The sequence below is a fragment of the Streptomyces sp. NPDC027672 genome (assembly GCF_055566335.1).
Genome location: NZ_JBVHSO010000003.1, coordinates 257,096 through 314,766, shown reverse-complemented (window position 1 = coordinate 314,766; position 57,671 = coordinate 257,096). Strand labels below are relative to the sequence as shown.

Here is a 57,671-nt window from a genome sequence, read left to right as displayed (position 1 = left end):
GTCGCGGCACCCGTACCGAGATAGCCCTCGGCGCCGGCGGGTGCGCGGTCGCCGTAGCCGGAGGACCAGATGCCGGTGAAGACGCCCGTCTGGCTGCCCCGCAACGACGTCGGATCGATCCCGGCGTCCTCCAGCGTCTCCCACGCCGTCTCCAACAGGACCCGCTGCTGCGGATCCATCGCCAACGCCTCACGCGGCGAAATCCCGAAGAAATCCGCATCGAACCCCGCCGCATCCGCCAGAAACCCACCCGACCGCGTATACGACGTCCCCGGATGATCCGCATCCGGATGGAACAACCCCTCGACATCCCACCCACGATCAGACGGAAACTCCCCGATCGCATCCACCCCGCCCGACACCAGACTCCACAGCGCCTCCGGCGACCCCACCCCACCCGGCAACCGGCACCCCATACCCACGATCACCACCGGATCAGCCCCGCCGGCCACCGGCACCGACGACACCACCGGCGCCACAGCCCCGCCGAGGATCTCGCTCAGCAGGTGTTCGGCGAGTTGCCGCGGGGTGGGGTGGTCGAAGGTGACGGTGGCGGGCAGGCGCAGGCCGGTGGCGGTGTTGAGCCGGTTGCGCAGTTCGACGGAGGTCAGGGAATCGAAGCCGAGGTCCTTGAACGGCTGCCGGTCCTGTACGGCCCCCGGTTCGCGGTGCCCGAGCACGGCGGCGGTGGCGGCGGTGACCAGGTCGAGTGCGGCTCGCAGCCGTTCGGCCTCGGGCAGGGACCGCAGGCGGTCGGCGATCGCGCCGTGGCGCGCCGGGCGCCGGGCCGCCGTGCGGGAGACGAGGCCCTTGAGGGCCGCCGGGACCGCCGGGGCGCCCGCAAGCACGGACAGGTCGAGGCGTACCGGCGCCAGTGCGGCCCGGTCCGTGGCCAGGGCCGCGTCGAACAGCGCCAGGGCGTGGTCGGTGGCCAGCGGTACGACCCCGGCTCGCGTCAGCCGGTCCTGGTCGGCACCGGTGAGGTGCCCGGTCATGCCGCTCGGCTCGGCCCAGTAGCCCCAGGCCAGCGAGGTCGCCGGCAGTCCCAGGGCACGCCGGTGCACGGCGAGGGCGTCGAGGAAGGTGTTGGCCGCGGCGTAGTTGGCCTGTCCGGGGCTGCCGAGCGTCCCGGCCGCCGAGGAGAAGAGGACGAACGCCGTCAGGTCCCGTCCCCGGGTGAGTTCGTGCAGGTTCCAGGCCGCCCGTGCCTTGGGCTCCCAGACCGCGGCGAGGCGTTCGGGGGTCAGGGACTCGACCAGGCCGTCGTCGAGCACACCGGCCGCGTGGACGACCGCGGTCAGCGGGTGCGCGGCCGGGATCGCGTCCAGTACGGCCGCCAGCGCGTCCCGGTCCGCGACATCGCAGGCGGCCACGGTCACCTCAGCGCCCAGCCCGGCCAGCTCCTCGCGCAGCGCGGCCCCGCCACCACTGCGGCTGACCAGCACCAGATGCCGCACACCCCGCTCGGCCACCAGATGCCGGGCCACCTGGCCACCCAGCACCCCCGTACCACCGGTGATCAGCACCGTACCGACCGCGTCGAGATCCGCAGGAACAGTGAGGACGATCTTCCCGATGTGGGCGGCCCGGCTCATGAACCGGAACACGTCGACCGCGTCCCGGACCTGGCGTACGTCGATCGGCAGCGGTGCGAACTCTCCGTCGGTGAAGGCCCGTACGACGGCGTCCAGGATCTCGCCGAGCCGTTCCGGCCCCGCGTCGGCGATGTCGAACGCCCGGTAGACGATGCCGGGATGGTCGGCGGCGTCGCGGATGTCGGTCTTGCCCATCTCCACGAACCGGCCGCCGGGCCGGAGCAGCCGCAGGGAGGCGTCGACGAACTCGCCGGACAGCGAGTCCAGGACCACGTCCATGGACGGGAACTTCTGCTCGAAGTCCAGGGTGCGCGACGAGGCGATGTGGTCCTCGTCCAGTCCCAGGGCGCGCAGGGTGTGCCACTTGGCCGGGCCGGCGGTGGCGAACACCTCCGCCCCGAGCCGCCGGGCCAGTTGGATCGCCGCCATGCCGACGCCGCCGGTGCCGGCGTGGATCAGGACCCGGTCACCGGCCGTCAGCCCGCCCAGGTCGCGCAGGCCGTACCAGGCGGTCAGGAACACCACGGGCACGGACGCGGCCCTGGCGAACGACCAGTCGTCGGGCATCCGGACCAGCAGCCGCTGGTCGGCGACGGTGACCGGGCCGAAGGCGCCGGGGACCAGGCCCATGACGCGGTCGCCGGGCCGGAACCGGGTGTCGGGGCCGGTTTCGAGGACGACGCCCGCGCCTTCGCCGCCCATCAGGGCCTCGCCGGGGTAGACGCCGAGGGCGATCAGCACGTCCCGGAAGTTGAGTCCGGCCGCCCGCATGGCGATCCGGACCTGGCCGGGCCCCAGCGGCTCCATGAGTTCCGGGCGGGGCACCAGTGCCAGGTCGTCGATGCTGCCGGTGCCCGTGTCCTCCAGCCGCCAGGTCCCGTCCGGCGGGGTGAGGCTCGCGCCGACGCGGACCAGGCGGGGGACGCGCAGCGTCCCTTGACGTACGGCCAGTTCGGGCTCGTCCGTGCCGGCGATCAGCGCGGGGTCCCAGGTCGGGTCGGCGTCGACCAGGACGAACCGGTCGGGGTGCTCGGCCCGCGCGCCGCGGACCAGGCCCCAGACCATCGAGTGGTGGAGGCCGACCACGTCGCCGGGTGCGGCGGCGACGGCGTTGCGGGTGACGACCGCCAGCCGGGTCCGCTCGCCCGCCAAATGGTCCCGGATCACGGCGAGTACGCTCCGCGCGCTCGCGTACGCCGCCTCGACGGTGTCCGCCTCGGGCTCCGGTCCGGGCACCTCGTAGACGACCAGGTCCGCGGGGTCGCCGCCCGTGGTTGCCGCCGATGCGAGGGGGACCCAGTCGAGTGCGTACAGGCTGTCCGGGACGGCGGTGGCGTCCCGGACGGTCAGCGAGGTGATGACCGCGACCGGGGTGCCGTCCGGATCGGCCACGGCCACGGTGTACGTGTCCGGCCCGGTGGCGGCCAGGCGTACGCGCAGCGTCCGGTGGCCCGTGGGCCGTATCGCCACTCCGGTGAACGCGAACGGCAGGCCGGTGCGGTCGGTGAGAAACGCCATGGGGTGCAGTGCGGCGTCGAGCAGCGCGGGGTGCAGGGCGAACGGTTCCTCGGCGGGAAGCTCCACCTCGGCGTAGACGGTGTCGCCGACCCGCCGGGCCGTCGTGACGCCCTGGAACGCCGGCCCGTACGCGTAGCCGAGCACGGACAGCGAGTCGTAGAGCCCGTCGACGTCGAGGGCCTCACCGGCCGGCGGCCAGTCCCAGGCGCTCAGCACCGGCTCCTCGCCCAGGGTCCCGGTGGCGTGCCGCACCCACTCGTCGCCGTCACGCGAGTACACCGTGAGCGGACGGCGGCCGTCGTCCTCGGGGCCGACGACGACCTGGAGGTGCACCGGGGTGTCGTCGAGGACGAGCGGCGTTTCGAGCACCAGTTCCTCGACCGCGTGGCCGAGCCGGCCGGCGGCGTAGGCCGCCATTTCCGTGAACGCGGTGCCGGGCAGGAGGACGGAGCCCCGCACGGCGTGGTCGGCCAGCCACGGGTGGGTGGCGAGCGAGATCCGTCCGCTGAGCACCGCGCCGTCGGGCAGTTCCACGAACGTGCCGAGCAGGGGGTGGTCGCCCGACGCCGCCGGGACGGGCCGCAGCCAGTACGGCCGGCGCTGGAAGGCGTACGTCGGCAGGCTGACGGGCTCGGTGCCGTCCGGGAACCGCCAGTCGACCGGGACACCGTGGACGTGCAGACGGCCGAGCGAGGCGAGGAAGTCGTCCTGGTCGCGCCGGAGCGTGCCGGTGACGAGGAGGTCGGAGCCGTGGTGGTGACCGGTCTCCTCGACGGCGGAGACCAGGACCGGGTGCGGACTGACCTCGACGAAGACGGTGTGGCCGTGGTCGAGCAGCAGCCGGGTGGTCTGGTCGAACAGCACGGGTTCGCGGAGGTTGCGGTACCAGTAATCGGCGTCGAGGGCAGAGGTGTCGATCTCCTCGCCGGTGACCGTGGAGTAGAACGGGATCGCCGCCGGGCGCGGTGTGATGCCGGCGAGGTCGGTGAGCAACTGTTCGCGGATGGCTTCCACTTGGGCGGAGTGGGCGGCGTAGTTCACCGGCAGGCGGCGGGTGCGGATGCCGTCGGCCTCGCAGGCCGCCAGCAGTTCGTCCAGCGCGTCCAGATCACCGGAAATCACCACGCTGTCCGCCGAGTTGACCACCGCCACGGTCAGCCGGCCGGCCCAGGGGGCCACGAACTCGGCGGCCTGCTCATGCCCGAGACCGACCGACACCATCCCGCCCTGGCCGGCCAGCACCGCCAGCGCCCTGCTCCGCAACGCCACCACCTTGGAGGCGTCCTCCAACGACAACGCCCCCGTCACACAAGCAGCCGCGATCTCGCCCTGCGAATGCCCGACGACGGCGTCAGGTTCCACACCATGCGCACGCCATAGTTCGGCAAGCGCCACCATCACCGCGAACAGGGCCGGCTGCACCACATCCGCGCGCTCCAGCGGGGCACCGCCGGTCAGCGCCTCCACCAACGACCAGTCGGTGTACGGCGCCAACGCCGCGTCACACGCGTCGATCGCCTCCCGGAACACCGGCTCCGAGCCGTACAACTCCCCACCCATGCCCACCCACTGCGCACCCTGCCCCGGAAACACGAACACCGACCGGCCCAGCGGGCGGACGGTCCCGGTGACCAGGCCCGGCGCCGACCGGCCCTCCGCGAGTGCCTCCAGCGCCTCGGCACCGCTCAGCACCGCGCGGTGCTCGAAACGCGACCGCCCCGCCAACGCCCGGCCCACCGCGACCGCGCCGGCTTCCGGATGCCCGGCCAGGAACGCCCCCAGCCGGCGCGCCTGCTCCCGCAACGCCGCATCCGACTTCCCCGACAACACCCACGGCACCACCCCGCCCGCGGACCCCGGGGAAACCCGGACCGGCTCTCCGGCGGCCGCCTCGATCACCACATGCGCGTTGGTGCCGCTGATGCCGAACGCCGACACGGCGGCACGGCGGGGACGCCCCGTCTCCGGCCACGGCCGGGCCTCGGTGAGCAGTGAGACACGGCCCGCCGACCAGTCGACATGGGAGGTCGGCGCGTCCACATGGAGGGTGCGCGGCAGTTGCCCGTGCCGCATCGCCATGACCATCTTGATCACACCCGCCACACCGGCCGCCGCCTGAGTGTGCCCGATGTTCGACTTCACCGACCCCAGCCACAACGGCTCGTCCCGCCCCTGACCGTAGGTCGCCAGGAGTGCCTGGGCCTCGATGGGGTCGCCGAGCGTGGTGCCGGTGCCGTGGGCCTCCACCGCGTCCACGTCCGCCGTCGACAGTCCGGCGTTCGCCAGCGCCTGTCGTACGACGCGTTCCTGGGACGGACCGTTCGGCGCCGCGAGCCCGTTCGACGCGCCGTCCTGGTTCACCGCCGAGCCCCGCACCACCGCCAGCACCCGGTGGCCGTTGCGGCGGGCGTCGGACAGGCGTTCCAGCAGCAGCAAGCCGGCGCCCTCACCCCAGGCCGTACCGTCAGCCGCTTCAGCGAACGCCTTGATACGACCGTCGGCCGCAAGCCCCCGCTGCCGCGAGAACTCGACGAACCCCGCCGGTGTCGCCATCACCGTCACACCGCCCGCCAGGGCCAGCGAGCACTCCCCGGCCCGCAGCGCCTGCGCCGCCAGGTGGATCGCCACCAGCGACGACGAGCACGCCGTGTCCACCGACACCGCCGCACCCTCCAGCCCCAGCAGATACGACACCCGCCCGGACGTGGCGCTGGTGGCTGTTCCGGTGGCGAGGAATCCTTCGAGGTCCGGCGGCGGCTGGTTGCCGTAGCCGGAGGACCACAGGCCGGTGAACACGGCTGTGCGGCTGCCGCCGAGCGTGGTCGGGTCGATGCCGGCGTTCTCGAAGGTCTCCCAGGCGGTCTCCAGCAGCACCCGCTGCTGCGGGTCCATCGCCAGTGCCTCGCGCGGCGAGATCCCGAAGAACCCGGCGTCGAAGCCGGCGCCGTCGGCGAGGAAGCCGCCCGACCGGCTGTAGGTCGTGCCCGGCCGGTCCGGGTCGGGGTCGTAGACGACGTCCCAGCCACGGTCCGGCGGGAATTCGGTGATCGCGTCGGCACCGTCCGAGACGAGTCGCCACAGGCCGTCAGGGGACTCCACGCCGCCCGGGTAGCGGCAGCCCATGCCGATGATCGCGATCGGCTCGCGCGCGGCCTCCTCCATGTCGGCGAGGCGCTTGCTGAGCACTCCCAGGTCGGCCGTGGCGCGCTTGAGGTAAGTGCGGAGCTTCTCTTCGTCGGACATGGCTACTCCTCAGCGTTGCGGGACTCGCCCGAGCGGATGACCTGGGTCCTGCGGTGCGCATCGTCCAGCAGGCTGAACAGTTCGTCGTCGCTGGCCTCGTCGACACCGGCCGCGGAGCCGGTGCGTTTGGCGGTCCAGGCCGCGAGAAGCGCTTCGAGGCGGGCCGCGACGGTCTCGTAGTCGGCGTCGGCGGCCGCCGCGTCCAGGGTGGACTTGAGCTGGTCGAGTTCGGCGAGCAGGGGGTCGGGGGCGGTGCCGTGCAGCCGTGTGTGCACGAAGGCGGCGAGGCGGGCCGGTGTCGGGTGGTCGAAGACGAGCGTGGCGGGCAGGCGCAGGCCGGTGTCCGCGTCGAGCTGGTTGCGCAGTTCCACGGCGGTGAGCGAGTCGAACCCGATGTCGGTGAACGCCTGGTCGGGGTCGACCGCCTCCGGCGACGCGTGCCCCAGGACCAGGGCGACCTGGCCCAGGACGAGTTGCAGCACGTCGGCCTGCGTCCACCCGCGGTCGGCGGCCTGCCTGCGCCGGGGCCGTACCAGCTCCCGCAGCAGGGCGGGCGGGTCGCCGGCGCGGCGCAGCGCCGGCAGGTCGAACCTGACGGGGGCGAGGGCGGGGGTGCCCGCGGTCAGCGCGGCGTCGAACAGGGCCAGCGCGTCCGTCGTCGGCAGCGGCCGTACGCCGGCCCTGGCCAGGCGGTGCCGGTCGGTGGCGGTCAGACCTCCGGTCATGCCGCTGGCCTCCGCCCAGTAGCCCCAGGCGAGCGACACGGCCGGCTGTCCCTGGGCGTGCCGGTGCGCGGCGAGGCCGTCGAGGTAGGCGTTCGCCGCCGCGTAGTTCGCCTGGCCCGCGCCGCCCAGCACACCGGCCGCCGACGAGAACAGCACGAACGCCTCCAGGTCCGAGGTCAGTTCGTGCAGGTGCCGCGCCGCGAGGGCCTTCGGCTCCCACACGCGCGCGAACTGCTCCGGGGTGAGGGACTCCACGACGGTGTCGGCCAGCGTGCCCGCGGCGTGGATCACCGAGGTGACCGGGTGTGCGGCGAGCAGCCGCGCCACCGCCGCGCGGTCGGACACGTCGCACGCCACGATGGCGGCGGTCGCGCCCAGCGCGGCCAGGTCGGCGGTCAGCGCGGCCGCGCCGGGGGCGTCCGGGCCGCTCCGGCTGACCAGCAGCAGGTGCCGCACGCCGTGCCGTACGGCGAGGTGGCGGGCGATCGTGCCGCCCAGGGTGCCGGTGCCGCCGGTGACGAGCACCGTGCCCTCGGGGCCGAGCGGCGAGGGCTGCGGTGCGGTCCGCGCCCGTTCGAGGCGGGGGACGTGCACGGTGCCGGCGCGGAGCGCGAGCTGGGGTTCGTCACCGGCCAGCCGGACCTCGCCGCCGTCGTCGCCGTCGACCAGCACGAACCGGCCGGGGTGCTCGGTGGCGGCCGACCGGACCAGGCCCCAGACGGCGGCGGCCTGCGGGTCGACGTCCTCGCCCGGCCTGACCGGCACGGCGTTGCGCGTGGTGACCACCATGCGCGGGGTGTCCGTGGTGAGGAAGTCCTGGATCACCCGCAGGGTCTCGACGGGCGAGGTGGCGTGGTGGACGGGGATGTCCGGTTCGGTGGTCGCCGCTTCGAGGACCGGCCACACCACCTGGTACGACACGTCCTGCGTGGTGGCCCCGGCCGGCGGGCGCAGGGTCAGCGAGGCGATCTCGGCGACCGGCGCGCCCGACTGGTCGGCGAGGCCGATCGCGCAGGTGTCCTGGCCGGTCACGGTCAGCCGGACCCTGGCGTGCTCGGCGCCGCGCCACCAGGAGATCCCGGCGAAGGAGAACGGCATCTTCGCCCGGTCGTCGGCGACGGTCACGGTCTGGATCGCGGCGTCGAGCAGGGCGGGGTGCAGGGCGAACCGGGTGTCGCCGGAGGGCACGGCCACCTCCGCGTAGAGGGTGTCGCCGTCGCGCCAGGCCGCGCGCAGACCTTGGAAGGCGGTGCCGTAGGCGAATCCGGCGTCGGCCAGGTCGTCGTAGAAGGCGTCGAGGCCGACGGCTTCGGCGTGCGGCGGCCACTGCCGTGCCCAGGACTCCCGTGGTGCGACGGGTACGGCGCCCAGGGTGCCGGTGGCGTGCCGTACCCACTCGCCGTCTGTCCGCGAGTGGATCGAGACGCTGTGCCGGCCCGCGCGGTCGGGGCCGACGGTCACGGACACCTGCACGCCGTCCGCGACCACCAGCGGTGTCTCCAGCGTCAGGTCCTCGACCGCCGGGCACCCGACGTGTTCGCCGGCCCGGAGCGCCAGGTCCACGAACGCCGCGGCGGGCAGCAGGGGCGAGCCCGAGATGACGTGTTCGGTGAGCCACGGCTGCGCGGCGGTGGCGAGTTGTCCCGTCAGCACCACACCGTTGTCGTCGGGGAGTTCCATGGCGTCCCGCAGCAGCGGGTGGTCGATCCGGCCGTCACCGGCCGGTGCCGGGGTGGTGGGCTGGAGCCAGTAGTGCTGGTGCTGGAAGGGATACGAGGGCACGCGCGCGTCCGCCCTGGTCTCCGTCGTCGCGGGTGGCATCCAGTGGGCGGCGCCGTCCGCCCACAACCGGCCCAGCCCCGCCAGCACCTGCTCCGGAGAATCCGCACCACGGCGCATCAGCCCGTTGCTCACGAGCAGCGGATGCGGGCCCACTTCCACGAACCCCGTAACCCCCTGGCCCGCCAGCCACTCCATGGCATCGGCGAACCGGACCGGCTCCCGCACCTGCCGCGCCCAATACCCCGGCTCCCCCATATCCACCGGATGTCCGGCCACCGTGGACACCACCGGGATCACCGGCTCACCGAACGACAAACCCGCCGCCACCCGGCCCAGCTCCTCCAGCACCGGATCCATCCGCGCCGAGTGGAACGCGTGACTGACCGCCAGCCGCCGCACCCGACGCCCACGACCCCGCCACACCTCACCCACCGCGGCCACCGCGGCCTCGTCCCCCGACACCACCACCGCGTCCGCGCCGTTGACCGCCGCCAGCTCAGCACCCGGCACCAGCGACCCCGCCACCTCCTCCGCCGACGCCTGCACCGACACCATCGCCCCACCACCGGCCAGCCCCTGCATCAACCGGCCCCGCGCCCCCACCAGCACACACGCATCCTCCAGCCCCAACACCCCCGCCACATGAGCCGCCGCCACCTCACCCACCGAATGCCCCACCACAAAATCAGGCCGCACACCCAGCCACTCCACCAACCGGAACAACGCCACCTGCACCGCGAACACCCCGGCCTGCGTGAACAACGTCTCCCCCAACACCCCCTCCCCGTCCTCGAACAACACCCCCACCGACAACCCCAACAACCCGCACACCTCGTCCAGCGCCCGGGCGAACACCGGGAACACCCGGTACAAACCCCGGCCCATCCCCACCCACTGACCACCCTGGCCAGAGAACACAAACGCCGACTTGCCCGGGGAGGCGGTGCCCGTGACGATTCCGGGTCTTCCGTCGATCAGCGCGTCCAGGCCGGCCGGGTCCGTCAGCACGGCACGGTGCGGAAACCGAGCCCGCGCGGCCAGGTCGGCGGCCACCTCGGCCGGTGTGACCTCGGGGTGCTCGGCGAGGAACCCGCGCAGCCTGCGGGCCTGGTCGCGCAGGGCCGCGTCCGACTTCGCCGACAGCAGCCACGGCACCGGCACGACGGCAGGGGACTCGGGAGCGGGAGCGGCCGGGGACTCGGCCGGTGCCTCCAGGATCACGTGCGCGTTCGTACCGCTGATGCCGAACGCCGAGATGCCCGCGCGACGCAGGTGGCCGTTGTCGGGCCAGGGCCGGGCCTCGGTGAGCAGCCGGATGTTTCCGGAGTCCCAGTCGACGTGCGAGGTCGGCGCGTCGACATGCAGCGTCGGCGGCAGCTCACCGTGCCGCATCGCCATCACCATCTTGATCACACCAGCAACACCCGCCGCCGCCTGCGTGTGCCCGATGTTCGACTTCACCGACCCCAGCCACAACGGCTCCACCCGGTCCCGGCCATACGTCGCCAACAACGCCTGCGCCTCAATAGGGTCACCGAGCGTCGTCCCCGTACCGTGCGCCTCCACCGCGTCCACCTCGGACGGCTCCAACCCGGCATTCGCCAACGCCTGGCGGATGACGCGTTCCTGCGAAGGGCCGTTGGGCGCGGTCAACCCGTTGGACGCCCCGTCCTGGTTCACCGCCGAACCCCGCACCACCGCCAGCACCCGGTGGCCGTTGCGACGAGCGTCCGACAACCGCTCCAAGAGCACGACACCCGCGCCCTCACCCCAGGCCGTGCCATCAGCCGCCTCGGCAAACGCCTTCACCCGGCCATCGGCCGCCAGCCCCCGCTGCCGCGAGAACTCCACGAACCCCGCCGGCGTCGCCATGACCGTCACACCACCGGCCAACGCCAGCGAGCACTCCCCCGAGCGCAGCGCCTGCGCCGCCAGATGGATCGCCACCAGTGACGACGAGCACGCCGTGTCCACCGACACCGCCGGGCCCTCCAGCCCCAGCAGATACGACACCCGCCCGGAGGTCACACTCGTCGCCGTGCCCGTCGAGAGGTAGCCCTCCAGGTCGGGCGGCTGTGCCCCGGCGCCGTAGCCCGAGGACCAGATGCCGGTGAAGACACCTGTCTGGCTGCCCCGCAACGACGTCGGATCGATCCCGGCGTCTTCGAACGTCTCCCAGGCGGTCTCCAGCAGCACCCGCTGCTGCGGATCCATCGCCAACGCCTCGCGCGGCGAGATCCCGAAGAACGCCGCGTCGAAGCCGCCGGCGGCGTCGAGGAAGCCGCCCCACCGCGTGTACGACGTTCCCGGACCGCCGGCCGGGTCGTAGAGACGGCCCACATCCCACCCACGATCCGACGGGAACTCACCCACCGCATCGACCCCGCCCGACACCACACCCCACAGCTCCTGCGCCGACCCCACGCCACCCGGATACCGGGCCCCCAGCCCCACCACCACCACCGGATCACCCGACACCGGAACCGGAGCCGGCACGGGTGAGGCAGGGGCCTGGCGCCGGGCGCCGACCAGGAGGTCCCGCAGGTGGCCGGCCAGCGCGTCGGGGGTCGGGTAGTCGAAGACCATCGTCGCGGGCAGCCGTACCCCGGCGACCGCGGACAGGCGGTTGCGCAGTTCCACCGCGGTGAGCGAGTCGAAGCCCAGGTCCTTGAAGGCCCGCTCGGCGCCGACGGCCGCGGTGTCGGTGTGGCCGAGGACCGCGGCCGTCTGGCCGGTGACCAGTTCCAGGACGCGGCTGTGCTGCTCGGTCTCGGGCAGGGCCGCCAGTTCCCTGCCCAGGCCCGGCCGGTCCGTGCGCCGGGCGGGCCGGGTACGGGTGAGGCGGCTGAGCAGGGGCCGGGTGGACGCCGCCGACAGGTCGAGGTGTGCGGGGACCAGCGCGGGATCGGCGGCGCCCAGGGCCAGGTCGAACAGTGCCAGCGCCTGGTCCGTGGGCATCGGCAGCACGCCGGCGCGGGCGAGGCGCTTGCGGTCGGTGTCGGTGAGGTGTCCGGTCAGCCCGCTGGCCTCGGCCCACTGGCCCCAGGCCAGCGATACGCCCGGCAGACCCAGGGCACGCCGGTGCACGGCGAGGGCGTCCAGGAAGGCGTTCGCGGCGGCGTAGTTCGCCTGGCCCGGGCCGCCCAGCACACCGGCGGCGGACGAGAAGAGCACGAATGCGCTCAGGCCGAGGTCCTTCGTCAGCTCGTGCAGGTGCCAGGCGGCGTCGGCCTTGGGCCGCAGCACCCGGTCGATCCGGGCGGGCGTGAGGGATTCGACGACGCCGTCGTCGAGCACGCCGGCCGCGTGCACGACCGCGGTCAGCGGATGCGCGGCCGGGATCGCGTCCAGTACGGCCGCCAGCGCGTCCCGGTCGGCCACGTCGCAGGCCACCACCTCGGCGTCGAAGTCCCCCTCCGCCGCGGACCTGCCGAGCAGGAGCAGGTGCCGGATGCCGTGCCGGTCGCGCAGGTGCCGGGCGACGAGGCGGCCCAGTGTTCCGGTGCCTCCGGTGATCAGCACGGTGCCGTCCGGGTCGAGCGGGCCGGGGGCCGGGGCCGCTTCGGCCCGTACCAGGCGGGCGGCGTGGGCGGCGCCGTCGCGGACGACGAGCTGCGGTTCGTCCCCCGCGACGAGGGCGCGGTCGTCGGTGTCGACGAGCACGAACCGGTCGGGGTGTTCCGCCTGGGCCGCGCGGACCAGGCCCCAGACGACGCTGGACGGCAGGTCGACGGGGTCCGGTCCGACCGCCCCGCGGGTCACGACGGCCAGCCGGCCGTCCCCGTCGCGCAGGAAGTCCTGGAGCACGCCCAGCGTCTCGGCGGCGACGGTGTGCGCGGCCGCCACGGGGTCTCCCGCCGGGGGCGTGACGTGGTGGACGGCCGGGGGTTCGCCGGTGCTCTCGACGGGCACCCAGTCGAGGCGGAAGAGCTGGTCGGTCCCGGCGACCGGCATGCCCGGCGGCCGGTGGCGCACGGTCAGCGCGTCGATCACCGCCAGCGGGCCGGACTCGTCGGCGAGCGCGACCCGGAAGGTGTCGGGGCCGGTGGGGGTCAGGCGGACCCGGGCCGTGGAGCCGGCTTCCCGCATCGACACCCCGGCGAAGGAGAACGGCAGGCGGCCGGCCGCCAGCAGGGTCAGCGGCTGGAGTGCGGCGTCGAGCAGCGCGGGGTGGAGGCCGAAGCGGTCGCGGGTGTCGGCGGGCAGCGCCACCTCGGCATACAGCTCGTCGCCGTGCCGCCGGATCTCGCGTACGCCCGCGAACACCGGCCCGTACTCGTAGCCCTGGGCGGCGAGGGTGTCGTAGAAGTCGGTCAGGTCGACGGGTTCACCGGCCGGCTGCCAGAATTCGCCGGTGTCGTACGGGTGGGGGCGGCCGGCGGTCGCGAGCATGCCGGTGGCGTGCCGCAGCCAGGTGCCGTCCGTCCGGGAGTACACGGTGACGGGGCGCCGGCCCGTCCCGTCCGGTGCGCCGACGACGACCTGGACCGGCAGGGAATCGTCGTCCGGCAGGATCATGGGGGCTTCCAGCACCAGTTCGTCCAGGACGTCGCAGCCGGCCTGCCGTCCGGCGTGCAGGGCGAGTTCGACGAACACGGTGCCGGGCAGCAGCACGGAGCCCAGGACGACGTGGTCGGCCAGCCATGGCCGGGTGGCCGTCGAGAGCCGCCCGGTGAGCAGGATGCTCTGGTCCCCGGCCAGTTCGACGACGGCCCCGAGCAGCGGGTGCCCGGCCGAGTCCAGTCCCGCCGCCGACACGTCGCCCTTCGCGGCGGCGGGGTTCAACCAGTACGGCCGGTGCTGGAAGGCGTAGGTCGGCAGCGGGACGTGGTGGGGCTCGCCGGGGAAGACCGGCGTCCAGTCGACGGCCACGCCCTGCGTGTGCAGGCGCGCCAGGGCGAGGTGGAACTCCTGCCTGCCGCCGCCGCGGCGCAGCGTGCCGGTCACCACGCCGTCCATCACCGGCACCAGTACGGGGTGCGGGCTGACCTCCACGAACACGCCGTGCCGGTCCTGCGTCAGGGCCTCGACGGCGAGGTCGAAGCGTACGGGTTCGCGGAGGTTGCGGTACCAGTAATCGGCGTCGAGAGTAGAGGTGTTGATCTCCTCGCCGGTCACCGTGGAGTAGAACGGGATCCTCGCCGGGCGCGGTGTGATGCCGGCGAGGTCGGTGAGCAACTGGTCGCGGATGGCCTCCACTTGGACGGAGTGGGCGGCGTAGTTCACCGGCAGACGGCGGGCGCGGATGCCGTCGGCCTCGCAGGCCGCCAGCAGCTCGTCCAGCGCATCCAGATCACCCGACACGACGACCGAACCCGGGGCGTTGACCACCGCCACCGTCAGCCGGCCGCCCCAACGGGACACGAACTCGGCCGCCTGCTCGGGCCCGAAGCCGACCGACACCATCCCGCCCTGATCCGCCAGAGCGACCAAGGCCTTGCTGCGCAGCGCGACCACCTTCGCGGCGTCCTCCAACGACAACGCCCCCGTCACACAAGCAGCCGCGATCTCGCCCTGCGAATGCCCGACGACCGCATCAGGTTCCACACCATGCGCACGCCACAGCTCCGCCAGCCCGATCATCACCGCGAACAGGGCCGGCTGCACCACATCCACGCGCTCCAGCGGGGCACCACCGGTCAGCACCTCCACCAACGACCAGTCGGTATAAGGCGCCAACGCCGCGTCACACGCGTCGATCGCCTCCCGGAACACCCGCTCCGAGCCGTACAACTCCCCACCCATGCCCACCCATTGCGCACCCTGCCCCGGAAACACGAACACCGACCGGCCCAGCGCACCGGCCACGCCCGTGATGACGCGGGGGTCTTCGTCGGCGAGGGCGGCCAGTTCCGCCATGAGGTCGGTCCGGGTGCTGCCCACCAGGGCCGCCCGGTGGGCGTGCATGGTGCGGGTGGTGGCGAGGGCCCGGCCGATTGCGGCCGGCCGGAGTCCGGGGTGGGCGGTGATGTGGTCCGCGAGCCGTCGGGCCTGGGCGCGGAGGGCGTCGTCCGTCTTGCCGGACAGCAGCCACACGGTGGGCTCCGCGAAGTCGTCCGCGGCGGGTTGTCCGGGGGTTTCCTCCGGGAACTGTTCGATGACGACGTGGGCGTTGGTGCCGCTGGCCCCGAAGGCCGAGATGCCCGCGCGGCGGGGGCGCCCCGTCTCCGGCCACGGCCGGGCCTCGGTGAGCAGCCGGATGTCACCGGTGTCCCACTCGACATGCGGCGTGGGCTCCTGGACGTGCAGCGTCGGCGGCAGTTCGGCGTGCCGCATCGCCATGACCATCTTGATCACACCCGCCACACCGGCCGCCGCCTGCGTGTGCCCGATGTTCGACTTCACCGACCCCAGCCACAACGGCTCCGCCCGGTCCCGTCCATAGGTCGCCAGCAGCGCCTGCGCCTCAATAGGGTCACCGAGCGTGGTGCCCGTACCGTGCGCCTCCACCGCGTCCACCTCGGACGGCTCCAGCCCGGCGTTCGCCAGCGCCTGGCGGATGACGCGTTCCTGGGAGAGGCCGTTGGGCGCGGTCAACCCATTGGACGCCCCGTCCTGGTTCACCGCCGAACCCCGCACCACCGCCAGCACCCGGTGGCCGTTGCGACGGGCGTCCGACAGCCGCTCCAGCAGCACCAGTCCCGCGCCCTCCCCCCACGCCGTACCGTCAGCCGTCGACGAGAAGGGCTTGCACCGGCCGTCGGGGGCCAGGGCACGCTGGCGGGAGAACTCCGTGAACTGCAAGGGGGTCACGCTCACGGTCACCCCGCCGGCCAGGGCGAGTGTGCACTCCCCCGAGCGGAGCGCCTGCGCGGCGAGGTGGATCGCCATCAGTGACGAGGAGCAGGCGGAGTCGACGGACACGGCCTGGCCCTGGAGGCCCAGCAGGTAGGAGACCCGGCCGGAGGTGATGCTCGGCGAGATGCCGGTGGCGAGGTAGCCCTCGGTGTCGGGCGGTGCCTGGTCGGGGCTGCCGACGTAGCCGGAGGACCAGATGCCGGTGAACACCCCCGTCTGGCTGCCCCGCAACGACGTCGGATCGATCCCGGCGTCCTCCAACGTCTCCCACGCCGTCTCCAACAGCACCCGCTGCTGCGGATCCATCGCCAACGCCTCACGCGGCGAAATCCCGAAGAAATCCGCATCGAACCCCGCCGCATCCGCCAGAAAACCACCCGACCGCGTATACGACGTCCCCGGATGATCCGCATCCGGATGAAACAACCCCTCGACATCCCACCCACGATCCGACGGAAACTCCCCGATCGCATCCACCCCGCCCGACACCAGACTCCACAGCTCGTCCGGCGACCCCACCCCACCCGGCAACCGGCACCCCATACCCACGATCACCACCGGATCAGCCCCACCGGCCACCGGCACCGACGACACCACCGGCGACTCCACATTCCGCCCCGCACCCGAGAGTTCGGCTGTGAGGTGGGCGGCGAGGTCGGCGGGGGTGGGGTGGTCGAAGACGAGGGTCGCGGGCAGCCGCAGGCCGGTGGCGCCGGCGAGGCGGTTGCGCAGTTCGACGGAGGTCAGGGAATCGAAGCCGAGGTCGCGGAAGGCGAGTTGGGGGGTGATCGCGGTGGTGTCGGAGTGGCCGAGGACGGTGGCGGTGTGGGCGGCGACCAGGGACAGCAGGTCCGACGTGGGAGCCTTCGGCGTCGGCAGGGGCTGGGGCATCGAGAGGTCGGCCGTGGTCAGCGCGGGCCGTCCGGCGGCCAGCGCGGTGTCGAACATGGCCAGGGCGCGTTCGGTGCCGAGGGGGCGGATGCCCTTGCGGGCGAGGCGTTGGCGGTCGGCCGCGGTGAGGTGGGCGGTCATGCCGCTCTCCTGCTCCCAGTAGCCCCAGGCCATCGACACGGCGGGCAGTCCGAGGGTCTGCCGGTGTGCGGCGAGCGCGTCGAGGTAGGCGTTCGCGGCCGCGTAGCCGGCCTGGCCGGCGTTGCCGAGTACACCCGCGGCAGCGGAGAACAGCACGAAGGCGGCGAGGTGGTGCTCGCGGGTCAGCTCGTGCAGGTGCCAGGCGCCGTCGACCTTGGGCCGCAGCACCCGGTCGAGCTGTTCCGCGGTCAGCCGTTCCACGACGGTGTCGTCGAGTACGCCGGCCGCGTGGACGACGGCGGTGAGCGGGTGTGCGGCCGGGATCGCGTCCAGTACGGCCGCCAGCGCGTCCCGGTCCGCGACGTCGCAGGCCACGACCCGCACGTCGACGTCCCCAATCGGCTCCAGGTGCGGCACCGTGCCGCCGCCGCGGCTGAGGAGCAGCAGGTGCCGTACCCCGTAGCGGGACATCAGGTGCCGGGCGACGGCCTGGCCGAGGGTGCCGGTGCCGCCGGTGATCAGCACGGTGCCGTCGGGGTCGATCGGCTGGGGGACGGTGAGGACGATCTTGCCGGTGTGGCGGGCCTGGCTCATCAGCCGGAAGGAGGCGACGGCCTGGCGGAGGTCCGTGGCGGTGACCGGCAGCGGCTCCAGCGTCCCGTCGGCGACCATCGCCACGACCCGGGAGAGGATGTCGCCCTGCCGCGCGGGGTCGACGTCGTTGAGGTCGAAGGCCCGGTAGATCAGTCCCTCGGGTGAGCGGACGTCGGTCTTGCCCAGCTCGACGAACCGTCCGCCGTCGGCGAGCAGCCGCAGGGAGGCGTCGGTGAGTTCTCCCGCGAGCGAGTTGAGGACGACGTCCATGGCCGGGAACCGGTCGGCGAACCGGGTGTCGCGGGAGGAACCGATGTGGTCGTCCGCCAGTCCGAGGCGCCGCAGGGTGTCCCACTTGGCGGGGCTCGCGGTGGCGAAGACCTCCGCGCCGCTGTGCAGGGCCAGCAGGATGGCGGCCATGCCCACACCACCCGCGCCGGAGTGGACCAGGACCCGGTCGCCCGGGCGCAGTTCGCCGAGGTCGTACAGGCCGTACCAGGCGGTGGTGAACGCGATGGGCACCGACGCCGCCGCGGTGAAGCTCCAGCCGTCGGGGATCGCCGTCAGGAGCCGGTGGTCGGCGACCGCGCGCGGCCCGAAGGCGCCGGGCATCATTCCCATGACGCGGTCGCCGGGCCGCCAGGCCGTGACACCGGGGCCGGTCTCGAGGACGGTGCCGGCTCCCTCGCCGCCCAGCGGGGGCCGGTCCGGGTACATGCCGAGGGCGATGAGCACGTCGCGGAAGTTCAGGCCGGCCGCGCGTACGGCGACCCGTACCTGTCCGGGTTCCAGCGGGGCCTCGGGCCAGGGCAGCAGGGCCAGGTCGTCCAGTTGCCCGGTGCCGGACTCGCTCAGCCGGTACGCGCCGTCGGGGGCGGTCAGTTCCGGTGCGTACCCGGTCTGCCGCGGTACGAGGACGCCTTCGCGGCGCAGGGCCAGTTCGGGTTCGTCGCCGGCTGTCATGGCGGCCCGGACGGCGTCCTCCTCGGACGCGTCGCCCAGGTCGACCAGGACGAACCGGCCGGGGTGCTCGACGGCGGCGCTGCGGACCAGGCCGCGTACGGCCGCGCCGGCCACGCCGCGGGTCAGGACGGCCAGACGCTCGGCCGTCCGCTCCGGCTGCCCGGCCAGGAAGTCCTGGACGAGCGCGCGGGCCCGCTGGACGAGGGCGTGCACGGAGTCCGCGTCGGCCTCGGCGGTGAGGACCGGGCTCGGCACCACCTCGGTCGGTGTGTTCGCGGTGAGGGGCACCCACTGGGTGTGCAGCACCGTGGCCCGGGTCTCGGCGGCCGGGCGGACGGTCAGCGCGGTGATGTCCGCGACCGGGTTGCCGGACAGGTCGGTCAGTGTCGCGCGGTAGGTGTCGGTGCCCGTGCGGGCCAGGTGGACCCGGGCGGACGACACACCGGTGGTGTGCACGGCGACGCCGGAGAAGGAGAACGGCAGCCGGACCCGGGTGTCGGGGCTGAGCAGGATCAGCGGCTGGAGGGCGGCGTCCAGGAGCGCGGGGTGGATGCCGAATGGGGCGCCGTCGGGGACGGACACCTCGGCGTACAGCTCGTCCTCGCCCTGCCACAGCGCCCGCACGCCCCGGAACGCGGGGCCGTACTGGTATCCGAGTCCGGCGAGGAAGGCGTAGAACCCTTCGGGGTCCACGGGTTCGGCGTTCCTCGCGGGCCAGTCGAGGCGTCCGGCCGTCACCTGGCCGCCGAGGGTGCCGGACGCGTGGCGGACCCAGCCGTCGCCGCCCTTGGAGTGCACGGTGACCGGGCTGCGGCCGGCGTCGTCCGGGGCGCCGACCGAGACCTGGATGTCCGTCGGGGTGTCCGAGAGCGCGAGGGGCAGGTGCAGGACGAGGTCGTCGAGGGTTCCGCCGGCCAGGGTGGCGAGTTCGAGGAAGGCGGTGCCCGGCAGCAGGACCGTGCCGTCGACGGCGTGGTCGGCCAGCCAGGGGTGGGTGCGGGTGGAGACGCGGCCGCTGTGCACGGTGCTTCCGTCGGGCAGTTCGACGGTGGTACCCGCCAGCGGGTGCCCGGTGCCGTGGTCGCCGGCCGCGGGGGTGAGCCAGTAGGTGCTGCGCTGGAAGGCGTAGCGCGGCAGTCTGACGCCGTGCGGGCGGTCGTGCGGCCAGGTCACGGCGACGCCCTGGACGTGGAGGCGGGCCAGGGCGGTGTGGAATTCCCCGAGGGCGCCGTGGTCGCGGCGGAGGGTGCCGGTCGCCACGCCGTCCAGGTCCTGCACCAGCACCGGGTGCGGGCTGACCTCCACGAACACCTCGTGGCCGTCGGCGGTGAGCCGGGCGGTGGCCAGGTCGAACCGTACGGGTTCGCGGAGGTTGCGGTACCAGTAGCCGGCGTCGAGGGCGGAGGTGTCGACGGGTTCCGCGGTGACGGTGGAGTAGAACGGGATCGTCGCCGGGCGCGGTGTGATGCCGGCGAGGTCGGTCAGCAACTGCTCGCGGACGGCCTCGACCTGCGCCGAGTGCGCCGCGTAGTCGACGGGGATGGCGCGGGCGCGTATGCCGTCCCCGGCGCAGGCCGCCAGCAGTTCGTCGAGGGCCCCGGGTTCGCCGGACACGACGACGGTCGAGGCGGAGTTGACCACCGCGACGGTGATCCGGTCGCCCCAGGGGCCCAGGTAGCCGGCGGCGGCGTCCGCGGACAGCGCGACCGAGACCATGCCGCCGTGTCCGGCCAGGGCGACCAGGGCCTTGCTGCGCAGCGCGACCACCTTGGCGGCGTCGTCCAGGGACAACGCGCCCGCCACGTACGCCGCCGCGATCTCCCCCTGCGAATGCCCGACGACCGCATCAGGCTCCACACCATGCGCACGCCATAGTTCGGCCAGCGCCACCATCACCGCGAACAGGGCGGGCTGCACCACATCCACCCGCTCCAGCGGGGCACCGCCGGTCAGCGCCTCCACCAACGACCAGTCGGTGTACGACGCCAACGCCGCGTCACACGCGTCGATCGCCTCCCGGAACACCGGCTCCGAGCCGTACAACTCCCCACCCATGCCCACCCATTGCGCACCCTGCCCCGGGAAGACGAACACCGACCGGCCCAGCGGGCGGGCGGTCCCGGTGACCAGGCCCGGCGCCGTGCCGCCCTCGGCCAGGGCGTCCAGGGCGGCGGCGGTGCCCACCACCACCGCCCGGTGCTCGAACACGGTGCGCGCGGCCAGGGCACCGCCGACCGCCGCCGGGCTCACCTCGGGATGTTCGGCGGTGAAGGCGCCCAGCCGGCGCGCCTGTTCCCGCAACGCCGCCTCCGACCTGGCCGACAGCGGCCAGAGGACCTGGTCGTCCGCGCGGCCTTGGGGGGAGGGTGCGGCGGAGTCGGCCGCGGCGGGCTGTTCGAGGATCACATGGGCGTTGGTGCCGCTGATGCCGAAGGCGGAGACGGCGGCCCGCCGTGGCCGCCCGGTCCCGGGCCAGGCGACCGGTTCGGTGAGCAGGCGGACCGCGCCGGAGGCCCAGTCGACGTGCGGGGTGGGCGCGTCCACGTGGAGGGTGCGCGGCAGTTCGCCGTGGCGCATCGCCATGACCATCTTGATCAGGCCCGCCGCGCCGGCCGCCGCCTGGGTGTGGCCGATGTTCGACTTCACCGACCCCAGCCACAACGGCTCGTCCCGGTCACGGCCGTAGGTCGCCAGGAGTGCCTGGGCCTCGATGGGGTCGCCGAGCGTCGTCCCGGTGCCGTGGGCTTCCACCGCGTCCACCTCGGACGGCTCCAGCCCGGCGTTGGCGAGGGCCTGGCGGATCACCCGCTCCTGGGAGGGGCCGTTGGGCGCGGTCAGGCCGTTGGAGGCGCCGTCCTGGTTGGTGGCGGAGCCGCGGACGACCGCCAGCACCTCGTGGCCGTTGCGGCGCGCGTCGGACAGGCGTTCCAGCAGCACCAGGCCGGCACCCTCGGCCCACCCCGCCCCGTCGGCCGCGGCGGCGAAGGACTTGCTGCGGCCGTCCGGCGCGCTCGCCCCCTGCCGGGACATCTCGGTGAACAGCGTGGGTGCCGCGTTGACGGTGACGCCCCCGGCCAGGGCGAAGGAGCACTCCCCCGAGCGCAGCGCCTGGGCGGCCAGGTGCAGGGCCACCAGGGACGACGAGCAGCCGGTGTCCAGGGACAGTGCCGGACCGAGCAGGCCTAGCTGGTACGCCAGCCGGCCGGAGCCCACGCTCGACGCGGTGCCGGTGACCTGGTAGCCCTCCAGGTCGTCGGGGACCGGTCCGGCGGCGTAGCCGGTGGACCAGATGCCGGTGAACACGCCGGTGGGTGTGCCCTCCAGCGTGGTCGGGTCGATACCGGCGTACTCGATGGTCTCCCACGCGGTCTCCAGCAGGATGCGCTGCTGCGGGTCCATGGCGAGCGCCTCGCGGGGCGAGATCCCGAAGAACGCCGCGTCGAAGTCGCCGGCGGCGTCGAGGAAGCCGCCCTGGGACGTGCTCGACGTGCGGGGGCGGCTGCCCGTCGGGTCGTACAGGCGGTCGGTGTCCCAGCCCCGGTCGGCCGGGAACTCGCCGACCGCGTCCACGCCGTCCGCGACCAGCCGCCACAGGTCCTCGGGGGTGCCGACGCCTCCGGGGAAACGGCAGCCCATGCCGATGACCGCGATCGGCTCGTCCGTCGCGGCCGCGGCCGGGGCCTGCGGCGCGTCCTGCTCGCCGGACAGGTGGGCGGCCAGCCGTGCCGGGGTGGGGTGGTCGAAGACGAGGGTGGCGGGCAGTCTCACCCCGAGCGCGGCGGTCAGGCGGTTGCGCAGTTCCACCGCGGTCAGCGAGTCGAAGCCCAGGTCCTTGAACGCCTGCCGGGGGTCGAGCCGCTCGGGGGTGGCGTGTCCCAGCACCGCGGCCACGTGGGTGGTGATCAGCTCCAGCAGGCCGGTGCCTCCGGCGGGGGGCGCGGGGCGGGGGGTCTGCGGCCGGGTGTGGGTCTCGGGCAGGTCCCGCAGCAGCCGGCTCGGCCGCGCGTGGGTGTAGGCGCGGGCGAACTGCGCCCAGTCGGCCTGGGTGACGACCGCGAGGGCCTCGTCGTGGTCGAGGACGTCCTGCAGCGCGTCGAGTGCCCGGCCCGGGTCCAGTTCGCCGAGGCCGAGCAGGGTGCGCTGGCGCTGCACGGACTCCAGGGCCGCCATGCCGCCTTCGGCCCAGATGCCCCACGCGACGGAGGTCGTGGCGCGGCCCTGGGCGCGGTGCTGTGCGGCCAGGGCGTCGAGGAAGGCGTTGCCGGCGGCGTAGGCCGCGCCGTGGCCGTCGCCCCACACGCCCGCGGTGGAGGAGAACAGGACGAAGGCGTCGAGGTCCGGCAGGAGTTCCGCCAGATGGGCCGCCCCGGCGACCTTGGCCGCGATGACCTCGGCGAACTCCGCCGGTGTGGTGTCGGCCAGCCTGGTCGCCCTGATCACGCCGGCGGTGTGGAAGACGGCGCGGATGTCGCCGACGCGCTCGACGAGGTCCCGCAGGGCGTCCCGGTCGGCCACGTCGCACGCCGCCACGGTCACCCGCGCCCCGGCTGCCTCCAGTTCGTCGCGCAGGCCGGCCGCGCCGGGTGCGTCGGGGCCGCGGCGGGCGGCCAGCACGATGTGCTCCGCGCCCTGCCGCGCGAGGCGGCGGGCCACGTGTCCGCCGAGCGCGCCGGTGCCGCCGGTGACCAGCACCGTGCCCCGCGGCCGCCAGGGCCGCGCGGCCGGGCCCGCTGCGGCCTTGCGGCGCAGCCGCTTGGCGAAGCGCCGGATGCCGCGGATCGCCACCTGGTCCTCGCCCGTGCCGGCGAGCACGGCGAGCAGCGCGTGCACGCTCTCCTCGTCGGGCACGGCGGGAAGGTCGACCAGGCCGCCCCAGCCGTGCGGGAACTCCAGCGCGGCGGACGCGCCGGTGCCCCACGCCAGGGCCTGGGCCGGGCGGGTGACCGGGTCGGTGCCCGAGGTGCTCACGGCGCCGCTGGTCGCGCACCACAGCGGGACGGCCGGGGTCCGCGCCGGGTCCAGGGTGCGGACCAGTTCCAGGGTGCGGACCAGGCCCGCCGGGAGCACCGGGTGGTCGGGGTGTGGCTCCTCGTCCAGGGCCAGCAGCGACAGGACACCGTCCGGCCCGGTCCGGGCGCCCCCGGTGCCGGCCGCGTCCCGGGTGCTGGCCACGTCCCGGGTGCCAGCCGCGTCCCAGGTTCCGGCCGCGTCCCAGGTGCCGGCCACCGCGAAGCCCCGTTCGCGCAGGGTCTCGGCCCACGGGTGCCCGGCCGGGGCCAGGACGAGCCAGCGGGCCGGGTCCACCGGGGCCGCGGTACCGCTCGTCGGCGCCCATGCCACCTCGTACCGCCAGTCGTCGCGGGGCACCGGCGGGGTCGCGGTCACCCAGTAGGGCTCGCGCTGGAAGGCGTACGTGGGCAGGTCCGCCCTGGGTGCGGTGCGGGGCAGGACCGGATTCCAGTCGACGTCGGCTCCGGCGGCGTAGAGGCGTCCCGCCGCGGCGAGGAACTCGGTGAGGCCGCCGTGCTCGCGGCGCAGTGTGCCGGTGGCGGCGACGTCCAGCGCGGGCACCAGCACCGGGTGCGGGCTGACCTCCAGGAACAGGTCGTGTCCGTCGGCGGTGAGCCGGGCGGTGGCCAGGTCGAACCGTACGGGCTCGCGGAGGTTGCGGTACCAGTAGCCGGCGTCGAGGGCGGAGGTGTCGACCGGTTCGCCGGTGACCGTGGAGTAGAACGGGACCGCCGCCGGGTGGGGCGTGATGCCGGCCAGGTCGGTGAGCAGTTGCTCGCGGATCGTCTCGACCTGCGCGGAGTGGGCGGCGTAGTCGACGGGCAGGCGGCGGGCGCGGATGCCGTCGGCCTCGCAGGCGGCCAGCAGTTCGTCCAGCGCTTCGGGGCCGCCGGACACCACGACCGCCGCGGGTCCGTTCACCACGGCGGTGGTCAGCCGCCCGTCCCAGCGGGCCAGGTAGCCGGCGGTCTGTTCGGCGGAGAGCGCGAGGGAGACCATGCCGCCCCGGCCGGCGATGGCGGCCAGTGCCCTGGACCGCAGCGCCACGACCTTGGCGGCGTCCGGCAGCGACAGCGCGCCGGCGACGTACGCGGCGGCGATCTCCGCCTGGGAGTGGCCGACCACGGCGTCCGGCTGCACGCCGTGGGACCGCCACAGGCCGGCCAGCGCGACCATGACGGCGAACAGGGCCGGCTGGACCACGTCGACGCGGTCCAGCGAGCCGTGGCGCAGTTCGTCGACCAGCGACCAGTCGGTGTACGGGGCCAGGGCGGCGGCGCAGGCGTCGATGCCGGCGCGGAAGACCTCGGACTGCTCGTACAGGTCACGGCCCATGCCCGCCCACTGTGCGCCCTGGCCGGGGAAGACGAACACGGTCCCGCCGGTACGGCCCGGCAGTCCCGGCGGGAGCGCGGCCAGGCCGGACAGCAGCTCGTTCCGGTCGGTGCCGACCACCGCGGCCCGGTGCTCGAACCGGGTGCGGGCGGCCAGGGCGTGGCTGATCGCGGCGGCCGGGACGTCGGGGTGGGCGGTCGCGTACGCGTGCAGCCGCTCGGCCTGGGCGCGCAGCGCGGCGTCGGTCTTCGCGGACAGCAGCCAGGCGGTGGGGGCGGCCCGGCCGGCGGGTTCGGGACGGTGGCCGGGGTCCGGTTCGGGGGACTGCTCGATGATCAGGTGGGCGTTGGTGCCGCTGATGCCGAAGGCCGAGATGCCGGCGCGGCGCAGGTGCTCGTGCTCCGGCCACGGCCGGGCCTCGGTGAGCAGCCGGACGCCGCCGGCGGCCCAGTCGACGTGCGGGGTGGGCGCGTCCACGTGGAGGGTGCGCGGCAGTTCGCCGTGGCGCATCGCCATGACCATCTTGATCAGGCCCGCGACGCCGGCGGCTGCCTGGGTGTGGCCGATGTTGGACTTCACCGACCCCAGCCACAACGGCTCGTCGCGGTCCTGACCGTAGGCGGCCAGCAGGGCGTGGGCCTCGATGGGGTCGCCGAGGGTGGTGCCGGTGCCGTGGGCCTCGACGGCGTCCACGTCGGACGGCTCCAGCCCGGCGTTCGCCAGCGCCTGGCGGATGACGCGTTCCTGGGAGGGGCCGTTGGGCGCGGTCAGGCCGTTGGACGCGCCGTCCTGGTTGACCGCGCTTCCCGCGACGACCGCCAGCACCCGGTGGCCGTTGCGGCGGGCGTCCGACAGGCGTTCCAGCAGCACCAGGCCGGCGCCCTCGGCCCAGCTGGTGCCGTCGGCCGCGGCGGCGAAGGGCTTGCTGCGGCCGTCCGCCGCGAGGCCGTGCTGGCGGGAGAACTCGGTGAAGCCCAGCGGTGTCGCCATGATCGTGACCCCGCCGGCGAGCGCCAGCGAGCACTCGCCCGCGCGCAGGGCCTGGGCGGCCAGGTGGACGGCGACCAGGGACGACGAGCAGGCGGTGTCCACGGACAGCGCCGGACCGCGCAGCCCGAGGTGGTAGGCGACCCGGCCGGACGTGACGCTGGTCGCGACGCCGGTGAACAGATAGCCCTCCAGGTCCTCCGGCAGGCCCGGCCCGGTCGCGTAGCCGGACGACCAGACGCCGGTGAACACGCCGGTGTGGCTGCCGCGCAGCGAGGCCGGGTCGATCCCGGCGTGCTCGAAGGTCTCCCAGGCCGTCTCCAGCACGAGCCGCTGCTGCGGGTCCATGGCGAGGGCCTCGCGGGGCGAGATGCCGAAGAACGGGGCGTCGAAGCCGGCCACCGCCTCCAGGAACCCGCCCTGGTTGATGTAGGTGGTGCCCGCGCCGCGCAGTTCCGGGTCGTACAGGCCGCCCAGGTCCCAGCCGCGGTCGTCCGGGAAGTCGCCGATCGCGTCCGCGCCCTCCGCGACGAGCCGCCACAGGTCGTCCGGCGAGGCCACCCCGCCGGGGAAGCGGCAGCCCATCCCCACGATGACGACCGGGTCGTCGTGGGCGGCCGGGGCGGCGGGGGCCGGCCGGTCGCCGGGGCCGGTGCGCAGCCAGTCGATCAGCTCCGCGGGCGTCGGGTGGTCGAAGACGAGACCGGAGGGGAGTTGCCGGTCCAGGGCGCCGGCCAGGCGGTTGCGCAGTTCGAGCCCGGTGACCGAGTCGAAGCCGAGGTCCTTGAAGGTGAGCGCGGGATCGATGTCCGCGGGGTCCTCGTGGCCCAGCACGAGCGCGATCTGCGCGGTGACCACGGCGGACGCGTCGACCGTGTCGCCCGGCTCGGGGTCGCCCGTGTCCGGGCCGCGCGCGCCCGGGTCGCGGGTCTCCGGGCCGCCCGCGCCCAGGTCGCGGGTCTTCTCCGGGCCGCCCGCGCCCGGGTCGCCTGTCTCCGGGCCACCGTCCGGCCGGTCGGACGCGGTGGTCTCCGCGGCGTGCGTCCCCGGGTCGGCCGGGGTCCGTCCGCTCTGCCCGGCTGTCGCTTCGGGCAGCCAGTATGAGCGGCGCTGGAAGGCGTACGTGGGCAGGTCGGCCGGCGCGGCCCCGGGGACGGCCGGGGACCAGTCGACCGGCACGCCGGCCACGAACAGCCGGGCCAGCGCGGTCAGGAAGTCGTCCGGGCCGCCCCGGTCACGGCCCAGCGTGCCGGTGGCGACGCCGGACCCGCCGGTGCGCTCGCGGGCCTGTTCCATGGTCTGTTCGAGGGCGGGCAGCAGCACCGGGTGCGGGCTGACCTCGACCACGACGTCGTGTCCGTCCGCCAGCAGGGCGGCGGTGGCCAGGTCGAAGCGGACCGGCTCGCGCAGGTTGCGGTACCAGTAGCCGGCGTCGAGCTCCGTGGTGTCGTCGAGGAGGCCACCGGTGACCGCGGAGTAGTACGGGACGGTGCCCTGCCGCGGCCGCACACCGGCCAGTTCGGTGTGCAGCCGCTCGCGGATCGCCTCGACGTGCGCGGAATGGGAGGCGTAGTCCACCGGGACGACGCGTGTGCGGACACCGTCCGCCGCGCAGGACTCGGCCAGTTCGGACAGGGCCTGCGTGTCGCCGGACACCACGACCGAACCGGTGGCGTTGACCACGGCGACCGTCAGCGCGCCGCCCCAGCGCGCCACGTAGTCCTCGGCCCGCTCGGCGGACAGGGCCACGGAGACCATGCCGCCCCGGCCGGTCAGCGCCACCAGCGCGTGGCTGCGCAGCGCCACGATCCGGGCCGCGTCGGACAGCGACAGCGCGCCCGCGACGCAGGCGGCGGCGATCTCGCCCTGCGAGTGCCCGGCCACCGCGTCGGGCTCGACACCGAAGGAGCGCCACAGCGCCGCCAGGGACACCATCACCGCGAACAGGGCGGGCTGCACCACATCCACGCGGTCGAGCGGGGCGCCGTCCAGGACATCGGCCAGCGACCAGTCGGTGTACGGCGCCAGGGCTTCGGCGCACTCGTCCATGGCGGCCCGGAAGACGGGGTACGCGGCGTACAGCTCCCGGCCCATGCCCACCCACTGCGCGCCCTGGCCGGGGAACACGAAGACGGTACGGCCCGGGGTGCCGGCCCGGCCGGCGGCGACCTGGGCGGAGTCGAGCAGGACCGCGCGGTGCGCGAAGCGGGTTCTGGTGGTGGCCAGCGCGTGCGCGACCTCGGCGTCGGTCAGGTCCGGGTGGGTGCGCACGTGTGCGTGCAGGCGCGCGATCTGCGCCCGGAGCGCCTGCTTGGTCCGCGCCGTGACGATCCACGGCGCCGGCCGGGTACCGGGGGCGGGTCGCCGGGCCGGCGGCGCGGCCGGACCGGGCGCCTGTTCGACGATCACGTGCGCGTTGGTGCCGCCCATGCCGAACGACGACACGCCGGCGAGCAGGGGCGCGTCCGGCCGCGGCCAGGGGGTCAGAGCGGTCTGGACCCGCAGCGCCAGCGCGTCGAGCGGGATGCCGGGGTTGGGGGTCTCGTAGTTCAGGCTCGGCGGCAGTGCGCGGTGGTACACGCTGAGGACGGTCTTGAGCAGACCGACGATGCCCGCGGCGCCTTCCAGGTGGCCGACGTTCGTCTTGGCGGAGCCGACCCGCAGGGCGCTGTCGGCGTCACCCTCGGCGGCGCCGGACTCGGCCGGGTCGCGGTAGGCCGCCGCGAGGGCGGCCGCCTCGACGGGATCGCCGACAGCGGTGCCGGTGCCGTGCAGCTCCACGTACTGCACCTCGGCGGGACGCACGCCGGCGCGGGCCAGTGCCTCGCGGATGACCTGTTCCTGGGCCTGCGCGCTGGGCACGGTCAGGCTCTGTGTGGCGCCGTCGTTGTTGACCGCGCTGCCCCGGATGACACCGTAGACGCGGTCCCCGTCGGCCAGGGCCCGGTCCAGTGGTTTCAGGACGAGGAAGGCGCCGCCCTCGCCGCGGACGAAGCCGTTGGCCCGGGCGTCGAAGGTGAAGCAGCGGTCGTCCGGGGACAGGCCGCCGAACTCCGCCGCTCCCTCCTCGCGGGCGGCGGTCAGGTTGAGGTTCACCCCGCCGGCCAGGGCGAGCGCCGACTCGCCGCGGCGCAGGCTCTCGACCGCCAGATGCACCGCGACCAGCGCCGACGACTGGGCCGTGTCGACCGCCATGCTCGGTCCGCGCACACCGAGGAAATGCGAGACGCGGTTGGCGATGACGCCCCGGCTGGTGCCGGTCAGCGTGTGCGGCGTGATGTGACGGGGGTAGGCCAGGGACGTGTAGTCCTCCCACATCGAGCCGACGAACACCCCCGTCGGGCCGCCCGTCAGCGTGCCCGGCACGATCCGGGCGTCCTCCAGGGCCTCCCAGGCGAGTTCGAGCATGAGCCGCTGCTGCGGGTCCATGCCGGCGGCCTCACGGGGGGACACACCGAAGAACGCCGCGTCGAAGCCGTCCACCCGGTCCAGGTAGCCGCCGTGCCGTACGCCCTGCCGGCCCACGGGCGGCGCGGTGATCGCGTCGGTCCCGTCGCACAGCAGTCGCCAGAACGCCTCCGGATCGGGGGCTTTCGGCAGCCTGCCCGCCATTCCGATGACAGCGACACGATCAGCGTCCGAATCCAAGGGGAAGCGCATCACATCGACACCTCGTGAGCCGGGGAACGAAGGCAGGCGGGGTGCTTCCGTAGCAGTCCCGACGGTGCGAATCCGGCCGCGCGGGCGGCCGGATCCTCGAGCGCGCGGGCAGCCCGGTGACCCGGTCGTATCCGAACCCGGACTCGACCGCGCTTCAGGCGCCTGGATCAGTGGAGCGGTCCTCGAAAGCGACAGCGTTGGCGATCTCTGAGGAGAATGCGCTGGTGAGCTGAGCGCGTAGGGGCCGAGATGATGATCGGCCCGCCGCGCAGACGAGCATGGCAGCAACATCACGCCATCGCCATAGGCCAGGCGAAGGCTGTCTCAAAGGAAGCACATCACAACGTCATATGCCTGCACGACAAAGACATCGTGGCGAAATCCGACCCCTGTCGCATGAAGCGCGTCGCTTCGTACGGACGGCCCGTCGCCGTGTCCGCCGGCGGATCCGCCGGTGAACCCGCCGGTGCGGCCCGGGAAGTCCGTCCACGCCCCGCACCGCCACGACCGGGCCGGGATCATGGGCACCATCGACGCCACCGGCGACAACGCCCTAGAATCCCCACTCGCACTCGCGTAGAAGAACGTCCTCGACCCTCATCCGGCCACCCGGGAAAACCCCGCACGGCGATCACCACCCGGATCGAGCGAACCGACCACCGGCGCCGCCGACAGCTCCGGCTGAACCGTCCGACCCCATCGACTTCGAGACGACCGCGAAGCGCCACCGCCTCCGGCGGCATAAAACCCAGCTGTCACCGGTCCGTGCACCGGTTCCGGCCGTTCACGCCCGGCACCCGGTGCCCGGCCCCGGTGGCATCCAGTCAGAAGGCAGCGATGCAAGCCACGTTCCCCCTCACCACACCACACCACCTCGACAACGAGCCCGAAGCCGAGGCTCTGCTCGCGCAGGCTCCGGTCGTCCGCGCGACGATGGGCACGGCAGAGGTCTGGCTCGCCCTTTCCTACAAGGCGGTGCGCCAGGTCCTGAGCGACAGCCGGTTCAGCCGGGAGGCGGCCACGCTTCCGGGCAGCCCGCTGAAACTGTCCGTCGCCGCCGATCCGTTGCTGATCTCCAGCCAGGACGGCGAGCGCCACGCCCGCCTGCGCAAGCTGATGGCGCAGGCGTTCAGCCCACGCATGGTCGACCAGCTCGAACCACGCGTGCAGTCCATCGTGGACTCCTTGCTCGACTCCCTCGATCCCACCGCGGATCTCGTGGCAGGTCTCTGCGCTCCCCTGCCGTTGATGGTCATCTGCGAGCTGCTCGGCGTGCCCTACTCCGAGGCGGCGGCCATCCGCAGGTGGACCAGACGGCTGTTCGTGACGGACATCACTCCGGACGAACTGCGGGCCGCGCAGAGCGAGATGCAGGACTGGCTCGCGGCACTGGTGCGCCAGAAGCGGGCGCGGCCGGACGACGGGTTGATCTCGGCGATGGTCGCCGCCAACGACGAGGGCGACCACCTCACCGAACCCGAGCTGCTGGCCAACCTCGAGGGCCTGCTGATCGCCGGCCACGAGACGACCGTCAACCAGCTGGGCAACTCGCTGCTGACCCTGCTGCGCCACCCGGACCAACTCGCGCTGCTGCGGTCGTCACCGAACCTGATCGGACCGGCGGTCGACGAACTGCTGCGCTACAGCAGGCTTTTCACCTCGGCCGAGGTCCGGGTCACGACCGAGCCCGTCGAACTGGAGGGCGTCGGTCTGGGGGCGGGCGAACCGGTGCTGCCGGTCATCGTCGCGGCCAACCGCGACCCCGGTGTGTACCCGGATCCCGGCCGCTTCGACATCACGCGCGAAGGACCGGCAGCACACCTCGCCTTCGGACACGGGCCGCACTTCTGCCTCGGCGCGATATTGGCCCGCCGGGAGATGCGGGTGGCGATCGGCTCCGTGGTGAAACGGTATCCAGGACTCCGCCTCGCCGTCGACGAGTCCGAACTCACCTACATACCGGAACTGGTCTTCCGCGGCCTACAGGCATTGCCGGTCACCTGGTGACCGACGGCCGCTGAAACCAGCTCCAAGGAGCGGCTCAGCCTGCTGCGTTCCTCGATGGCCAGCCGTCCTGTCGGACGCCTGGCCATCCCGCGTCTGCGGTGTCCTTGGAGGAAATCTCAATCGAGCACGGCGGCGACGGCCTCGATCTCGACGAGTTGGTCCTGGTAACCGAGCACGGTGACGCCCATCAACGTGCTCGGGACGTCATGGTCAGCGAACGAATCCCGGACAACCTGCCAGGCGGCCACCAGGTCCTCCCGCCGGGCCGATGCGACGAGAACCCGTGTGCTGATGACGTCCTGGAGTGATGCGCCCGCGGCAGTAAGAGCGGCCTGCATGTTCTCGATGGCTTTCGCCGCTTGGCCCGCGTAGTCCCCGATCGCTGCTGTGGAGCCGTCATCGTTCAGCGGACACGCCCCTGCAAGGAAGATCAGGCGCGACCCAGCGGGCGCCGTGGCCGCGTAGGCGTACTCGGCGACGTCGGACAGGGCGGTGGAGCGGATCAAAGTGACGGCACGAGCCACGGTCGTGGGGTCCTTTCCCCTCGGGGGTGCAGCGCGGTCATCCTGCCAACGGCCAGTCGGCTTCCGCCTTCCCTTTTCTCACCGCCCCGCGAGAACGCCGTCACTTCTGCTCGACCTTCTGCAACTTGCCAAATCGGCAACACTCATCGCGTCGAGTGGCTGCCGAGCCGCATGATCGATGGGGACCCGCCGGCCGCCCGCGAACCGAGGAGAAGTCCCCATGCGATCAGAGCCGACCGCCGCACTCCGCCACCGCACCGTCGAGGCCCCTGCCGGGCGCCTGCACCTGGCAGAGCAGGGCACCGGCCCGCTGGTCCTGCTCGTGCACGGCTTCCCCGAGTCCTGGTACTCCTGGCGCCGCCAACTCCCCGCTCTCGCCGCGGCCGGGTACCGGGCAGTGGCGATCGACGTACGCGGCTACGGCCGCTCCTCCAAGCCCTCCGCGACCGACGCCTACCGCATGCTCGACCTGGTGGAGGACAACGTCGCCGTCGTGCGCGCCCTCGGCGAGGAAAGCGCGGTAGTCGTCGGCCACGACTGGGGCTCCAACATCGCCGCCGCCTCCGCCCTGCTCCACCCCGGAGTCTTCCGCGCGGTCGGCTTGCTGAGCGTCCCGTACACGCCGCCCGGCGGCCCCCGCCCCACCGACATCTTCGGGCAGATCGGCGGCCCCGAGCAGGAGTTCTACGTCTCCTACTTCCAGGAGCCCGGCCGCGCAGAGGCGGAGATCGAGCCCGACGTCCGTGGCTGGCTCGCAGGTTTCTACGCGGCTCTGTCCGCCGACACCATGCCGGCCGAGGGCGAGCCCGACCCGCACTTCGTCGCCCCGGGCTGTCGGCTGCGCGACCGTTTCCCCGCCGGCCCGCTCCCGGCCTGGCTGAGCGAGGACGACCTCGACGTCTACGCCGGGGAGTTCGAGCGTACCGGCCTGACCGGCGCCCTCAACCGCTACCGCAACATGGACCGCGACTGGGAAGACCTCGCCCCCCACCGCGGCGCCCCGATCAAACAGCCCGCCCTGTTCATCGGCGGCGCCCTGGACGCCTCCACCACCTGGATGGCCGACGCCATCGACGCCTACCCCACCACTCTCCCCGCTCTGTCCGCCTCCCACCTCCTGGACGGCTGCGGCCACTGGATCCAGCAGGAACGCCCCGACGAGGTCAACAGCCTGCTGACTGACTGGCTCGCCACCCTCCACGACTGAACCAGGCGGGCTGGCTGGGCACCTTGGCGGTGCATTGCGGGAGGGCCGCGCCGAGGTAGCGCATGCTGATCGAACCGGCCTGAGGTCACAGCAATCGGTCGACCAGCCCGTCGATGTAGTCCGGGGTGAGCGGGACCATGCCGAACAGGACGCGGATATACATCGGGGCCAGGATGTGGTCCAGCACGTCGAACGCGTCGGGTGCGGGCTCGCCACGATCGCGGGCGCGATCGAGCATGGCCTGTAGTTGCCGGGTGCGTTCGGCGCGGAGGGCGGCACCGGCCTGCAGGCCGCGCTGACCGCTGCTCGACAGGGCGACTGCCAGGTGCAGCACCGCCGGTCCGTCGGGTCCGGTGATCTCGCGGGCCACTTGGGCTGCGTACGTGCGCAGGTCGCCGGCCAGGCTCCCGGTGTCGGGCATCGGCGACTGCGCGTTCAGGCGGGTGAGCGCCACGTCGGTGAGCAGGCTTTCCAGGCTGCCCCACCGGCGGTAGATGCTGCTGTCAGCTACGCCGGCGCGGGCCGCGACGTCGCCGACGGTGAAGTGGCCGTAGCCGCTCTCACTGATCAGGTCGGTGACGGCCTGGTGCACCTGCGCGCCGACGCGGGCACTGCGCCCGCCGGGCCGCCGGGCTCGCTGTCGCTCGTTCATGCCCCCACCTTAACGCAGTCGACACTTGCGTTTACGGCACAAGGCTCCTACAGTCGCCTAACGCAGTCGATGACTGCTTTAGGGTGCTCGGTCTATCGCCCCCTGGGTCGACCGTGGCCGGGCACAACCAACGATTGAGGGGGACCCATGGCCGCATCGCATGCGACCGCAGGCAGTCGATCAAGCCGGACCGTGCTGCTCACGGTGACCTGCCTGGGCCAGTTCATGGTCCTGCTCGACAACACGATCGTTGGCGCGGCGCTGCCCGATATGCAGCACCGGCTGCACACTCAGTTGACCGGACTGCAATGGATCGTCGACGCGTACGTACTGCTGGTCGCCATGCTGCTGCTGTCCGGCGGTGTGTTCGCCGACCGGTTCGGCCGCAAGCGGGTGTATCTGACCGGCGTGGCGGTGTTCACCGCGGCGTCGCTCATGTGCAGCCTCGCGCCCTCGCTCGGCTGGCTGGTCGCCGGCCGGGTGCTGCAGGGCATCGGGGCCGCGGCGCTGAGCCCTGCCTCGCTCGCCCTGCTCGCCGCCGCCCATCCCGTGCCGCAAGAACGAATCAAGGCGATCGGGCTGTGGGCCGGACTCAGCGGAATCGGCCTGGCCGCGGGCCCGGTGGCCGGCGGCGTGCTGACCCAAGCCTTCGGCTGGCCCGCCATCTTCCTGGTCAATCTGCCCATCGGCGTGGTCCTGCTGCTGGTCGGCCTGCGCCACCTCAGCGAGTCCCGCAACCCGAGCGCCCCCGCGATCGACATCCCGGGCACGGCGCTGTCCGTTCTGGCGGTGGGGGTGCTGACCTACGGGCTGATCGAGGGCGGTGCCCGCGGCTGGACCTCACCGGTCATCCTGGGCAGCTTCACCGCCGCGGTGATCCTTCTCGCCGCCTTCGTCGCCGTCGAATCGCGTCGTTCCGCTCCGATGCTGCCGCTGCGGCTGTTCCGGCAGCGCCTGTTCACCGTGTCCAACACCGCCATGGTCGTGGTGGGGTTCGCGCTCATGGGCTCGTCGTTCTTCTTCTCCCAGTTCTTCGTGCACGTCCAGGGCAGCTCGATCCTGCGCGCCGGCCTCCAGACCCTGCCGCTGTCCCTCGCCATGGTGGTCGTCAGCCCGTACGCGGGCCGGCTCGCCGCCCGGCACGGCTTCCGCATCGTGGTCACCACCGGCCTGGCCCTGGCCGGCCTGGGACTGCTGGCGCTCGGCATGGTGCACGCCGACACCGGCTACGGAAACGTGTGGTGGCGGCTGGGACTCGCCGGCATCGGCTTCGCCCTGACCCTGTCCCCACTGACAGGCGCCGCCATCCAGGCGGTCAGCCCGCAGGAAGGCGGCCTCGCATCAGGCATCAGCAGCACCACCCGGCAGATCGGCGCGGTGCTCGGTGTCGCGGTGCTCGGAGCCGTCGTCCGCGCCCGGCAATCCGACGGCGCCACCTTCGAGACCGGCCTCGACAGCGCCTTCTTCGTCGCCGGCACCGTCACTTTGGCCACCGCCGTGTTCACCGGCCTGTGGCTGGCGAGGTCCAAGCCCGCGGAAGGCTCGGCGGCGCCGCGACGTTCCACCGATGCACATGCGGTCACCACCTCGAAGGAGGCATCTGTGAAAGGCCGTTGACCATCCGAACCTGGGCCGGCGACGCCCCCACAGGGCCCTGCGCGACATCCCGCAACCACGCGAAGGACCCCGACCTTGCCCCGCCCGACCCGACCACCGCACACCCGCTGCCCGCCCACGAACGCGTGGTGTTCCTCAACCCGCTGGTCACCTCACCGGACATCACCGTGGCCGAGTACACCTACGACGACACCCCGGATGGCGCCTCGGACTTCGAGCACCGCAGCGTCCTCTACGCCTACTACTCGGAGCGCCTCGGCTACGGCGTCGCCCCGGAGGCAGAGGGCCACGGCTATGCCACCGAGGCGCTGCATGCCCTGCTGTACCACGGCTTCGCCGAGGCAAGGGTGCGGCGGGTTCTCGCCGACACGGCCCACAACAACGTCGCCGCCCAGCGCGCTCTGAAGAAGGTCGGTCTGCGCCGCACCTTCTCCCACGAAAACCTCCACTCCTACGCCATTACAGGATGATCGCCGTGCGCTCTCTGACCTACTACGCCGCCACCACGCTCGACGGGTTCATCGCCGGCCCGAGCGGGGGCGATCCGACCGGACCCGACGGCTTCTTCACCGTCACTCCCGACTACCTGGAACACATCGTCACGCACTACCCGGAGACACTGCCGGCCCCCGCCCGTGCGGCGTTGGGCGTGACCGCGTCCGGCACGCGCTTCGACACCGTCCTGGAGGGACGCCGCTCGTATCAGCTCGGACTGGACGCGGGCATCACCGACGCCTACCCGCACCTGCGGCACTACGTCTTCTCCCGCACCCTGACCAAGAGCCCCGACGCGGCCGTCGAGGTGATCTCCACCGACCCGCTGGAGAAGGTACGCGAACTCAAGACCCAGGGCGGCAAGGGGATTTGGCTGGTCGGCGGCGCCGAGCTGGCCGGGGCCCTCTATCCGGAGATCGACGAACTCGTCCTCAAGGTCAACCCGGTCACGATCGGCGCGGGCATCCCGCTGTTCGCAGGGAAGTCCGAGACGAATCCGCGCGCGTTCACGATGACCGGGCACACGGTGCTGCCCAGCGGCACCGTCTTCCTCAGCTACACCCGTGCCTGACGACCGCATGAGCCAGCCGCCGCGGACCCATCACGTCCCCGGGCCCACTGCCAGGCCGACCCCTGATCCGACTACGCCGGACCCGTTCGACGTGGGGGCTCACTGCACGTCAACCGGTCCTGACGGGCGTAACGTCGTCACCCGGTTCGGGAACTCGGAACTCGGCTGGCAGCACTTCACTCGCTGACACAACATCAAGAAGTGTTCGCTCCTCGATGCGGCCCTCAAGGACAAGGTCGACGGCAACGACGGACACGGGCGCCTGGAGTGCGACGGTGTTGCCATCAGGACCGGTAGCCGTCCGCCGCAGGTGAGGTTTGTGGTAACCGTTCAGTACACGCGCAAGACCAAGGACAAAAGGTTCGACGCCGGACGAGGACCGAAGGTCGGTGTCGTCACGCCTTCTGCCGCAACCAGCCACACAACAAGTGCCCTGCATGGATGAACTAGTGACTGACCCCGAAGACAGGGAGCAGCAGGCGGCTGTCAGTCGCCTGCTGCTGTACTACCTCAACGCGCCCCTCGCCGAGGGCTGCCGCCTACGTGGAGTGCTGCCCGCCCCGGGAGCCGTCCGGATTGCCGTCCAGGCGGGCGATGCCGAGGACGCTGTCACCTTCTTGTACGAGATCCCGCACGACACCGTGGCCCCGTACTACATCCCCGGCGTCCTGCGCACCGTCCTGGCCGGTACCCAGCTCTACAGCTCCCGCGACGTCAGTGAAGCCATGGGGATGACCGTCATCCGTCTGCGCCCCGAGGAGATCACCCCGGACCCAGAGCCCGAACAAGGCCAGGCACTCACTGTCCTGCGCGCACTGGCGGACCCCAATGACGATGAGCACCCCTTCCTCCTCGGGTTCCTGTCGTTGGAACACCACAGGCTTCGTCTGTACGTGCAACGCCCCGACCGGCCGGGCGTCATCGGCGCCGACATCCGTCTCACCACTGCTCCTACTGCGCTGATCAGCTCCCTGCCGAGCCTCATCGAAGAAGACCAGTACCGACACCCGTCTCCCGGCGATCCCCACTGCGATCTCCTGGTGGACCTCACAAACTGGCAGGTCAGCTGAACTGCGTCGAGCCACCGGTGTCCCCATCGGTAGGCGCAGCTCACCGCGCACCCCGCGTGCGATCACCGCCGGCCACCCGGCCGCTGCCTCCGCCCCCGGTCCGGCTGGGCAGGGGCGAGGGGCCGCTGCACTTCTTGGTGCGACACGTGACGCCGCGGCACATCCTCGCTGTCCGGTCCCGGTCCCGGGATCGGCCTCGGCTCCCGGCTCCCGGCTCCCGGCTCCCGGCTCCCGGCTCCCGGCTCCCGGCTCCCGGCTCCCGGCTCCCGGCTCCCGGCTCCCGGCTCCCGGCAGGTGCCCTGCTCGTCGGCCACTCCTGCAAGCAACTCCGTTCGTTTCATTGACATTTCACTCACAAGTCCTACCGTTGGGAGCGCTCCCATAGCTGTGCAACTGGAAGGAGTTCCCCCCACATGCGCAAACAGATTCCGTTAACCGGGCGTTCGCGATCGCCCCTGCGCCGACCTCTCCAGGCGCTCGCCATGCTGTTCGCCGTGGTTGTCGGCGCACTGACCTGGTCGGCCCCCGCCCAGGCTCACGGCACCATCGTCGACCCCGCCTCCCGCGCGTACCAGTGCTGGAAGACCTGGGGCAGCAATCACACGAACCCGGCCATGCAGACCGAGGACCCGATGTGCTGGCAGGCCTTCCAGGCCAACCCCGACACCATGTGGAACTGGATGAGCGCGCTCCGCGACGGCCTCGGTGGCCAGTTCCAGGCGCGGACCCCCGACGGGACGCTCTGCAGCAACAACCTCTCGAGGAACGCCAGCCTGGACAAGCCCGGGCCGTGGAAGACCACCACCGTCGGCAACAACTTCTCGGTCCACCTGTACGACCAGGCGTCCCACGGTGCCGACTACTTCAAGGTCTACGTGAGCAAGCAGGGCTTCAACCCCAAGACCCAGACCCTGGGCTGGGGCAACCTCGACTTCATCACGCAGACCGGCCGTTTCGCCCCGGCGCAGGACATCACGTTCCCCGTCCAGACCTCGGGCTATACCGGACACCACATCCTGTTCACGATCTGGCAGGCCTCGCACCTCGACCAGGCGTACATGTGGTGCAGTGACGTGAACTTCGGCTGAGCCGAGAGGCGTCACACACAGCACCGGCCGCCGCCGGGCAGCGGTAACCCGCCGCCCGGCCGACCGAGCCCCGTCGGGGCGGACGGCCCTTGGGTCGCCCTGCCTCGACGGGGCTTCCTGCGCTCGTCGGCGTTGTCCCATTCCAGGTCTTCCTACGAGGCGAACCGCGAGCGCCGGCCGGTCGGGCGCGGGCGCGGCGGCGGGACCAGGCGGGCGAGCGCGGACAGCAGCGCGGCGTGCGCGAGGACGGGCTGCGGCAGGAGGCCGACGACGGCCTCGCGCGCCGCCTGGTCGGCGTGGTGCCCGCAGTGCGCGCGGCCAGGGCGCGGGTGAGCCAGGCGTCGACGTCGACCTGGACATGTGCCCCGGCGCGGCGGGTGAGCTCGTTCCGGACGATTTCGTCGCCCTCGCGGGGCTCGGCCTGCACCGACGTGGCCCAACTCGCGCAGCGCTAAGTGGTCAACTCTTGAAATCCTTCGGGGGTTGCCGCAGCAGTGGGTGCCGTGCCAGAGGGCCGGGAGGATGCCTGGGCGGTGAGGCGGAACTCGCGTGCGTGGGGTAGGACCCCCTCGGTGGCGCGGGCGCGGGCAGTGGTTCGGATGGGTGATCGCGGCACCGCGGGATGGGTCCGTGCACCATTCGACAGATAGTCTCTGCGCAGATAATCTAGGGATAGATCATCTAGTCGAGGAGACCCCTCATGTGGGAGTACGAGCACAGCATCGAGACCAGCGCCACCCCCGAGGCGATCTGGCGGCTCTGGGCCGACGTTGAAAACTGGGGCACCTGGAACGCCGAGATCGAGAAGATCGAGATGAACGGCCCGTTCGCGGCGGGAACGCAGATCACGATGACGCCGCCCGGGGACGACCCGGTACTGCTGCGCATCGCCGAGGCGGTCGAAGACGAACTATTCGTCGACGAGGCGCGCTTCAACGGCCTGCTGCTGCGCACCACCCACCGGATCGATCGGATCGACCAGAACCGGATCCGCGTGGTGTACCGGATGGAGATCACCGGCACCGGCGCCGACGAGGCCGGCCCGCAGATCGGCCCGGGCATCACCGCCGACTGGCCCGAGACAATGACCTCGCTGGCCGAGCTGGCGCTTCGCTGATGCCCCTCAGCCCCGGCGACAGCCCCGGATTCCTACTGTGGCACGCCACCCTGCGCTGGCAGCGCGACATCGCCACAGCCCTGGCCCCGCTCGATCTCACCCACGTGCAGTTCGTGCTGCTCGCCTGCACCTGGTGGCTCAACACCCAGGGCGAGCATCCCAACCAACTGGCCCTCGCCCGCCAAGCCGGCACCGACGTCAAGATGACCTCCCAGGTACTACGCACCCTGGAACACAAAGGACTCATCGAGCGTGAAGTCGACCCGGCCGACACCCGCGCCAAACGACTGCGCGTCACCGACACCGGCGCCGACCTGGCCCCACGCGCGATTGCCGCCGTTGAGCGCGCCGACGCGCGGTTCTTCCGACCGGTGCCCCTCGGCGACGCGGTAGCCATGCTCGGCCGCCTGGCCCATCCCGAAACCTGAAACGCCCGCACCGACAACCGCAGGCCACCGAACCCGAACCCACCGGTCGGTGGCATCTGCAACAGGTCAGCCCCACCGCCCCAAAAGGAATCGCCGCCTTCCTTTCATGCCTGTCACCCCCGCCGTGGCCGTCGTGCTGACCGCCTCCGAGCGCCACCGGCTGAAGAAGATGGCCTGTGGTCACCAGACACCGCATCAGGCCCGGCAGCGGGCAACCATCGTGCTTCTGGCGGCCCGAGGGTGCCCCGATGCCCGGATAGCCGCGCAGACGCGGATGCATGTGGACACGGTGCGCACCTGGCGGGGCCGGTTCACCGCCGGCGGCCTGCCCGCCCTGTCCGATCGCAGGCGCTCGGCGCGACCGCCCTCGTTCACCCCGCTGCAGGTCGCCGAAGTCAAGGCGCCGGCCTGCCAGTTACCTGCCGAGACCGGGACCCCGCTGTCACACTGGTCGTGCCCGGAACTGGCCCGCGAGGTGGTCGCCCCGGCCATATGGGCCTCCACCGTGCGCCGCTGGCTCAAGGCCGACGCGATCAAGCCCTGGCACTACCGGTCCTGGATCTTCATCCGCGACCCGAACTTCCAGGCCAGGGCCGCCCGCGTGCTGGACCTGTACGCCCGTACCTTCGACGGCGAACCCCTGGGCGAGGACGAGTACGTCATCTCCAGCGACGAGAAGACCTCCATCCAAGCCCGCTGCCGCTGCCACCCGACCCTGGCCCCGGGCCAGGCCCGGGCGATGCGCGTCAACCACGAGTACGGCCGCGGCGGCGCGCTGGCCTACCTGGCCGCCTACGACGTCCACCGCGCGAAGGTCTTCGGCCGCTGCGAACCCAAGACCGGCATCGTCCCCTTCATAAACCTGGTCACCCAGGTCATGAGCACCGAGCCCTACGCCAGCGCCAAACGCGTCTACTGGGTCGTCGACAACGGCTCATCCCACCGCGACCGAAAGGCCATCGCCCGCCTGACCAGCGCGTTCCCGAAGAATCCTCCGTCGCCCTGGCTGCCTGATCAACCCTCGAAGGACTTCGAGAGCCGACCACTAAGGGCTCGTTGGGGCGGGCGGCGATCCGCTGTGCCTCGCGTACGACGGCCTCCCGTTCGGCGTCGGCCGCGGCCTCGGCGACGACCTCGGCCCGGGTGACGTTGTCGGTGTCCGGGTCGTACACGGTTCCCGGCGCGACGGCAGTGAGCATCTGGTCGGTCCCTCCCACTCCGTGAGCTCCGCGCGGCTGCGGACGTCGTCGGCCAGGTCCTCATGCCGGGAGACCTGTCGTACGTCGAACCGGGCGTCCACGAGGGCCTGGGCGACGGCGATGTCCACGCCCATCGCAGGACGGTGTCCGACCGGCGGCCGGTGCGGGCGGGGTCGGACGGCTCACGGGACGCGGCGACGCGCGGGGTGAGCGGGCGGCGCGCAGTCGCCGGGGCGGCCAGGGCGTGGTCATCGTCGGCCTCGTATCCGTGGTGCGGATTCGGGAACGGGCCGCCGCCAGAGCGCTGTACCGAGTGAGAGGGGGGTGGAGCAGGCGGGTCGTCATCAGCGAGGCACGTGTCTTGTCACCACATGGTGGGAGGGCGTTAGCGGCTGCCGGTTCCGCCTGCCGCCCCCGCGCTCAGGAGACGTGCCGGGCCGGCTCTGCTCCGGTGTGGATCAGGAGGTCGATGAGTACGTGGGCGAGTCGCTCGGGCTGGTCCTCGGGGATGAGGGTGGACGAGTCGGCGATTTCGACCAGTCGGCCCTGCGGGTACAGCTCGGCCAGCCGGGGGCCGTGCTCACGCGGCATCAGCCGGTCCTCGGTCGCCCAGACGACCAGTACCGGGCGGTCGAAAGTACGCAGTCGCTCGCTCCAGGCGAGCAAGGTCTCGTGCCCGGGTGCGCCGGTGGCGAATTTGGCGAAGTCCCTGCGGATGGCCCTGCTGCGGGTGGCGGGAGCGAACCAGTCGTCCATGATCTCGTCGGGGACTCCGCGCACGCTCATCCCGCCGTATCCGCTCCGACTGTGACGGAAGGCGGGAGCACGCATGAGCCGCGTCAGGAGCCACACACCGCCGGGAACTTGCACACCCGTGCCATGGCCTTGGCCGGCCCTGGCGGGAAGTTGTCGAATGCCTCGCAGGCCACCAGCACCAGGCGCGCGATCCGCTGGTCCTGTCCTTCCGACACCAGGAACTGACCCCCGCCCCAGTCGTTGAGGACGAGAGTCACGCGGTCCAGGCCGAGTTCCTCGATGAACTCACCCAGGAGCCGGGCGACACCGCGCTGGGACAGGTCGGCATCCGGGTTCATCGGCTGCCGATGACCGCCCAGGGGCAGCGTGGGCAGGACGCAGCGGTATCCGTCCAGCAGCGGGACCACCTTGCGCCACTGGGTCTCGTTCATCGGCAGACCGTGGCCGAAGACCAGCACAGGACCCTCACCACCGGTGTCCTGGTAGTCGATCGGTCCGGACGACAACTCGATCCTTGGCATCCCCACCCCCTACTTGATAGATCGTTCTACTGTAATCTTGGAGGAGAGGGGAAGGGGAGGCAATGGGACAGTCGGACACGCGAGCCAGGATCCAGGGCGCCGCCGCGGCGCTGTTCCGTCGACACGGCTACTCGGCCACCGGCCTGAAGCGGATCGCGGCAGACGCGGACGCACCGTTCGGCTCGATCTACCACTTCTTCCCCGGCGGCAAGCAGCAACTGGCCGAGGACATCATCCGTACGTCCGGAACCGCGTACGGCCGAATGGTCCTGGCTCTGCTGGACAGCGTGCCCGACCCCGTGGAATCCCTCGTGCACGCATTCGAAGCGGCCGCGGACGACCTTGTCGCGACCGACTATGCCGACGCGTGCCCGATCGGGACGGTGGCTCTGGAGGTCGCGAACAGCAATGAGGTGCTGCGGGTCGCGACGGCAGAGGTCTTCGAGGAGTGGGTCGGCACGGCGACGCGGTGGTTCGGACGCTGGGTGGCCGAACCGGAGACGGCGCAGTCCCTCGCGTACTCGATGGTCATGATGCTGGAGGGAGCCTTCATGCTCAGCCGGGCCGCCCGTGATCCGGAACCGCTGCGCGTGGCCGGCCGCTCGATGGCCGCGCTGCTGCACACGGCCATCACCCAGGCCGACCAGGACTGATCACGAACAACGAGAAAGACAGCCCCTGCACGCGCAGCGCACACCTCACCGCCGGCTCCACGCGCTTGCGGACCGCTGTACTGACGCAAGAGCGCCGCCGCTCCCATGCAGGATCAACGCCGGCGCGCAGGACGGCCCGGTGAGCAAGTGAGCCAGGGTGTCCATGGCGCGGGGCTCCCGGGGTCACGCCGGGCCATCGAGAGGATCGTCCGCCCATCTGCCCAGGAGTCGGCGCGACAGGCTCGTCTGTTCGGTCGGCGCCTGGCCCGGGGACCGGCCGGTGACGTGCGGAAGCAGCCGTCGGACCTCGGCGGGGACGAGAACGCCGACATCGGTCAGGGGTGGCAGCGCGCCGAGAATGCAGAGGCCGGCGGCGGCGAGCTGGACGGCGTGGGCGGCCGGCCAGCCGCCGGCCGTCTCGTCGGCCGGGAGCAGGGGTGCAGAAGTCGGTGGCGAGCGGGTCCGCTTCCCGTTGTTCGCCCCTGGAAGGCCCCGGCGGCGGCCCGGTCGCCCTCACGGCGGGCGCCTCGATGTCTACGGTGCGTAGCCTCGGCGGAGACCTGGGTGGTACCGGACGACATCCTGACCGTTCGGCTCGGTCCCGAGGCCACTGAACCCGCCCAACGACGAGGGCCAACCCTCCGGTTGCAGGCGACCGTCTGCTGCGAAACCCTTGGAAGTGGGGTTCTTGTCGGCCCACGCGATGGCCGGCCGCGCGGAATGGCGCCACAGCCGAAATCACCTTGTGCACTCACGACTCTTCCGCACCGGCTCGCCGCGGGCGACATCCCTTCTGCGCCCCGGACTCAGGGGCGACCGGCGTGCAGGTGGGCGTGATGGGCGCGGGAGGAGTATGCCTTATAGGCATATGCGGTTGCTGTTCAGTCAGTCCGGGCCGGGGCCGGGTGAGATGTCCTGCCGACGGCATCCGGTACGAGCGGAGAAAGGTCGCGGTGGAATGGACGTATCACCTGAGATGCTGGCAGCCAAGGATGCGCTTGCCGCCCTTTTGCGGCAGGCATTGCCCTTCCTGCCTGGCGTGGCGGGCGTAGATATCGGCTTTCGCCAAGATGGGGTCGAACTGACGGATGAAGTCGCCATTCGGGTCTTGGTCACCGACGGGGACAACGTGCCCAGCCAGCTGGATGCCCTGACGGCCGACACCCCTTTCCCCGTGGCGGTTGTACAACGCGACTTCACCCCATTAGTGGACAACACCACCTACGACCCAGTGATCGGTGGAGGCACCGTGAAGGCGGAACACGGTGGATTCCTCTCTGCTGGCGGCACCTTGGGCGGCATTGCGAACGACGCGATGTTCGGTGGGCGAGTCGGGGTTTCCTGCGCGCACGTGATCGCGAGTAGCACGGAGTCAGTGAACATCGTCCAAGGGGACCCGATATACCAGCCCGGCCTGAACCGCAAGGTCGGTAGACTCCACCGCTGGCAAGACGCCACCGATACGGCTGTGTTCACGTTCGACGACGCCATCGCCTTCGATGGGGCCATCGCTGATATCGGAGCTTATAGCGGCATGTCTCGGGCTGCATTGGGAGATGCAGTGCGGAAGCGCGGCAAAAGGACACTGCTCACCACCGGCCGTGTGAGTGCGGTGGGGCTACAGCCGCTCGGGATCGGCACTCCTCCTAATTCATTCGAAATCTATACCGACGACGTAGTAAATCAGCCGATCTTTGCGGAAAGCGGCGACAGCGGATCTCTCATCGTCAATCTTTTCGACCAGGTGGTGGGGGTTCTCACGCAGAAGGGAATCGAGTACAGCAAGATCGTCACCATCGGCACCCCGCCTCCAGGCGCAATATCCGGGTTCGCCACGCAAATGATGACCGAAGGTTCGGTCACTGGTGCTGCCGACTCAGTCGGGATCAACTTCTGAGGGGGCGGTTCGCGGGCAATGAGGTGGGTGGCGGGAGCATGCACTATCAGCCAGCAGCAAGTCAGCACGGGAGCATCGGAGCGGGTAGCTACGGAGCCCACGGCCGCCGCCGCATCCACGCCAACCTCGAAAATGCTTCGGCCGCCGCCTCGCTTGCCGAATGAGTCCCTCCTGCACCGCGAGAAAGTCGAGAAGCGGCGCAACAGTTCGGCCACCAGAGCTGCGGGTACATCGCGGTGAGACAGCGGACGCCGTCGCTTCAACGCGGGCCCCGGGCAAGGTCCGCGTGTCCGGAATTCATTCATCCTCCTGAGCGCTCTGCCACCCTGTTGCCTGGCAAACCGACGGCAGTCAGGGGGGAGAACGTTGACGACACCCACCACTCCAGGCAGCGATCCGCCTCAAGCCACACCCCCTGCTACACCTCCGGCGGCGCCGCTTCCTGCCGCAACAACGCCACCTTCCACTCACGACACGTTCGCGAGCGGCGTCGCAGAAACTCTCGCACCTGGCGCCGGGGCACTGACGGGATGGAAACGGTGGCGGTATGTGGCCCTGGTGGTTGCAGTGACCGTCTCTCTATCGGTGCTCACTTTGTGGGGCGGGGACCTCTGGAACTGGTGGCGAGCCGACGAACACATGCGTCAAGACGAAGCGGCTCAGTCCCGCTTCGACGAAACCAGGGCACCCTTCACAGTCGTCGTGGAGCGTCTCGCTGAAGACGAGTACCAACCCGATCGCCTCATCGACCGTCCCTTCACGTCGGCCGAGCTGCGCAAGCTCATCGCACTCAATATGCAGGATCCAGAAGACATCAAGGACTTCGACTCGATGATGGCGGAACGCAAGGCGCGACGCGTGAACGCGCCATCATGGGCTACCGCTATGCCCGCCACCGCGAGCGTCTACCAGCTGAACATACACAGCGAGAAGGACGACGCCCTGACCATCAACGGCCTTGAAGCGATGAACGTGCGATGCGGAGACATCCCCACCGCAAGGACCGTCATCAGGTTCCCCAGTCAGGGCGAGGTCAGTGCGGCCGGCCTGCTGCTGGATCTGGACTCTCGCCCGAAAACCCCGATCAACACCGACCACGACGCACCCGACGCAGGCAAGCCGTACTTCTCGCGCCACGGGATCGCTATCGGTGGTACCGAGTCACCGGGGCTGGTGAGACTCGAAGCAGCAACGGGGATGGCGCGGTGCACGTTCAACCTCAGAGCTCGCTATACGCACACGGACACGGAGGTGCATTCGATCGTCCTCACCAACGGCGGACAGCCCTTTGTCGCCGAGAGCACTCCCAAGCGCCCGGAGCAGGAGATCATCTTCAGTATCCCGGACAGATCGTTCGTTGACTGTTCGCAGCGATGGGTCCCAGGGTGCAGCGAGTACTGGAAGTGATCCTCGAGAGGACGCACATGCCCATTGCCTGGCCGGCTATCGGCGCCCGACGGTCCATGCCCGGCTGAACGCTGCGGCGGCCAGCTCCTCCGCCGCAGACTCCGCGCCCCGGCCGACTTCATCGCCTGCTCCCGGTTGCAGCAGCCGCGGAGGGGTCGCCTCCGGCAGTTTTCGCGCCGGCACTCTGGCCGCACCGCACGGGCCTCCACCGCTCGGTTGACCGGGCTCCGACACCTGCTGGCAGGGACCGTAGGTCTGCTCGAACTGCTCATCCCCGTCACGGGCGCTGCTGGGCACGGCGATCGCCTCCGAAACGCTGACCATCCAGCAACTCGCGGACTGGCCCTGGTCCTGGCCGGCGTCGCCCTCGGCCGGCCCGCGCGCGGACGACGTGCTAACGGTCAGGGCCCGGCCTGCCGGAGAAGACCGATCCGAGCGAGAGACGCCTTCCCGGAACACCTGCCGGGGCGAACCCTGGCGATGCGGATGTGTCCCAGGGCCATACCGCTCAGGCGTCCGTCACGCCAGACCGTGCCGGTCCAGGCTTCCGACACGTTCCCGTTGAGGACCGCCCGTTCGTCCAGCCGTCTGCGGTCCCGCTCAGACGAGGTAGCAACGGCTTCACAAAGGCCACCCGGCATCGGACACTTTGATCGCTCTGGAAGAGCTGGTTCAACGCGGCGTAGTCAGCACCAAGTCAGCACGGCAGAGGTGAAGACGGGTGCTGACATGGGCTTTCCGTCAGCACCAAACCAGCACGGGGTTCGTGGCGTCCTGACTCGGTGCCGGCCGACCTGCGTCGCAGCTACACACCCTGAACTGATCGTACTGATGCGAGGGGTGTCTGCGGCCGGCCCGGTTCGTGGGAGGTCCGAGCCGAGCCAGAGCCCGCGCCTTATCACGCGCTCCTGACCGGTGGCCCGGAGCGGGCCGTCCGGTCGGGACGCCGGCGGCGGGGGACGCTCGGGCCCGCCCGCCCTGGCGGACCCGGTCTTTGCCCGGGATCGAGCACCCGTGCGCCCGCCCGCTGCGTAGCGTGGAGGGCATGACGCCTATCACTCCCCGCGAGGCGAGACGCTGCTTCAACGCGCATCATCCGGTGCACGCGGCCTACTACTTCGCACCCGAGCACGACGAACGCTACGGGCGCCTCGGGCTGGAGGCCGGGCCCATGGCCTACCTGGCCGGGCGCGCCGCCCCGCTCGGGAGGGTGGGAGCCGGGGTGGTCACGGCCACCTTCTACAACTTCCACCCGGCCCTGGTGGCCCGTCACCTGCCCCAGGCCTGGGAGGCAGCCGCACCCGAGACGGTTCTCGCGACCCGCCTGGAGATCACGGACTCCTATCTCACCCGGTTGCTCGGACCCGATGCCGTCGCCTCCGCCGAGATGCGCGAGGCGGCCGGCCTCGCGTTGCGCGCCGCGGAGGCCTGCACCCGCCCGGGGCGGCCCTTGTACTCCGCGAACGCCGATCTGCCGGTGCCCTCGGCCCCGCATCTGGCGCTGTGGCACGCGGCGACCCTGCTACGCGAGTACCGGGGCGACGGCCACGTGCTCACGCTTGTGGAGGCCGGCCTCGACGGACTGGAGGCGCTGGTGTCCCACACCGCCACGGGAACGAACTGGAAGCCCGGCTATCTCCAGGCCGCGCGCGGTTGGTCCCCGGCGGAATGGGCCGCGGCGCGCGAGCGGCTGCGCGGGCGCGGGTTGATGGACGCGGAAGACGGGCTGACGGAGGCGGGGGCGGAGCTGCGCCGGGAGATCGAGGCCCGTACGGACCGCTTGGACCTGGCCCCCTACGAGCACCTGGGGGCGGAGGGCACCCGCCGGCTCACCGAGCTGGCAGGGGCCTTCTCCAAGGTGGTGCTGGCGGGTGGAGGGTTGCCACTGCAGAACATCGGCAGGCGCTGAGCGTCCGTTCCGGACAGTGACGGGAAAAATGGCCTAAACCCTTACCGGAAGGGGGGAATCGATCGCCGCGCCAGGCGGTTGTCGGGTGCAGAACCAGGTTGGCGCTCCGCCTGCCCGGGCTGAGTCCATGCGGTGGGAAAGTGGCCGCGCGGCGACGAGAGGGGCACACAGAATGGCGCAAGCAGAGGGTGTAGGGCAGGTCACGGACGCCACGTTCGCCGACGAGGTGCTGAAGTCCGATCTTCCGGTGCTGGTGGACTTCACCGCCGACTGGTGCGGTCCCTGCCGCCAGATCTCGCCGGTGCTGGCCGCGATCGCGCAGGAGAAGGCCGGGGAGCTGAAGATCGTCCAGCTGGACGTGGACACCAATCCGGAGACCCAGGCCAAGTACGCGGTCCTGTCGATGCCCACGCTGATGGTCTTCCGGGGCGGCGAGCCGGTGAAGTCGCTCGTGGGCGCCCGGCCCAAGGTGCGGCTGCTCCAGGAACTCGCGGACGTCATCTGACGCCGACGGTCATGGTGTACCGACACGGGGATGCCCCGGCGCGTGAGCGCGCCGGGGCATCCCCGCGACCGGTCACCGGCATAGTTCACCCGCAGCCGTTCACCCGTGGTCCGTCGTGCGCGTCGCCCGGCGTGCGGCGACTGTCGCGGCGGTGATCCGGCGGGACAGGGAACGCCGGTGGTCACGCAGGTAGAAGTGTCCGCCCCCGTAGAGGTACAGACCCCGGAAGAGGGGGGCCCGTTCGGCCCAGGCAGCCAGCCGGTGGCGGGTGACGACCATGTCGCTCTCACCCCCGAACACGGTGAGGGGCACCGCGAGCGGCGGGGCCTGCGGGTCCGGGTCCCAGCTGTCAACAAGCTGGAAGTCGCTGCGGAACACGGGGGCGAAGTGCCGCCACAGGGTTTGGTCGTCGAGCAGCTCCACCGGCGTTCCACCGACCTGGCGCAGCCACCCGCGCAGTTCGGTGTCGGTCAGCAGGTGCCGACCGCCGGGCGGGCGGTCGGCGGCCGGGGCGGGCACTGGGCAGGCGGAGAGGCCGAGCCAGACGGGAGCGGGCTCCCCGCGCCGGACCAGGAGCTGGGTGAGTTCCTGGGCAATGATGCCGCCCATGCTGTGTCCGAAGAACGCGAACGGACGGTCCAGCCAGGGCCGGAGTTCCTCGTGGAAGAAGGACACCAGCTCTTCGACCGTGCCGAGCGGCGGGCTGCCCCGCAGCCGGCCCCGGCCGGGGGCGCTGAGCAGGCAGATCTCCCAGTCCGGCGGAAACTCCGTCTCCCAGTCCCGGTAGAGCAGCGGCGAGCCGCCGGCGTGGTGGAAGAGGAACAGCCGCAGCGACGCACCGGGTACCGGCCTCGGCACGCTCACCGCCCCGGAGCCCCCGGCCCCGAACGTCCCGGCAGCCGGAGCGGCTGGGACGTTCGGGGCCGCGAGCGCGAACGGACCGGATGGCCCCCTCGGGACCGTGCACTCCTGTGCGGCGGGGAAGGGGATACGGCTCATCGGACGGTCTCCCGCGGCTCGCCGGCCGGCAAGACGGCGGCATGCATCCGGGCGAACTCCACCACCTGTTCCCCCACCGCCGTCAGGCGGTCCTGGACGTGGGGATCGGTGCAGCAGCCGTCGGCGTGGAAGCCAATCCGTCCGTCGCCCAAGACGACGCCCAGCGGGGTGGGCCACCCGCGCAGGGCGTGCACCACGTCGCGCAGGGCGCCCAGCGTCGCAACCGCCCCCTGCCAGCCCTGGCCGACCGCGACACAGCCGACGGCCCGCCCGCTGAAATAGGGGCGGACGTCGGTCCGCAGGTCCTCGACGTGGTCGAGGGCGTTCTTGACCAGCCCGGAGATCGTGCCGTGGTATGCCGGGCTCGCCAGGAGCAGGCCGTCGGCGGCCGCTATCTCGGTGACGAGGCGACGCGCCCGCACGGAGCGCACCGCCTCCTTCGGGTCGTACATCGGCATGGCGAGCTCCGACCCGCCGATCAACGTCACCTCGGCCCCCAGGCGTTGCGCGGCGCCCAGGGCGACGCGCAACGCCTGTTCCGCGATCGAGCCAGGCCGGGTCGACCCCCCTATCCCGACGACCTTGACGGTCCGGTCCATTCGTTACCCCCGTGTGCGTGCCGTACTGACGGATCGGGCCGGGTCAGGCCGAGGCGGGCTCTTCGATGTCGGCCAGCGCACTCTCGTGCAGGTCACGCTTGCGGATGAGGGCGAAGGCGATGACCGCGCCGACCCCGCACGCCACGGCGCACAGCAGCATGACGTCGGTCAGCCCGTTCACGAACGCGGCCCGCGCCGCTTCGACGACCCCCGCGCCCACGCCGCCCTGCTCCAGCGCCGCGACACCGCCGGTGGCGACGGCCTGGCCCGTGGAGTGCACGGCGTCGCCCAACGGCGCCGTCGCCTCCGATGTCGCGAAGTCCGCGACGACCTTGTGGTGGAACAGCGCGCCGAACGCCGCGACGCCCACCGCGACTCCGACCTGCTGGAAGGTCTCCCCCATGCCGGAGGCCATGCCGCCCTTCTCAGGAGCCACCACTCCGATGGTGACGGCGGCGCGCGGCGGGTTGAACAGGCCCATGCCGATGCCGGTGACGATCAGGCTGGGCAGCAGAGCCGTCCAGGAGCTGTCCGCGTCGACCAGGGCGATCAATCCCATGCCGATCGCGCACAGAGTCAGCGAGACCCCGAGCAGCAGGCCGGGGGCGACCTTGTTGACCAGGTTCCCGGACGCGGCGGCGATCAGGAACATCGTGACCATCATCGGCAGGAACCGCAGTCCGGTTTCCCACGGCGAGAGGCCGAGGACGTTCTGCATGTACGAGATCTGCAGGAAGACCGCGGCCAGCGTGGTCGCGTTGGACAGGAAGGTGGCCGCGCACACCCCGGCGAAGGTCGGGATGCGCAGCAGGGACAGATCGAGCATGGCCGCATCGCCCAGCCGCCGTTCGACGGCGACGAAGACGACCAGCAGGACGACGGCGCCCGCGAACAGGGCGAGGATCGGCGCGCTGCTCCAGCCCTCGGCCTCGCCGCGGACGAACCCTAGGACGAGTAGCGTCAGCGCGACACCGAAGACCACCATGCCGAGCCAGTCGATGCGGTGCGCGTGCGGGCTGCGCGATTCCCGCAGCCGCAGTGCGCCGGTCACCAGGGCAATCACCCCGATCGGCACGTTGACCAGGAAGATCCAGCGCCAGCTGAGGTTGTCCGTCAGGAAGCCGCCGACCAGAGGTCCGCAGGCGAGCGCGAGACCGGCGACGGCCCCGAAGATGCCGAAGGCCGCGCCGCGGGCCTTGCCCCGGAACTCGTGGCCGATCAGCGCCGGGCCTACCGCGAACAGCACGGCGGCGCCGACACCCTGGAGGCCGCGGGCGACGTTGAGCAGGATGATGTCCTGTGCGAGGCCGGCCGCCAGCGAGGACAGCGTGAAGATCCCGAACCCGATGTTGAACAGCCGCTTGCGGCCCAGGCGGTCGGCCAGCGATCCGCCGGTGACGAGGAACGCCGCCAGCGTGAGGGTGTAGGCGTCGATCACCCATTGCAGGCCGGAGAAGTCGGCGTCGAGCGACCTGCGCAGGTCCGGCAGAGCGACGTTGACCACTGACACGTCGAGCATCAGCATGAACATCGCGACGCAGACCAGCGTGAGTGTCCATGGCTGGGCCCGGCGTGACGCCACCTCCTCCGCGGTGTCCTGGCCGACTGGTGTCGCTTGGGATGACATGGGGTTCTCCACTTTCATCGGTGATCGGGTGAATCCTCGGGGCGCGGCCCCTCGTGGACCGCGCCCCTTACGAGCGCCACGACCCGGACCGCACGTCGTAGACGTTCTTGTCCGTGCCCGTGATGCCGGACGCCTGGATCAGAGCCCGTCCGTCGGGGGTGACCACGGCGCACTGCTGCCGCCCTGAGACCGGGTCGTACCAGTGGCGCAGCCGTAGTCCGCCGGGCCAGGCTTCGGCCAGCTCCACGTCGTTCGCCGCGGTGTACAGGTCGATGGCGGCCAGTGCCGTCGGGACCATGGCCCCGACGGCGTCCGGGCGGCGCCCGTCGAGTACCGAGGTGCGCAGCAGGCAGTCCAGGGTGACGCTCGGCAGCAGGAACGCCGCGTACGGTGCGCCACCGGCCGGCAGGGTGAGCCGCAGCTCGGCCGAACCACCGTCAGGCTCCAGTCGGGGTTCGCGCAGTGAGCTGAACACCCCGCTCAACTCGATGGGGGTGCCCGGAAGTTCGTACGTGTTCGGGCCCGCGCCACCGCCGGCGGGCGCCGGCGGGCACCAGGGGCCGGTCTGGAGCGACCGGGCGAGGTGGACCACCATGCGGGTGTGCTCCCGCTCGGGCACGGGGCCGGCGGCGGGGCTGGTGACCCGGACCCGGACCCGGTCGTCCTCGCGGGTGGCGGTGACGCGCAGGGTGCGCGGCCAGCGGTGGTGGGCGGCCCGGATGAACTGCGAGAGGACGACGTCGGTGATCCGGGCGGGCAGCAGGCCGGGCGCGAGTTCGGCCGCCGCCTCGGCCGCCATCTCCAGGATGAAGGTGCCCGGTACGGTCGGCCGGCCGTCGACCAGGTGCTCCAGCAGGTAAGGGTGCCCGGCGAGGCCGATCTCCACGGTCCACACCGCCGTGGAGCCGTCGGCCTCGGGACGACTCGTCAGGAACACCCGCCGTTCCGCGCGGTGCGGCGCCCTGTGCGGCGCCTGTGGCTCGGCGGCCGCGGTGGCCAGGCAGAAGTCGCGGAAGCCCGGGGCGCGGCGCTGGAGGGTGTTCCAGTCGTTGTCCCCGATCCACGTGGTGGCCAGGCCGTGACTGCCGCGTCCGGCCAGTTCCGTACGGAAGAACTCACGGCCCTGGGCGTCGGTGAGCTGGCCGATCTCCGCCTGGCGGGCCAGGAAGGCACCACCGGGGGTGTCCGCGGAGGCCATCCCGGACTCGACCCACAGACCGGAGGCGAGGGCCACCTCGTCGCGGCCGGTGATCGCTCGGCCGTGCGCGGCGGCCAGCGTCAGGAACTCGTTGCCCGCGCCGTAGTCGAACTCGCCGCGCAACGGCGTGAACGCGGAGACCGACGAGACACTGGCCCACAGCAGCGGCTGCCGGTCGGCGAGGGCGGTGCGCAGGTGCGCGTATCCGCGCACCTTCACGTCGCGCACGGTCCGGAAGTCGGCGAGCTTCTTGCGGGCGAGCATGCTGGTGCGGGCCAGTCCCGCACCGTGCAGTACGACGTCGGCCCGGCCCTCGGCCGCCAGTACCTCGTCGATGACGCGGCGCACGGCGTCCGCGTCGAGCACGTCGCACTGCCGGTAGTGGACCCGGCCGGGGCCGACGGTCCTCTCCAGCTCGCGGAGGGTGTCGGCGCGTTCGGCGTCCTGGAGCGAGCGGTCGTAGAGCCGGTTGAGTTCGCCGATGGGCCGGCCCGGGTAGCGTGCCATGAGGGAGCGCAGCGCCTGGGCGCGGTCCGGCTCGGGGGGTTCGGCGGAGGTGGGGCCGGGTTCAGGTCCGGTACCGAGCAGCCACACGGACTGCGGTGTGCAGCCCGCGACGACCTCGTGGACCAGGTGGGCGGTGAGCCCCCGGGCCCCGCCCGTGGCGACGATCACGGGGTGGTCGGGCAGCGCGATCCCGGCGTTGGGCGCGGGCGCCCCGACGGGCAGCAGCAGTTGTTCGCACCGTTCGCCGCCGACGAGGTAGACCACCGGCAGGAAGCGGTGGAAAGCCGATTCCTCGGCGAGCCGGTCGAGTCCGGCGTCCGCGGCGCACAGGCTGGTGCCGAGCGCCAGGACCAGGCACCCGGTGAGCTCCTGCTGGAGACTGCGCACCACCCCGCCGAAGAGGCCCGCGTACGGCAGTGGGATCGCGCCGTCGAGCACGTCCAGCATCAGCACCGCGTAGCAGCCGCCGTCGTCGAGCGCCTCGGCGCAGACCTGTGCGGCGACGAAGGCCAGGTCGTCGAGGTCCAGGACGCGCTGCGGCACCACCTGTTCCGGGGCGCACCAGCGCTGCCCGCTCACCACGACCCGGACCTGTCCGAAGCGGCGTCCGTCCTTGGCCACGACCCGCGCGAGGTCGGCGGCGTCGTCGAGGTAGGTCACCGGGAAGGGCACGTGCGAGGCGAGCGGCGCGGGCCCGTGGGTGACCACGAGGACGTCGGGCGGAAGCGGGACGGACACGAGGGTCTGCGGATCGTCGGTGAGGACGAGGCACCCGGGCGGAACCGCCTCGACGGCCGCGCGCACCCTGCGGCCCGGTACGGGCCGCAGGACCAGCGCGTGCCGCTCCGAGTCGGCGGCGAGTCCGGTGGCGGGGCGGGCGGCGGCAGCGGCCGGGGGCGGCCCGTCCTGCGTGCCGGGCGTATCGGTGGTGACCAGCAGCCCGGGTGTGTGGGCGTCCGCTGAGGGGTGCAGGAGCGTACGTCCCCGGGGCGCGTGCAGGGCCTGCAGCAGAGCGATTGCGCCCTGCGCACTCCGGTAGTCGCGGCTGTCCGCCACACCGGTGGCCATGGCCTCGGCGGCCCCTGCGCCGCCGGTGCGGGCCGGGACGAGGGTGAGGGAGCCGAGGACCTCCATACCGAGCGACTCGGCGGTGGAGCGGTGCGTGAGGACGAACCCGATGGCGGCCTCGGCCGCTTCCCGGCCGTCCGGGGTCTCCAGGTGGGGGGTGACGGTGCTGATCCCCATGACGATCGCCAGGTCGAGCTCGCCGTCGCGCAGGTAGCGTACGGCCGTGGCCAGCGCGGAGTGCACGGAGTCGGGGCCCGCGTCGAGGGTCATGTTCGGGCCGTGCAAGTCGAGGCGCTGGACCACACGGGCGGCGATGACGTTGGGCATCAGGCCGGGGTACGAGTCCTCGTTGCTGCGCGGGACCATCGCACGTACCGGGTCGCCGAGGAAGCTCGTGGGGAGTCCGGCGGGGCCGGTGAACTTGGCTTCGAGATCGGCGAGGTAGCAGCGCAGGTCGTAGCCCATCGCCGAGTGGGTCGGGCCGGTGTGCCCGACGAACACGCCCGTGCGTGAGGATAATTGCTCGTCCTTGACCCAGTCCCCCGAGATCATGTCGGCGCAGCGCAGCGCCATCAGCTGGCTCCGGTCCATGGCGGCGAGCGCGGAGGGCGCGAGCCGGGCCTCGACCGGCGAGGGCAGCGGGTAGGAGTCCCCGAAGGATGCGGGCCAGGTGGGGGCGCCGCCGGCGAGCCAGGCCTCGACGCGCTCCGCGTCGGGCAGCTCCGGCAGGTGCGCGGCCGAGGCGACGACGACGATCGGGTCCTCGGCCTCCGCGGTCGCGGGCGTCCGTGCCTCCGATACCGCACCGCCCCCTCCCGGGTGGCCGTCGGTGAGCAGGAGGTGGCCGTTGGTGCCGCCGAAGCCCATGGCGGAGACGCCGACCATCCGGCGGCGCCCGGGCCGGGCCGGCCACGGCACCTGCGCGGTCGGCACCTCGATGCGGCCGTCGAATCCGTCCGGCAGCCGGTCGAACTGCTGCTGGGCCGGAATCACCTGGTGGCGCAGGGCCAGCAGCGCGTGCACGGCCGAGACCGCGCCGGCCGCCCAGCCGGAGTGCCCCACCAGGGACTTGTTGGAGGTCATGGTCCACGTCTTGCCGGGACCTGCGCTCTCGGTGAGGGCGGTCATCTCCGTCTTGTCGCCGGTCGGTGTTCCGGTGGCGTGGGCGACGATCCAGTCGACGTCCTCGGGACCGGCGTCCGCCGCGGACCAGGCACGGTCGAGGGCGAGGCGCTGGCCGGTGGCGTTCGGCGCGTAGATCGCCTTGCCCCGGCCGTCGGACGAACCGCCGAAGCCGGCGACGAAGCCGAGGATGTCGTCCCCGTCGGCGACAGCGCGGGTGTACTTCTTCAGGGTCAGCACGGCCGCGCCGTCGCTGAACAGCACACCGTCCGCGTCCTGGTCCAGGGCGCGCACCGAGCCCGACTGGGACAGCCCGCGGAGCTTGGAGAACAGCACCAGGCTCTGCGCCTGGAGTGCGAGGGCGCCGCCGCACAGCGCCACGTCCGTCTCCCCCGCGCGCAGTGCCCGCGCGCCGAGGTCGATGGTGTAGAGCGAGGAGGAGCAGGCGGTGTCGACCACGACTATCTCGGCGGACTCGGGCAGGTCGTGGGCCGCGGTACGGGCGATCCGGTACGGCAGCAGGTTCCCGGGGGTGTCGGTGGCCAGCGGGTACAGCACGTCGAGCCCGTCCGGCAGGGGCGTCCCCGCGTCGGCGAAGACCCCGCGGACCCCGGCGGTGACGAGGGCGTGCTCCAGGTGCTGGCTGCCGTCCGGGGTGAGGCCGACGGCGAACAGCCGTCTGTCCTCCGGGCGGATGGTGACGCCGTCCGTGGCCTGGAGGAGGGCGTGGCGCAGCCACTGTGCGCTGAACTCCTCGCTGTCGAAGACGCCGGAAGCGATCTCCTCGCGCAGCCGGGGGTGCGGGTCGAAACCGTACATGAAGCCGGCGACGCGCGAGTACGTACGGTCTTCCGCCGACCGGTCGGCGGACCACATGGTGTTCAGGTCGAAGCGCTCGCCGGGCTCCCGGAAGACCGGCTCGCCGCTCTGCAGGAGCTGCCAGAACTCCTCGGGGGAGCTGGCTCCGGGCACCGCGATGCCCATGCCGACGACGACCACGGCGTCGTCGTCCTCGGGGACGACCGGGGGCGGTGCGGCGGGCTGCTGCGGGACGGGCACCGGCTCGACGGTGAGGACCTGCCCGTGCACCGCCGAGGCGGCGTCCGAGAGCAGGAACGCGACGAGCTGCACGACGGGTTCGGCCGGGGCGCCGTCGGCCACGGAGACGGCGTTGACCCGGGCCGGGGCGTCCGGCCCCGCAGCCGGCCCGGCACGGACCTCGTCGAGCGCGGTGCGGGCCGCGCCGTCGGCGGCGGGCTCGTCGCCCGCGTGCGGGGTGCGCACGGCCACGGAGACGACTGCGCCGACGCGGCCGTGCTCCGCCAGCGCCGCGGCGAGCCGGTCGCGCGGCAGCTCGCCGGGGCGGGTGACGACCAGGTGCGCGCCGGTCGCGGCGAGCCCTTCGGTGAGGGCGGCCACGAGGTGGGCGTCGGATCCGGTGACCAGGACGAGCCGGCTGGAAGAGGCGGTGGACATGATCAGACTCCCGTGGTCGTGGTTCGTTCAGCGAGCGGCGGTCTGCGCCTCGGCCACGAGTTCGGCCAGCTCGGCCAGGGTCGGCTGGACGATGAACCGGCCGTCTGCGGCCGAGTCGCGCAGCCCGAAGCGAGCGGCCACCTGCCCGAGCATCTCGGCTCGCTTCAGTGAATCGATACCGAGGTCCGCCTCCAAGTCCGCGTCCCCCGT

Annotated in this window: 25 protein-coding genes and 1 pseudogene (1 of these 26 cut by a window edge); 16 read left to right on the top strand and 10 right to left on the bottom strand. The window is 72.3% G+C overall.

Annotated features, from left to right (window positions below):
• Positions 1-6,356 carry the 5' portion of an SDR family NAD(P)-dependent oxidoreductase gene (locus ACZ4SV_RS09540; protein ID WP_468002873.1) on the bottom strand. 10,987 nt of this gene lie to the left of the window's left edge, so the window shows 6,356 of its 17,343 coding nt (coding positions 1-6,356); its start codon is at positions 6,354-6,356; the stop codon falls past the left edge of the window.
• Positions 6,357-6,358: 2 nt separating this feature from the next.
• The gene (locus ACZ4SV_RS09535) at positions 6,359-29,242 is read right to left on the bottom strand and encodes an SDR family NAD(P)-dependent oxidoreductase (RefSeq protein WP_468002871.1); all 22,884 of its coding nucleotides are present in this window, start codon (positions 29,240-29,242) and stop codon (positions 6,359-6,361) included.
• A 454-nt stretch (positions 29,243-29,696) separates the two neighbouring features.
• Here ACZ4SV_RS09535 and ACZ4SV_RS09530 point away from each other — a divergent pair, with 454 nt between their 5' ends.
• Positions 29,697-29,822, top strand: coding sequence for a hypothetical protein (locus ACZ4SV_RS09530; RefSeq protein ID WP_468002869.1), 126 nt, complete (start codon positions 29,697-29,699; stop codon positions 29,820-29,822).
• A gap of 257 nt (positions 29,823-30,079) precedes the next feature.
• Entirely contained in the window at positions 30,080-31,249 is a 1,170-nt protein-coding gene (locus ACZ4SV_RS09525; protein ID WP_468002867.1) for a cytochrome P450, read from the top strand.
• Between the two features lie 116 nt (positions 31,250-31,365).
• On the opposite strand, the gene ACZ4SV_RS09520 is transcribed toward ACZ4SV_RS09525, so the two are convergent.
• Positions 31,366-31,773: a RidA family protein gene (locus ACZ4SV_RS09520; RefSeq protein WP_468002865.1), complete on the bottom strand. Its 408-nt coding sequence runs from the start codon at positions 31,771-31,773 to the stop codon at positions 31,366-31,368.
• Positions 31,774-31,993: 220 nt separating this feature from the next.
• On the opposite strand from ACZ4SV_RS09520, the gene ACZ4SV_RS09515 reads away from it, so the two are divergent.
• A complete protein-coding gene (locus ACZ4SV_RS09515) occupies positions 31,994-32,980 on the top strand; it encodes an alpha/beta fold hydrolase (RefSeq protein ID WP_468002863.1) in 987 nt (328 codons plus the stop codon).
• 85 nt (positions 32,981-33,065) lie between these two features.
• Here the strand turns inward: ACZ4SV_RS09515 and ACZ4SV_RS09510 are convergent, their stop codons facing one another.
• Positions 33,066-33,632 carry a TetR/AcrR family transcriptional regulator gene (locus ACZ4SV_RS09510; RefSeq protein ID WP_468002861.1) on the bottom strand — a complete coding sequence of 189 codons (567 nt, stop codon included), beginning with the start codon at positions 33,630-33,632 and terminating at the stop codon, positions 33,066-33,068.
• A gap of 147 nt (positions 33,633-33,779) precedes the next feature.
• On the opposite strand from ACZ4SV_RS09510, the gene ACZ4SV_RS09505 reads away from it, so the two are divergent.
• From ACZ4SV_RS09505 to ACZ4SV_RS09470, 8 genes are all read left to right on the top strand, one after another.
• Positions 33,780-35,249: an MFS transporter gene (locus tag ACZ4SV_RS09505; protein WP_468002859.1), complete on the top strand. Its 1,470-nt coding sequence runs from the start codon at positions 33,780-33,782 to the stop codon at positions 35,247-35,249.
• Positions 35,246-35,719 carry a GNAT family N-acetyltransferase gene (locus tag ACZ4SV_RS09500; RefSeq protein WP_468002857.1) on the top strand — a complete coding sequence of 158 codons (474 nt, stop codon included), beginning with the start codon at positions 35,246-35,248 and terminating at the stop codon, positions 35,717-35,719. Before ACZ4SV_RS09505 ends, ACZ4SV_RS09500 begins: the two co-directional genes overlap by 4 nt.
• Positions 35,720-35,724: 5 nt before the next feature.
• Positions 35,725-36,315 carry a dihydrofolate reductase family protein gene (locus ACZ4SV_RS09495; protein ID WP_468002855.1) on the top strand — a complete coding sequence of 197 codons (591 nt, stop codon included), beginning with the start codon at positions 35,725-35,727 and terminating at the stop codon, positions 36,313-36,315.
• A 449-nt stretch (positions 36,316-36,764) separates the two neighbouring features.
• Positions 36,765-37,385 carry a hypothetical protein gene (locus tag ACZ4SV_RS09490; RefSeq protein WP_468002853.1) on the top strand — a complete coding sequence of 207 codons (621 nt, stop codon included), beginning with the start codon at positions 36,765-36,767 and terminating at the stop codon, positions 37,383-37,385.
• A 413-nt stretch (positions 37,386-37,798) separates the two neighbouring features.
• The gene (locus ACZ4SV_RS09485) at positions 37,799-38,473 is read left to right on the top strand and encodes a lytic polysaccharide monooxygenase auxiliary activity family 9 protein (RefSeq protein WP_468002851.1); all 675 of its coding nucleotides are present in this window, start codon (positions 37,799-37,801) and stop codon (positions 38,471-38,473) included.
• Between the two features lie 700 nt (positions 38,474-39,173).
• Positions 39,174-39,590: an SRPBCC family protein gene (locus tag ACZ4SV_RS09480; RefSeq protein ID WP_468002849.1), complete on the top strand. Its 417-nt coding sequence runs from the start codon at positions 39,174-39,176 to the stop codon at positions 39,588-39,590.
• Positions 39,590-40,018, top strand: a complete 429-nt coding sequence (locus ACZ4SV_RS09475; protein ID WP_468002847.1) for a MarR family winged helix-turn-helix transcriptional regulator — start codon at positions 39,590-39,592, stop codon at positions 40,016-40,018. Before ACZ4SV_RS09480 ends, ACZ4SV_RS09475 begins: the two co-directional genes overlap by 1 nt.
• 106 nt (positions 40,019-40,124) lie before the next feature.
• Entirely contained in the window at positions 40,125-41,165 is a 1,041-nt protein-coding gene (locus ACZ4SV_RS09470; protein WP_468002845.1) for an IS630 family transposase, read from the top strand.
• A 472-nt stretch (positions 41,166-41,637) separates the two neighbouring features.
• Here ACZ4SV_RS09470 and ACZ4SV_RS09465 read toward each other — a convergent pair.
• Positions 41,638-42,494, bottom strand: a pseudogene (locus ACZ4SV_RS09465) (alpha/beta fold hydrolase).
• Between the two features lie 62 nt (positions 42,495-42,556).
• Here ACZ4SV_RS09465 and ACZ4SV_RS09460 point away from each other — a divergent pair.
• The 5 genes from ACZ4SV_RS09460 (at position 42,557) to trxA (ending at position 48,865) form a co-directional block, all read left to right on the top strand.
• Positions 42,557-43,147, top strand: a complete 591-nt coding sequence (locus tag ACZ4SV_RS09460; RefSeq protein ID WP_468002843.1) for a TetR/AcrR family transcriptional regulator — start codon at positions 42,557-42,559, stop codon at positions 43,145-43,147.
• Positions 43,148-44,105: 958 nt separating this feature from the next.
• Positions 44,106-45,044 (top strand): hypothetical protein, encoded by a 939-nt coding sequence (locus ACZ4SV_RS09455; protein ID WP_468002841.1) that lies wholly within the window; start codon positions 44,106-44,108, stop codon positions 45,042-45,044.
• Between the two features lie 549 nt (positions 45,045-45,593).
• Entirely contained in the window at positions 45,594-46,451 is an 858-nt protein-coding gene (locus ACZ4SV_RS09450) for a hypothetical protein (protein ID WP_468002839.1), read from the top strand.
• Positions 46,452-47,496: 1,045 nt separating this feature from the next.
• Complete coding sequence (locus ACZ4SV_RS09445; RefSeq protein WP_468002837.1) at positions 47,497-48,360, top strand: SCO6745 family protein; 864 nt, start codon at positions 47,497-47,499, stop codon at positions 48,358-48,360.
• A gap of 172 nt (positions 48,361-48,532) precedes the next feature.
• Complete coding sequence (gene trxA, locus ACZ4SV_RS09440; RefSeq protein ID WP_468002835.1) at positions 48,533-48,865, top strand: thioredoxin; 333 nt, start codon at positions 48,533-48,535, stop codon at positions 48,863-48,865.
• Between the two features lie 99 nt (positions 48,866-48,964).
• Here trxA and ACZ4SV_RS09435 read toward each other — a convergent pair whose 3' ends face one another.
• From ACZ4SV_RS09435 to ACZ4SV_RS09415, 5 genes are all read right to left on the bottom strand, one after another.
• A complete protein-coding gene (locus ACZ4SV_RS09435; protein ID WP_468002833.1) occupies positions 48,965-49,723 on the bottom strand; it encodes a thioesterase II family protein in 759 nt (252 codons plus the stop codon).
• A gap of 137 nt (positions 49,724-49,860) precedes the next feature.
• Complete coding sequence (locus tag ACZ4SV_RS09430) at positions 49,861-50,463, bottom strand: NADPH-dependent FMN reductase (protein ID WP_468002831.1); 603 nt, start codon at positions 50,461-50,463, stop codon at positions 49,861-49,863.
• Positions 50,464-50,506: 43 nt separating this feature from the next.
• Entirely contained in the window at positions 50,507-52,090 is a 1,584-nt protein-coding gene (locus ACZ4SV_RS09425) for an MFS transporter (protein WP_468002829.1), read from the bottom strand.
• A 67-nt stretch (positions 52,091-52,157) separates the two neighbouring features.
• Positions 52,158-57,461: an SDR family oxidoreductase gene (locus ACZ4SV_RS09420; protein WP_468002827.1), complete on the bottom strand. Its 5,304-nt coding sequence runs from the start codon at positions 57,459-57,461 to the stop codon at positions 52,158-52,160.
• A 27-nt stretch (positions 57,462-57,488) separates the two neighbouring features.
• Positions 57,489-57,671 (bottom strand): acyl carrier protein (locus ACZ4SV_RS09415; protein ID WP_468002825.1); only part of this gene is annotated, 183 nt, incomplete at its 5' end.

Excerpts from the sequence above, each read along its gene's own strand:
- ACZ4SV_RS09535 (WP_468002871.1), bottom strand. The coding sequence starts at position 29,242 with ATGCGCTTCCCCTTGGATTCGGACGCTGATCGTGTCGCTGTCATCGGA.
- ACZ4SV_RS09525 (WP_468002867.1), top strand. The coding sequence starts at position 30,080 with ATGCAAGCCACGTTCCCCCTCACCACACCACACCACCTCGACAACGAG.
- ACZ4SV_RS09515 (WP_468002863.1), top strand. The coding sequence starts at position 31,994 with ATGCGATCAGAGCCGACCGCCGCACTCCGCCACCGCACCGTCGAGGCC.
- ACZ4SV_RS09510 (WP_468002861.1), bottom strand. The coding sequence starts at position 33,632 with ATGAACGAGCGACAGCGAGCCCGGCGGCCCGGCGGGCGCAGTGCCCGC.
- ACZ4SV_RS09505 (WP_468002859.1), top strand. The coding sequence starts at position 33,780 with ATGGCCGCATCGCATGCGACCGCAGGCAGTCGATCAAGCCGGACCGTG.
- ACZ4SV_RS09485 (WP_468002851.1), top strand. The coding sequence starts at position 37,799 with ATGCGCAAACAGATTCCGTTAACCGGGCGTTCGCGATCGCCCCTGCGC.
- ACZ4SV_RS09480 (WP_468002849.1), top strand. The coding sequence starts at position 39,174 with ATGTGGGAGTACGAGCACAGCATCGAGACCAGCGCCACCCCCGAGGCG.
- ACZ4SV_RS09475 (WP_468002847.1), top strand. The coding sequence starts at position 39,590 with ATGCCCCTCAGCCCCGGCGACAGCCCCGGATTCCTACTGTGGCACGCC.
- ACZ4SV_RS09470 (WP_468002845.1), top strand. The coding sequence starts at position 40,125 with ATGCCTGTCACCCCCGCCGTGGCCGTCGTGCTGACCGCCTCCGAGCGC.
- ACZ4SV_RS09460 (WP_468002843.1), top strand. The coding sequence starts at position 42,557 with ATGGGACAGTCGGACACGCGAGCCAGGATCCAGGGCGCCGCCGCGGCG.
- ACZ4SV_RS09455 (WP_468002841.1), top strand. The coding sequence starts at position 44,106 with ATGGACGTATCACCTGAGATGCTGGCAGCCAAGGATGCGCTTGCCGCC.
- ACZ4SV_RS09445 (WP_468002837.1), top strand. The coding sequence starts at position 47,497 with ATGACGCCTATCACTCCCCGCGAGGCGAGACGCTGCTTCAACGCGCAT.
- trxA (WP_468002835.1), top strand. The coding sequence starts at position 48,533 with ATGGCGCAAGCAGAGGGTGTAGGGCAGGTCACGGACGCCACGTTCGCC.
- ACZ4SV_RS09430 (WP_468002831.1), bottom strand. The coding sequence starts at position 50,463 with ATGGACCGGACCGTCAAGGTCGTCGGGATAGGGGGGTCGACCCGGCCT.
- ACZ4SV_RS09425 (WP_468002829.1), bottom strand. The coding sequence starts at position 52,090 with ATGTCATCCCAAGCGACACCAGTCGGCCAGGACACCGCGGAGGAGGTG.
- ACZ4SV_RS09420 (WP_468002827.1), bottom strand. The coding sequence starts at position 57,461 with ATGTCCACCGCCTCTTCCAGCCGGCTCGTCCTGGTCACCGGATCCGAC.